Origin of the sequence: Streptomyces sp. F63, from assembly GCF_018070345.1 — a bacterium.
Lineage (GTDB): Bacteria > Actinomycetota > Actinomycetes > Streptomycetales > Streptomycetaceae > Streptomyces.
Window position 1 is genome coordinate 1 of record NZ_JAGPXX010000018.1, and the last position, 57,671, is coordinate 57,671.

Annotated in this window: 47 protein-coding genes (1 of these 47 running past the window's edge); 19 read left to right on the forward strand and 28 right to left on the reverse strand. The window is 73.7% G+C overall.

Features of this window, described 5'->3' with window-relative positions; translation table 11 throughout:
- Positions 1-265: 265 nt before the first annotated feature.
- The 7 genes from KBZ10_RS18665 to KBZ10_RS18695 form a co-directional block, all read right to left on the reverse strand.
- On the reverse strand, positions 266-2,473 hold the full coding sequence (locus KBZ10_RS18665) for a trypsin-like serine protease (protein ID WP_210988794.1): 2,208 nt from the start codon (positions 2,471-2,473) through the stop codon (positions 266-268).
- A 34-nt stretch (positions 2,474-2,507) separates the two neighbouring features.
- Positions 2,508-3,014: a hypothetical protein gene (locus tag KBZ10_RS18670; protein WP_210988795.1), complete on the reverse strand. Its 507-nt coding sequence runs from the start codon at positions 3,012-3,014 to the stop codon at positions 2,508-2,510.
- A gap of 276 nt (positions 3,015-3,290) precedes the next feature.
- Entirely contained in the window at positions 3,291-3,677 is a 387-nt protein-coding gene (locus KBZ10_RS18675) for a hypothetical protein (RefSeq protein WP_247702612.1), read from the reverse strand.
- Positions 3,677-7,021 carry an ALF repeat-containing protein gene (locus KBZ10_RS18680; RefSeq protein WP_307847504.1) on the reverse strand — a complete coding sequence of 1,115 codons (3,345 nt, stop codon included), beginning with the start codon at positions 7,019-7,021 and terminating at the stop codon, positions 3,677-3,679. Before KBZ10_RS18680 ends, KBZ10_RS18675 begins: the two co-directional genes overlap by 1 nt.
- 665 nt (positions 7,022-7,686) lie before the next feature.
- Positions 7,687-8,064: a DUF1330 domain-containing protein gene (locus KBZ10_RS18685; RefSeq protein WP_210988797.1), complete on the reverse strand. Its 378-nt coding sequence runs from the start codon at positions 8,062-8,064 to the stop codon at positions 7,687-7,689.
- Positions 8,065-9,057: 993 nt separating this feature from the next.
- Positions 9,058-9,900, reverse strand: a complete 843-nt coding sequence (locus KBZ10_RS18690) for a hypothetical protein (protein ID WP_210988798.1) — start codon at positions 9,898-9,900, stop codon at positions 9,058-9,060.
- 1,384 nt (positions 9,901-11,284) lie between these two features.
- Positions 11,285-11,869: a TetR family transcriptional regulator gene (locus KBZ10_RS18695; RefSeq protein ID WP_210988799.1), complete on the reverse strand. Its 585-nt coding sequence runs from the start codon at positions 11,867-11,869 to the stop codon at positions 11,285-11,287.
- A 117-nt stretch (positions 11,870-11,986) separates the two neighbouring features.
- On the opposite strand from KBZ10_RS18695, the gene KBZ10_RS18700 reads away from it, so the two are divergent.
- Genes KBZ10_RS18700 through KBZ10_RS18715 form a run of 4 tightly spaced genes read left to right on the forward strand, consistent with a single transcriptional unit; the run spans position 11,987 to position 14,841 of the window.
- The gene (locus tag KBZ10_RS18700; protein ID WP_247702608.1) at positions 11,987-13,210 is read left to right on the forward strand and encodes an alkane 1-monooxygenase; all 1,224 of its coding nucleotides are present in this window, start codon (positions 11,987-11,989) and stop codon (positions 13,208-13,210) included.
- A complete protein-coding gene (locus tag KBZ10_RS18705) occupies positions 13,207-13,383 on the forward strand; it encodes a rubredoxin (protein WP_210988800.1) in 177 nt (58 codons plus the stop codon). Before KBZ10_RS18700 ends, KBZ10_RS18705 begins: the two co-directional genes overlap by 4 nt.
- Positions 13,380-13,562 carry a rubredoxin gene (locus KBZ10_RS18710; RefSeq protein ID WP_210988801.1) on the forward strand — a complete coding sequence of 61 codons (183 nt, stop codon included), beginning with the start codon at positions 13,380-13,382 and terminating at the stop codon, positions 13,560-13,562. Before KBZ10_RS18705 ends, KBZ10_RS18710 begins: the two co-directional genes overlap by 4 nt.
- Positions 13,555-14,841 carry an NAD(P)/FAD-dependent oxidoreductase gene (locus tag KBZ10_RS18715; protein WP_210988802.1) on the forward strand — a complete coding sequence of 429 codons (1,287 nt, stop codon included), beginning with the start codon at positions 13,555-13,557 and terminating at the stop codon, positions 14,839-14,841. Before KBZ10_RS18710 ends, KBZ10_RS18715 begins: the two co-directional genes overlap by 8 nt.
- A 183-nt stretch (positions 14,842-15,024) precedes the next feature.
- Here KBZ10_RS18715 and KBZ10_RS18720 read toward each other — a convergent pair whose 3' ends face one another.
- The 3 genes from KBZ10_RS18720 to KBZ10_RS18730 all read right to left on the reverse strand — a co-directional run bounded on the left by KBZ10_RS18720 (position 15,025) and on the right by KBZ10_RS18730 (position 17,530).
- On the reverse strand, positions 15,025-15,396 hold the full coding sequence (locus tag KBZ10_RS18720; RefSeq protein ID WP_210988803.1) for a LuxR C-terminal-related transcriptional regulator: 372 nt from the start codon (positions 15,394-15,396) through the stop codon (positions 15,025-15,027).
- Positions 15,397-16,517: 1,121 nt separating this feature from the next.
- Positions 16,518-16,811 (reverse strand): AzlD domain-containing protein, encoded by a 294-nt coding sequence (locus tag KBZ10_RS18725; protein ID WP_210988880.1) that lies wholly within the window; start codon positions 16,809-16,811, stop codon positions 16,518-16,520.
- A gap of 35 nt (positions 16,812-16,846) precedes the next feature.
- Positions 16,847-17,530 carry an AzlC family ABC transporter permease gene (locus KBZ10_RS18730; protein WP_210988804.1) on the reverse strand — a complete coding sequence of 228 codons (684 nt, stop codon included), beginning with the start codon at positions 17,528-17,530 and terminating at the stop codon, positions 16,847-16,849.
- Between the two features lie 69 nt (positions 17,531-17,599).
- Here KBZ10_RS18730 and KBZ10_RS18735 point away from each other — a divergent pair, with 69 nt between their 5' ends.
- Positions 17,600-18,178: a helix-turn-helix domain-containing protein gene (locus tag KBZ10_RS18735; RefSeq protein WP_210988805.1), complete on the forward strand. Its 579-nt coding sequence runs from the start codon at positions 17,600-17,602 to the stop codon at positions 18,176-18,178.
- 89 nt (positions 18,179-18,267) lie between these two features.
- On the opposite strand, the gene fabG is transcribed toward KBZ10_RS18735, so the two are convergent.
- From fabG to KBZ10_RS18785, 10 genes are all read right to left on the reverse strand, one after another.
- Entirely contained in the window at positions 18,268-18,987 is a 720-nt protein-coding gene (gene fabG, locus KBZ10_RS18740; protein ID WP_210988806.1) for a 3-oxoacyl-ACP reductase FabG, read from the reverse strand.
- Between the two features lie 224 nt (positions 18,988-19,211).
- Complete coding sequence (locus tag KBZ10_RS18745) at positions 19,212-20,294, reverse strand: branched-chain amino acid aminotransferase (protein ID WP_210988807.1); 1,083 nt, start codon at positions 20,292-20,294, stop codon at positions 19,212-19,214.
- 95 nt (positions 20,295-20,389) lie between these two features.
- A complete protein-coding gene (locus KBZ10_RS18750) occupies positions 20,390-21,955 on the reverse strand; it encodes an acyl-CoA carboxylase subunit beta (protein ID WP_210988808.1) in 1,566 nt (521 codons plus the stop codon).
- A complete protein-coding gene (locus tag KBZ10_RS18755) occupies positions 21,952-22,743 on the reverse strand; it encodes a 4'-phosphopantetheinyl transferase superfamily protein (RefSeq protein WP_210988809.1) in 792 nt (263 codons plus the stop codon). The genes KBZ10_RS18750 and KBZ10_RS18755 overlap by 4 nt, the downstream gene beginning before the upstream one ends.
- Positions 22,740-23,651, reverse strand: coding sequence for a fumarylacetoacetate hydrolase family protein (locus KBZ10_RS18760; protein WP_210988810.1), 912 nt, complete (start codon positions 23,649-23,651; stop codon positions 22,740-22,742). The genes KBZ10_RS18755 and KBZ10_RS18760 overlap by 4 nt, the downstream gene beginning before the upstream one ends.
- Before the next feature lies 1 nt (position 23,652).
- Complete coding sequence (locus tag KBZ10_RS18765) at positions 23,653-24,075, reverse strand: thioesterase family protein (RefSeq protein WP_307847505.1); 423 nt, start codon at positions 24,073-24,075, stop codon at positions 23,653-23,655.
- A 5-nt stretch (positions 24,076-24,080) separates the two neighbouring features.
- Positions 24,081-25,952, reverse strand: a complete 1,872-nt coding sequence (locus tag KBZ10_RS18770; protein ID WP_210988811.1) for an acyl-CoA dehydrogenase — start codon at positions 25,950-25,952, stop codon at positions 24,081-24,083.
- Positions 25,953-26,067: 115 nt separating this feature from the next.
- The gene (locus tag KBZ10_RS18775; RefSeq protein WP_210988812.1) at positions 26,068-27,291 is read right to left on the reverse strand and encodes a beta-ketoacyl synthase; all 1,224 of its coding nucleotides are present in this window, start codon (positions 27,289-27,291) and stop codon (positions 26,068-26,070) included.
- Entirely contained in the window at positions 27,288-27,530 is a 243-nt protein-coding gene (locus tag KBZ10_RS18780) for an acyl carrier protein (RefSeq protein ID WP_210988813.1), read from the reverse strand. The genes KBZ10_RS18775 and KBZ10_RS18780 overlap by 4 nt, the downstream gene beginning before the upstream one ends.
- A 121-nt stretch (positions 27,531-27,651) precedes the next feature.
- Positions 27,652-28,671, reverse strand: coding sequence for a beta-ketoacyl-ACP synthase III (locus tag KBZ10_RS18785; protein WP_210988814.1), 1,020 nt, complete (start codon positions 28,669-28,671; stop codon positions 27,652-27,654).
- 198 nt (positions 28,672-28,869) lie between these two features.
- On the opposite strand from KBZ10_RS18785, the gene KBZ10_RS18790 reads away from it, so the two are divergent.
- Positions 28,870-30,243, forward strand: a complete 1,374-nt coding sequence (locus KBZ10_RS18790; protein ID WP_247702609.1) for an FAD-binding oxidoreductase — start codon at positions 28,870-28,872, stop codon at positions 30,241-30,243.
- A 542-nt stretch (positions 30,244-30,785) separates the two neighbouring features.
- Here the strand turns inward: KBZ10_RS18790 and KBZ10_RS18795 are convergent.
- The 6 genes from KBZ10_RS18795 to KBZ10_RS18820 all read right to left on the reverse strand — a co-directional run bounded on the left by KBZ10_RS18795 (position 30,786) and on the right by KBZ10_RS18820 (position 37,293).
- Entirely contained in the window at positions 30,786-31,211 is a 426-nt protein-coding gene (locus KBZ10_RS18795) for a hypothetical protein (protein WP_210988816.1), read from the reverse strand.
- An 85-nt stretch (positions 31,212-31,296) separates the two neighbouring features.
- Entirely contained in the window at positions 31,297-31,764 is a 468-nt protein-coding gene (locus KBZ10_RS18800; RefSeq protein ID WP_210988817.1) for a hypothetical protein, read from the reverse strand.
- Entirely contained in the window at positions 31,761-33,833 is a 2,073-nt protein-coding gene (locus KBZ10_RS18805; RefSeq protein WP_307847506.1) for an RHS repeat-associated core domain-containing protein, read from the reverse strand. The genes KBZ10_RS18800 and KBZ10_RS18805 overlap by 4 nt, the downstream gene beginning before the upstream one ends.
- Before the next feature lie 61 nt (positions 33,834-33,894).
- On the reverse strand, positions 33,895-34,674 hold the full coding sequence (locus KBZ10_RS18810) for an SDR family oxidoreductase (protein ID WP_210988819.1): 780 nt from the start codon (positions 34,672-34,674) through the stop codon (positions 33,895-33,897).
- Positions 34,671-35,678: an NADP-dependent oxidoreductase gene (locus KBZ10_RS18815; protein WP_210988820.1), complete on the reverse strand. Its 1,008-nt coding sequence runs from the start codon at positions 35,676-35,678 to the stop codon at positions 34,671-34,673. The genes KBZ10_RS18810 and KBZ10_RS18815 overlap by 4 nt, the downstream gene beginning before the upstream one ends.
- 169 nt (positions 35,679-35,847) lie before the next feature.
- The gene (locus KBZ10_RS18820; protein ID WP_210988821.1) at positions 35,848-37,293 is read right to left on the reverse strand and encodes a glyceraldehyde-3-phosphate dehydrogenase; all 1,446 of its coding nucleotides are present in this window, start codon (positions 37,291-37,293) and stop codon (positions 35,848-35,850) included.
- Positions 37,294-37,671: 378 nt separating this feature from the next.
- On the opposite strand from KBZ10_RS18820, the gene KBZ10_RS18825 reads away from it, so the two are divergent.
- From KBZ10_RS18825 to KBZ10_RS18855, 7 genes are all read left to right on the forward strand, one after another.
- Complete coding sequence (locus tag KBZ10_RS18825) at positions 37,672-40,014, forward strand: glycosyltransferase family 4 protein (protein WP_210988822.1); 2,343 nt, start codon at positions 37,672-37,674, stop codon at positions 40,012-40,014.
- 569 nt (positions 40,015-40,583) lie between these two features.
- Positions 40,584-40,928: an alpha-amylase gene (locus KBZ10_RS18830; RefSeq protein ID WP_210988823.1), complete on the forward strand. Its 345-nt coding sequence runs from the start codon at positions 40,584-40,586 to the stop codon at positions 40,926-40,928.
- A 442-nt stretch (positions 40,929-41,370) separates the two neighbouring features.
- Positions 41,371-42,006, forward strand: coding sequence for a DUF4360 domain-containing protein (locus tag KBZ10_RS18835; RefSeq protein ID WP_210988824.1), 636 nt, complete (start codon positions 41,371-41,373; stop codon positions 42,004-42,006).
- A gap of 375 nt (positions 42,007-42,381) precedes the next feature.
- Positions 42,382-42,807, forward strand: a complete 426-nt coding sequence (locus tag KBZ10_RS18840) for a cell division protein SepF (RefSeq protein WP_210988825.1) — start codon at positions 42,382-42,384, stop codon at positions 42,805-42,807.
- Positions 42,808-43,014: 207 nt separating this feature from the next.
- A complete protein-coding gene (locus KBZ10_RS18845) occupies positions 43,015-44,319 on the forward strand; it encodes an ATP-binding protein (protein ID WP_247702610.1) in 1,305 nt (434 codons plus the stop codon).
- Positions 44,285-44,719 carry a nucleotide pyrophosphohydrolase gene (locus KBZ10_RS18850; protein WP_210988826.1) on the forward strand — a complete coding sequence of 145 codons (435 nt, stop codon included), beginning with the start codon at positions 44,285-44,287 and terminating at the stop codon, positions 44,717-44,719. The genes KBZ10_RS18845 and KBZ10_RS18850 overlap by 35 nt, the downstream gene beginning before the upstream one ends.
- A 119-nt stretch (positions 44,720-44,838) precedes the next feature.
- The gene (locus tag KBZ10_RS18855) at positions 44,839-45,315 is read left to right on the forward strand and encodes a DUF6099 family protein (RefSeq protein ID WP_210988827.1); all 477 of its coding nucleotides are present in this window, start codon (positions 44,839-44,841) and stop codon (positions 45,313-45,315) included.
- 275 nt (positions 45,316-45,590) lie between these two features.
- Here KBZ10_RS18855 and KBZ10_RS18860 read toward each other — a convergent pair whose 3' ends face one another.
- Positions 45,591-46,514, reverse strand: coding sequence for an LLM class F420-dependent oxidoreductase (locus KBZ10_RS18860; protein WP_210988828.1), 924 nt, complete (start codon positions 46,512-46,514; stop codon positions 45,591-45,593).
- Positions 46,515-47,179: 665 nt separating this feature from the next.
- Between KBZ10_RS18860 and mmuM the strand changes: the two genes are divergently transcribed.
- The 5 genes from mmuM to argF all read left to right on the forward strand — a co-directional run bounded on the left by mmuM (position 47,180) and on the right by argF (position 55,718).
- A complete protein-coding gene (gene mmuM, locus KBZ10_RS18865) occupies positions 47,180-48,190 on the forward strand; it encodes a homocysteine S-methyltransferase (protein WP_210988829.1) in 1,011 nt (336 codons plus the stop codon).
- A 43-nt stretch (positions 48,191-48,233) separates the two neighbouring features.
- A complete protein-coding gene (locus KBZ10_RS18870) occupies positions 48,234-50,168 on the forward strand; it encodes a 3' terminal RNA ribose 2'-O-methyltransferase Hen1 (RefSeq protein WP_210988830.1) in 1,935 nt (644 codons plus the stop codon).
- Positions 50,165-53,062, forward strand: coding sequence for a polynucleotide kinase-phosphatase (locus KBZ10_RS18875; protein WP_210988831.1), 2,898 nt, complete (start codon positions 50,165-50,167; stop codon positions 53,060-53,062). Before KBZ10_RS18870 ends, KBZ10_RS18875 begins: the two co-directional genes overlap by 4 nt.
- A 103-nt stretch (positions 53,063-53,165) precedes the next feature.
- Positions 53,166-54,404 carry an arginine deiminase gene (locus tag KBZ10_RS18880; protein ID WP_210988832.1) on the forward strand — a complete coding sequence of 413 codons (1,239 nt, stop codon included), beginning with the start codon at positions 53,166-53,168 and terminating at the stop codon, positions 54,402-54,404.
- A gap of 306 nt (positions 54,405-54,710) precedes the next feature.
- A complete protein-coding gene (gene argF / locus KBZ10_RS18885) occupies positions 54,711-55,718 on the forward strand; it encodes an ornithine carbamoyltransferase (protein ID WP_210988833.1) in 1,008 nt (335 codons plus the stop codon).
- Between the two features lie 91 nt (positions 55,719-55,809).
- Here argF and KBZ10_RS18890 read toward each other — a convergent pair whose 3' ends face one another.
- Positions 55,810-57,174, reverse strand: coding sequence for a CoA transferase (locus KBZ10_RS18890; RefSeq protein WP_210988834.1), 1,365 nt, complete (start codon positions 57,172-57,174; stop codon positions 55,810-55,812).
- Between the two features lie 211 nt (positions 57,175-57,385).
- Between KBZ10_RS18890 and KBZ10_RS18895 the strand changes: the two genes are divergently transcribed.
- Positions 57,386-57,671: the 5' portion of a hypothetical protein gene (locus KBZ10_RS18895; RefSeq protein ID WP_210988835.1), read on the forward strand. Its footprint extends 341 nt past the window's final position; only the first 286 of its 627 coding nucleotides appear in the window; it begins with the start codon at positions 57,386-57,388; the stop codon falls past the right edge of the window.

The window sequence follows — 57,671 nt, forward strand, 5'->3', positions numbered from 1 at the left end:
AACCGCAGTTCACGAACATCGCTGGAGAGCCCGTTGCGGTTAACGCCGCACGACGGGTTCGGGAGGAGGCCGCTGGGAAAAGGACCAGCCCTGCGGGCTGGCACCTCGCCCGGCGGCCCACCTCACGTGTGCCTTCCCCCGCCGCTTCGCAGCACTCGGCCCCGCCGAGCCGAAGCCCGGCGGGGCCGAGAAGAGCCTGCCTCCGCATTGACCAACAGCGTCCCCGGATGGTCCCCCGGGGACTCGTGTCGTACGGCGGCGGCGGTTACCGGGCCGAGTACCCGAAGCGGTTGCCGTTGGCCGGGAGTCCGTCCTGGCCCGGCTGGTACGTGGTCGCGGGCCCGCTCGTACCGCCCGGTACGACGTTCGGGAAGGGCAGGACGTGCAGGGCCCCCGTCGCGGCGGGCCCGTAGGGCATACCGGCGTAGAGGTTCCGCGGAGTGAAGTGGATGCTCGCGCCCAGCTTGTCGCCCTCACCGGGGGACCCGGGGATGCCGTCGCCGTCACCGGCCTCGATCCACCGGTCGTTGGCGCCTGCCGCATCCATCAGCGAGAAGGTGTGGATGGCGCCGGCGTCGGTGACGCCCGCGAGGTCCTCACCGGGGGCGCCCACGGCGATCTTCAGGGTGGCGGCGGAACCGGCCTTCCGGGGCGCGGTGTTGACCGCGCTGAGGGACGAGCCCACGTGGTCGCCGGCCTCGATCGTGCCGGAGCGGTCGTCGGTCCCGGAGCCCTGGTTGAGCGCGTGCATGTAGTCCCAGGTGCCGTTGGCCCTGATGTGCACGAGCATGACGTTGCCCGCGCCGGCCAGCTGCCCGGCGCCGCTCTCGGGGGCCAGGGCCTCGCCGGGTGCGCCGATCGCGAGGATCGAGTCGGTGGCCGTGGCCGCGGCGGACGGGCGGTAGGCGACCAGCGCGAGGGCCTGACCGAACTGGTCCCCGGCCTCGGCGCCGCCGCTGATCTGCTCGTCGTCCTGGTCCATGCCCGTGACCACGGTGGGCCGTCCGTCGGCGTCCAGTTCGTGGCTGAGCACGGCCAGGTTGCCGGCGTTCGCGTCACCGCCGATGGCGTCACCGGGAGCGCCGATGGCGATGAAGCCGGAGTCGCCCGTGACGGACGTGCCGAAGGCGTCGTTGGCCTCGGCCGCGCCGGGGACGTTCGAAGTGTCCTGGTGGATGACGATGCTGGTGTCGCCGTGCACGTAGAAGGCACCGCCCGCCTCGGTGAGCGAGCCGAGCGCCTCGCCCGGCGTGCCGATCAGGATCCACGGCTTGCCCTCGGCGGTGGTGCCCGCAGCGAGGGAGGCGCCCATCCGGTCGCCGTCCTCGGGCGCGGAGCCGCCGAGGGAGCCGTTGCCGGAGCCCTGTTCGAGGTGGCGGGCGGCCGGGCCGCTGCCGAGGCCGTTCCTGCCCCCGAACAGGATGTCGACGAAGCCGGCGTCGACCGCGCTGCCGACGTTCTCCTCGGGCGCCGAGACGACGAGGTCGGTGTAGCCGTCCTCGTTGTAGTCGACGGTCGCGAGCTGCTTGCCGAAGTGGTCTCCGGCCTCGGCGCCGCCGGGCACCCAGTCGAGGTCCTGGGTGATCTCGGCGGTGCCCTTGCCGCCGCCGTGGAGGACACGGACGAGGCCGGCGGTGGTGACGCCGCCGACCGTGGCCATCGGGTCGCCGATGGCGATGTCCTCGATGCCGTCACCGTTGAAGTCGGCGATGCGAGTGGCGCCGGCCTTCTCGTCGATCCAGGAGGCGAGGTCGTCGACGCGCGCGATGACACCGGCGGTGGAGGTCTGGGTCTCGTCGATGCCGAGGCAGCCGCCCTGGAAGGACTGGCTGTTGAGGCCGACGAGCCTGCCGCCGGAGATGACCGGGCCGCCGGCGTCGCCCATGCAGGCGGCCGAGCCGTTCTTGCCGGTGACGCCCGCGGAGGTGGCCGCGGTGGAGTCGACGCCGTAGGTGCCCGTGTGCAGCTTGAGCGGTGCCCATGCGGTCTTCGTACGGCCGTATCCGGCGAAGACCAGCTCCGCACCGGCCGAGGGGGCGGTGGTGGCGAGCCGGGCCGGGGCGACGTTGGCGACGGGCCGGTTGAGGCGGGCCAGGACCACATCGCGGTCCGTGCGCGGCACGATCTCGACGACGCGGCGCTCGGCGCCCTGCGTGCCGGAGAGGTCGGAGCGGCCGATGACGGCGGTGGTCGTCTCGGCGGGGACGCCGGCCGGGACGGCGAGCGAGGCGGCCGGGTCCTCGGCGAAGCAACTGGCAGCGGTGAGCAACCACTCGGCGTCGACGAGGACGGCGGAGCAGCCGCGGTCGTGGGCGCCGATGGTGATCTGCGCGGTGTAGGCATGGGTGGTGTCCGAGTCGGCGACCGGCGTGCCGCCGGCAATGGCGGCGGCGGGTGCCGCGCTCAGCGCGAGCGACCCGGCGGCCAGGACCGCGCAGAGCGCGGCCGGGCGGGGACGTCTGACGGAAGACATACGAGTGGTTTCCCCAATCACAGGGCAGCGCCTTTTAGTTGGTGATGCGGATTTCGACCAGGACGTGCTCGCGGCCGTCGACGGACTCGCCGACGCCCTTCCACGTGTCCGCGGGGATGTCGTACTGGACATGGTCGTTCTCGGCGGTCATCTCCAGATGGGTGTTGGTGGAGTCATCCGTCTTCACCCCGTGCACCGAGGGGAGTTCGAGGGTCAGGAAGCCCTCGTCGGCGGTGACCTCGAAGCAGACGTCCTCGTGGTCGCGCGCGAGGAACTGCAGGAGGTTGTCCCCGCCGGCGCAGTCGGCGAGCAGGATGTGGCCGTCGCCGCGCTTGAGGACGACGTTCTGCTCGGCCAGGATCTTGTCGGCGTTCGGGTAGTTGTAGTCCTCGACGGCGTAGCCGGGCGCGGCCTCGGCGACGGTCTCGGTGGAGGGCCCGGAGGCGGCACCCGCGCCGCCCTGGGCGAGTACGGCCCATGCGAGGGCGCCGGTGGCGGCCGCGGCACCCAGAATGCGTACGAATGCGCTGTGTGTCTTCATCACAGTCCTGGAAAGTCGACAGTTTTTGGGGTCAAGTCCCTTGTGGGAGCGGACGTTTGGTGAGCACTTACGATTCCCGGAAAATGGTTGGGAACCGGGTGGCCGGTGAGTACGGATCGTTATTCGCGGCACGCTCGGGAAAGGCTGTAGTGGTCTTCGTAACGACTTCGCGGCAGCTCGTGGCGCGGCCCGCCGGGAGGCGCCGGGGAAGGAAAGGAAAAGGGCGCGAAGGCGAACTCCGCGACGCGACCTCAACGCCCTGCGCCGTCAGGCCGCTCAGCTTGTCCTGGTGAGCTCCTGCGTGACCGGCCCGTCCGGATCGGACTGGAAATACAGCGTGTCCTGGTCGTCTACGTAGAGCTGGATCCCGCCGGTCCTGCCGAGCCCGCCGTCCTTGACGATCAAGTACACGAAATCGCTCGAAGTGTCCGGGTCCTCGTAATCCCAGCTGCCGCTGAAATCGACCGGATCCGTGCCCTTGCGCGTCGTCACACCGGTGGCAGAGAACGAACCGTCGGCCGAGAGCTCGATCTGCCCGCCGTCGTCGCTGCGGTACACACCGGGCAGCTTCTCCGGGTCGACCGCCGCCGAGCACCCCGAGACGAGCACCGCGGAAGCGGCAAGCACGGCGAAGAGATGCCGCCCACGTGTCTTCTTGCGCATCACGGTCCCAACGTAACGTTGAACTCGATCACCTGGGTCTTGGGCGACATCGGCCCCTCGTCACCGACGACCTTGTCGACGAACGCGCCCACGGTGTCGCTCCACAGGTCCGTGTACCCGATGACCGGCGGGTGCGTCGCCGACTCGATGTCCGATTCGTTGTACGCGGTGTAGCGCCAGGTGACTGATCCGTCCGGGTTCTCCCGGATGGGGGTCATGCGGACCTGGTGCGAGCCCAGGAACGTGTAGGCGAGGTTGCCGGTGAGCCCGCCCGTGGTGAGCGTTCCGTAGTCCGTGAGGTACTTGCCCGCCCCTTCGGGACCGCTGAGCTTGTAGTCGTTCATGTAGGTGTGGCCCAGCTCGTAGTTCCCGGTCCGCTGCAATTCCCTGAGGAAGTACTGAAGCACCTCCTTCGTGTGTTCGTGCTCGCGGTAGATGCCGGTGAACTCGTCGTTCGGGCCGAAGCACTGCAGCCTGGGGCCGGTACCGGTGAGCCAGCTCCATCCCAGCTCCCACGGGTTGTTGGTGTTGCGGTGCTCGATCGGGTCGCCGAACGGTGTGAGGCAGCTCTCGGCGCCGTCGGGCAGGCCGGTCTTGCCGTCGATCGGCACCTTCGAGTTGTTGATCGCGTCCTGGGCCGCCTGCCGGATCGCGGCCTGGATGACCTCGGCCCACGCCTCGGTCGCGGCGAGGGCCGCCTCGGCGAAGGACTTGCCTGCCGCGAGCTCGGCCTGCCGGGCGCGCGTGGCGGAGGCCCGCGCGTCCGCGGCGTAGGACGCGGCCGTCTCGGCGGAGCGGACGGCCCGGTTCGCCGCGTCCCGCGCGACACTGCTCGCCTTACGGGCTTCAGCGGCGGCGTTGGCCGCGGTCCTCGCGGACTGCGCGGCGGCCGCAGCGGAGGCTTCGGCGGCCTCCGCGTTCTGCCGGGCCTCCTCGGCGGAGGCCCTGGCGTCGTTCGCCCAGCCCTCGGCCTTGCCGGCCCAGTCGGCGGCATCCTCGGCGGCCTGGCGCGCGATGGCCGCGGCCTCGGAGGCCCGCGCCGCGTCCTCCCAAGCGTCCTCGGCGAGCTTCGCCGCCCGCGCGATCGCCGCCCGGATCGCGCTGATGTGCGTGGCGTGATCGTGGTCGATCCGCGCGAACTCGTGCTGCGTGGTGCCGATGAACTGGCGCAGCATGTGTGTGTCGCCTTCGAGCGCGACCTGCGCCGCGGCCCGTACGTACGGGCCGCCGCTCTCCAGGAGCGTGGTGGCCGCCACCTTGTCGTCCTCGTGGACGGCCGCGGCGCGCTCCACGTGCAGGAAAGTGTGCAGCGCCTCGGCGGAGCCGTCCGTCAGGGCGGCCTCGGCGGCACGCCGTACGGCGGTACCGGTGGAGGGATCCGCGAGGAGCGTGGTGATCTCCACCTCGTTGTCGTCCCTGGCCGCCTCGACCGCGCCCTTCTCCAGGAAGGTCCTGATGGTGGCGGCGTCCTCGGTCTGCAGCGCCGCCGCGGCCGCCGTGGCCACGTCCTGCGTGGAGATCGCGGCGATGGCCGCGGTGAACTCCGCGTTGTCCTGGCGCAGGGCGATCAGCCGGTCGGCCTCGATCCAGCGCAGTACGTCCTCGTCCACGCCGGCCAGCGCGTACGCGGCGGCCTCCCGGGTCCACGTACCCGACCCGTCGAGCAGCTGGAGGGCGGCCTGCCGCCCCTTGCTCACGGCCTCCCCGGTCCGGCCGTCCTTGAGCGCCGCCTCCATCGCGGTGATCAGCACGACGAGTTCCGCGGACAGCCGTGCCTCCTGCGTACGCTCCCGGTTGGCGCGCTCCAGACGGTCGGTCTCCTCGACCCGCTGCTGCCTGGCGATCTCGACCGCTTCCTCGGTCTCCTCGTTGAGCCGCGCGATCTCGGCTTCCCTGGCCTCCTGCTCGACCGTACGCGCCTCGGTGACAGCGTCGTACGCCTTGTTCGCGGCTTCCACCGCGGCGTTCGCGGCGATGGTGGAGCGGTTGGCGTAGTCCACGGCCTCGCCGGCGTGCCGGGCCGCTTCCTCGGCGGCATCGGCCGCCTTCTCCGCGTGGTCGGCCGCGCTGTCGGCGGCGGCGGACGCGGTACGCGCGGCGGCGGCCGACCTGCGGGAGAGGGCCGAGGCCCGGTTCGCGGCCGCCGTGGCCCGGCCGGCGGCGGCCTCCGCGATGGCAGCCTGGCGCTGCGCCTCGGCGGCCTCGGACTGCGCGGCACCGGCGGACGCGGCGGCGTCGGCCGAAGCGCGCGCGGCGGCGGCGGAGTTGACCGCGGCACCCGCGGCGGCGTTGCCCGCGGACTCGGCCGCATCGGAGGCGAGGGCCGCGAGCTCGGCCTTCGCGGCCACGGTGCGCACCCAGTTCACCATGAGCCGCGCCGCCTGCGCCGCCCGGTTGGCGGCCTCGGCCATGTTCGCGTTCTTGGAGGCGCTGATCGCGGCGCGGTAGGCACGAGACGCGGCGCGCCCCGCAGTGGCGGCGGCTGCCGCTGCGGCGTTCGCGGCGGCCACCGAACGCCGGGCCGCGGCCTGCGCGGTGCGCGAGGCGGACACCGCGGTCGACGCGGCGGCCGCGGCACCCTGGGCGGCCCGTGCCGCCTTGTTCGCGGCCCTGGCCGAGCGCTGCACGTCCTGCTCGGCGGCCTGCGCCTCGGCCTTCGCCTCCAGCGCAGCCGCCTTGGCCTTCCCGGCGGCCTGGACTGCCTGCTCGGACAGCTCGACCGCTTCGTCGGTCTTGCGCTCGGCGCGCCGCCCCTCCGACTCCACGATCTTGACCAGCTGCTGGATCTCCGCCGACTCCTCGTCCCGCGCCCGGGCGATGTACTGCCCGGTCGTCAGGAACCACTGGATCGCCCGCGGTGATCCGTCGTCGAGCGCCCGCTCCGCGTACTCCCGCACCTGCGGCGAGGCGGTCACGAGGATGGAGGTCACCTGGACGCGCTGGTCCTCGTCGTGTGCGACGTACTGCCCGGTGCCGAGGAAGTCCCGCAGGGCGAAGTCCGTACCGGTCGTGAGCGCCTCGGAGGATTCACGCTTCACGGCCTTGCCGCCATGCGCGTTGACCGTGGTCACGGCCACTTCGAGGTCTTCGTGCACCGCCGTCTCGAAGCCGCCCTGCAGATAGGCGGCGACCGCCGCGTCCCCGCCGGACAGCGCCTGCCCGATCCCGGCTCGCGTCGCCTTGCCCGCGTTGACCAGGGCCTCGGTGAGCGTGAACCGGTTGTCCTCGGCCGTGGCCGCCGGCAGCCTCTCGCCGAGGAACGTGGCCACGTCGTCCGCGCTGCCCACGAGCGCCGCCGCCGCGGCCGTGCGCACCGCGCGGCCGCCGGTCCGGTACGCCTGCACGGCCTTCCCGCGGTCGGTATCGGGCAGCCGTATACCGCCATCGGCCGCGGCCGTGCCCGCCGCGTGCGCGGGCCGGGACCCGAACGCCCCCAGGGGGAGCGCGGTGCCTGCGGCGATCCCGCCTAAAATGGCCAGTGACTGGCGTCTGCTGAATATCCTTGGTGATGGTGACACCGTGACTCCCCTCTCGGTAACGAGGGGAAATCCCGCCGCCCCCCTGCGGTCCAATTCCTTTATCGAAGCCGGTGCTTGGTGGACTCGTCCAATGCAAAAAGCGGGTGAGAATCGGGCAATCCTCGAATATCCGCCGTGATGTGTGTCACACCCTGAAAGGGTTGTGGTGATCCCGGTAACGAATCGGTGGAGACCTCGAATTGCCGTAGCGTGAATCAGCGCCGGTCGGATGCGGTTGGGCCTCCGGGGGGCATCAGGTGACGCTGTTGGTCAATTCGGGGCCGAGTGCTGCGAAGTGGCGGGTGCAGGTTCCCGCAGGCTGATCTGCTGTGGGTGATGTGCCTGGTGGCCGCCGCCACCCGCGCACGGGAGGGATTGATCGTCACCCACCGTGTGACGGAACCGCCCAGGCCGGCGGATCCGCCGTCCGGTCGGCGGGAACGGCCGCCGCGTGACCGCGCCGTCCGCGGTACGGGAGGCCATCCGGCCGGTCAGCCGGCCCGGCGGCCCGTCCACGGAACGGTCGGCTGGAGCACGGCTTCCGTCAGGGACTGGCTGCGCAAGGCGGTGACCTGCTGGTATTCGGGGTCGGCGACCATGCGGCCGAAGACTTCGCGGCTGGGGTAGCGGACCAGCAGGACCGCGTCCCACGCCTGGCCCTCCTCGGCGACGAGCGGCGTGGTGCCGTCACCGGCGTAGAGCAGCTCGGCTCCGTAGCGTTCCAGGAACTTCTGCGTGCGCCGGGCGTATTCGGCGTACGAGGAGCGGCCGTCCTCGGTGAACCGCAGCAGGTTGAGCATGACGACGGGCCCGCCCGGGTCCTCCGCCATCATCCGCGCGAGGTCGGCTCCCGAGGGATCGACTGCCATCCGGCTTCCCCTTCCCGTGCTCCTGCTCCTGCTTCGTCGAGGGCGGTTTCCCATCGCCCGCCCCCGCCGCGCGGCGAGGCAGGGGATCGCACGCTCCCGCCGTGCCGCGGCGCGCCCAGCAGCTTAGGCGGACCACACCCACCTTGCATACCGCCCGGTCGGTCTTGGGGGTGTGCGGTGTCCATGCCGCGCCGGGGCGTCCGGTGTGCCGGGGCGGGTACGTCATGCCGGTGGGCGGGCCGCCGCACCGGCCGGGCAGGATGCGGCCGGAGCGGGGCCGGAAGAGACTGGGAACGGGCCGGCTCGTCACGGCCGGGCCCTCGCGGCCCGGACGCGGCACCGGCCGGTAAGGATCCGGCGGGACGGGGGGGGGAGAGGGCGTGATCATGAAGAAGAACGAAGAGCGCAAGGCGACATACCTGCGGCAGAGCGGACGCAAGGAGCTCACTCCGCGCCAGCGGCGGCGGCTGGCGAAGAAGGCCGGCCAGGGCAAGGGCTGACCGGCCGACCGGACGTTCGCCGGGCCGGGCGGCCGGAACCCCCGGGGCCGGAGGGCGACGCGCCCGTCGCCCTCCGGCTCGCCCGCCACCGCATCAGCGTCCTCTTCGCCGTGCTCCGCGACGGAACCTTCTACGGACCCCGCAGGCCACGGATCGCTTGACGAAAGACATAGAGGCACCCCCGTCGCCGCCTGGGGCCGAGCCGGCCCGTGGCCCGGCCCTTCCGCGCCCCCGCCGTCCGGACGGTGATCCCGGCGATCGTCGTCCGGCCGACGGCCCCGGCCGGCCCTGCGTCCGGGCGGAGCGGACGGATTCCGGGAGGAAGGGCGCCGGTAGAGGTGCCGGGGCAGGGGCACGGGCGGGGGCACGGGCGGGACGGAAGGCGCCGGGCCGGGCCGATGAGCGGCCTCGGCCCGGCGCCGGACGATCACTGTCCGACCACTGTCCGACCACTGTCCGACCAGTGTCCGATCAGTGCGCCGTCACCGGCCGGCTACTGCTCGTTCAGGCCGCAGGAGGCCAGGCCGCCGAGTCCCGCGGGCGGCTGTCCGCCCTCCCGTTCGACGGCCTGGCCGATGCGGTCGATGACGGCACGGCGCTTGCCCTCCAGCGGGCCGAGGATGGCGTTCTGGACGAAGTTGGGTCCGCCCTCGCCCTGCGAACGGGCCAGCCGCCCGTTGGCCTCCTCGATCTGCTTCTGCAGATTCGCCAGTTCCTTGTCGATCTGAGCCTGCGCCTCCGCCGGCACGGCTCCGAGCTGTGCGGCGACATCGGCGCAGTTGACGGTGGGCGCGCCCGCCGCCGCGCCCTCCTCCTGGCCGCCGGCTCCCGCCGCCTCGCCGCCGGCTCCCGCCGCCTCGCCGCCGGCTCCCTCCGCCGGAGGCGCCGCCTCGCCGCCGGCCGCCTGCCCGCCGAGGGCGCACTTCGCCAGCGCCTCCAGCCCTTCGGGCTTCTCCGCGAGGCGCCCGATGGCCGTCTCGATCCGGTTCAGCGCCGCGGTGCGCTTGTCCTCCAGCGGGCCGAGGATGGCGTTCTGGACGAAGTTGGGTCCGCCCTCGCCCTGGGAGCGCGCCAGCCGGTCGTTGGCCTCCGCGAGTTGCTTGTCGAGCTGGGCCAGATTCCGCTCGACCTCGTCCTGGGCCCCGGCGGGGATCTCCGGCAGTTTCCCGTTCGTCGACGGGCACGAGATGGTCTGCGCCGACGCCCCGCCCTCGGCGGATCCGCTCTCGCCGGCGAACGCGCCCGCCGCGGCCAGACCGCCCGCGATCAGCCCCGCTCCCGCCAGGCCGATCCCGGCGATCCGGTGCTTCCTGTACGTCTTCCTCGCTCGCGACATGCTCACCTCTCTGGTGTGACGAAGAACTGGAGGTGGGAGCCGCCTTCCGGTCGGCAGCGGCCTGCGCTGCCCGCGCGCCGGCCCCTCGTCCGCCCCCAGGGGGGACGCGGGGCCCGTCCTTCGGATTCTCCCCGAGCGCCGCACCGGCCGGGACCGGGACATGTGCACCGGCCGACGCGTCACTCACCGGGCAAGTACGCGCCGAAGGCCGCGCACACTCAATCGCCGCGCGTTTTCGTGGAAGCCGGTGCTCACCGGGTGTGTCTCCGGGGCCCGCTGCCCGTGCGGCACCGCAGCTCGCGGGGGACCGGACAGCACGGGTGGCCGCCTGCGGGCGAGGGCGGGCCGGCGGAGGACGCGGGCCCGGACCGGCCGGCGCCGGCGAGCGCGGCCGGCGCGGACCGGTGACGGCACGGCGGGCGACGGGCGCGGGAGACGAGGAGCGCGATCGGTCCCGGAACGGAACGCGGCCGCCGCGGGGGAAGCGGGCGGGGCGGCAGGCGGGGCGGCAGGCGAGCTGTCGGCGGCGGGTGCGCGGGGAGGGGGAGCACGGGCCCGCCGTCCCCCTCCCCGCGCACGGGGACGGGGACGGCGGGGGGTACGGCCCATCTCGCGGGCGGCCCGGGAGACGGCGCGCGAGCGTCTCCCGGGCCGCACCTGCGGGTGAGCGGGCACCGCCCGCCCCCGCCCGCCGGATTCCGGCAGCGGGGACCCGGTGAAGTCCGCCGTCCCATGGCGGAGTCCTCCGGGACCGGGGCAGTGTGGTGCGGCCCCAGGAAGGAAGGGGAGAGGCCGCGAACCACTCGTGCCGCGTGGACGGAGGCGAGTCCGGTCCTCCCGTGGCGGCGGGCCCGCCACCGCGGGAGGACCGCCGGCTGCCCGGGCTCCGGGGAAGCCGGTACGCCGCCGTTCCGTGATCCACCGTGTACGGAACCCGGGGGCCGGATCAACGTGTACGGCTGCCGGGAAGGCGCGGCCAAGCGGTACATAAGCGTCCCTTAACCTGCCCGGCCGCCGGCCCGGTCGTCCCGCCGGGGCGAGCAGTGCCCGCAGGGCGGCGGCATTCCGGGCACCGCCGCCCGCGGCGTCCACCGGCCATGGGCGGTCTGCTCGTGACGTCGCGGTGTCCCGGCGCGGTGCCACGACCGGCCCGGCCGCACCCCGGCCCGGCCACCCCCCGGCCCGGCTGCCGCCCGCCCGCCGCGGCCTGATCGCACGGGGCGCTGTCCACGGCCCGGGTGGAGAAGGACTTGCTTCCCGCCCCCCAGGAAGACGCCCTTGCGGCGGAAGCCGCGGGGCGCGGGCAACTGCGCTGTGCGGCAAATGAGTTGGGTGCGAGGTGGAGGTCCGTCCGGGGAGTTCCGGCGCTCTGGTGCCGGAAGGGTCAGATCCCGGCCACCCGGACGGTGATCTCGGCGATCCGCTCGGCCGTGGGCTCGACCGGTGTCGTCGGCTGGACGATGTGGCTGACGGTCAGACGCACGACGGCTTCGACGGCCAGGGCCCGCGATTCGGGGTCCACCGTGTGCCAGGCGCCCTTCGCGTACTCGGTCAGCATCGCCGTCGCGATGTCGAGGACGGGTTCGGAGCGGGTGGTCAGCAGCGCGAGGAGGTCGTCCTGGGCGCCCCGGGCGCTGGTCAGGATGGCCTTGAGGAGCGGGTTGTCGGCGGCCGAGCGCAGGGTGTAGCCGACGGCGGCCACGACCGCGGCGCGGAGGTCGCCGGGGCGGGCGAGCAGTTCCTCCTGGATGCCCAGCAGGAAGCGTTCCACCTCGCGCAGCATGAGCGCCTCGCCGAGAGCTGTCTTGCTGCCGTACTCGGTGTAGACGGTCTGCCGGCTCACGCCGGCCGTCGCCGCGACGTGCGTCATCCGCAGCCGGTCCCAGCCTCCCGCGGCGACCTGCTCGTAGGCGGCGTCCAGGATCCGCTCCTTGAGCATCGAGCGGACGGACTCTCGGTAGCGCGTCATCGCGGCCCATCCTAATCCGTCGTGTCCGATCCATTGACACTTCACCGAGTGAGTGTCTAGTTTCTGGACACTTCAACAATAAGTGTCCAGGGCCTGCGGGCCGGAGGTGGTGAGGGCATGGCGGAGACGACACGGTCCACGGGTGCGTCGGCGGGGATGTCCGCGGCGTCCGCGGGGGCGTCCGCGGCGGGTTCACGGACGGCGTGGCGCGACGGCAAGCGGTATCTGTGGCTGCTGGGGCTGGTCCTGCCGGCGTTCCCGTTCGCCGCGTGGGGGCTCGCCGAGGCGACCGGTCAGGGCCTCTTCTGGTGGCTGGCACCGGTCATCGTCTTCGGGCTGATCCCCCTGGTCGACCTCCGGGTCGGCAAGGACTCGAACAACCCGCCCGACAGCGTTCTCACCTGGCTGGAGAACGACCGCTACTACCGCTGGTGCACCTACCTCTTCCTGCCCCTCCAGTACGCCGGACTGGTACTGGCCTGCGCGCTGTGGGCCGGCGGCGGCCTCTCCGCCGCGGACCGCGCCGGCCTCACCGTCACCATCGGCCTCGTCGCCGGATTCGGCATCAACACCGCCCACGAACTCGGCCACAAGAAGGACTCCCTGGAGCGCTGGCTGGCCCGTATCGCACTGGCCCAGACCTGCTACGGCCACTTCTACATCGAGCACAACCGCGGCCACCACGTCCGCGTCGCCACCCCCGAGGACCCCGCCAGCTCCCGCCTCGGCCAGACCTTCTGGGCCTTCCTGCCGCGCTCGGTGTACGGCAGCCTCCGCTCCGGCTGGCACCTGGAGAAGGCCCGGCTCGCCCGCCAGGGCCGGGGGCCGTGGACCTTCCGCAACGACGTGCTGGGCGCCTGGGCCATGTCGGTGGCGCTCTTCGCGGCCCTGACCGCCGTCTTCGGGCCGGGTGTCCTGCCGTATCTGCTCGCCCAGGCCGTCATCGGCTTCTGCCTGCTGGAAGTCGTCAACTACCTGGAGCACTACGGGCTGCTGCGGCAGCGCACCGCCGCCGGCCGCTATGAGCGCTGCACCCCGCAGCACAGCTGGAACAGCGACGACATCGCCTCCAACGTCTTCCTCTACCACCTGCAGCGGCACAGCGACCACCACGCCAACCCCACCCGCCGCTACCAGGCGCTGCGCCACTTCGAGGAGTCCCCCCAACTCCCCACCGGCTACGCGGGGATGATCCTCCTCGCCGTCCTCCCACCGCTGTGGCGGCGGATCATGGACCCCCGGGTGCTGGCCCACTACGGCGGCGACGTCACCCGCGCCAACATCCAGCCGCGCCGCCGCGCGAAGGTCCTGGCCCGGTACGGGAAGCCGGAGGCGGCATGAGCGCCCGCCGTCACCGCTGCCCCGTCTGCGACTACGTCTACGACGAGACCTCCGGCGAGCCCCGCGAGGGCTTCCCGCCCGGGACGGCCTGGAGCGCCGTGCCCGACGACTGGTGCTGCCCCGACTGCGGGGTCCGCGAGAAGATCGACTTCGAGGAGCTGGAGCTGTCATGACCGATCTGAGGGTCTGGGAATGCCTGGTCTGCGGGTTCGTCTACGACGAGGCCGAGGGCTGGCCGGACGAGGGCATCGCCCCCGGCACCCGCTGGGAGGACATCCCCGACGACTGGTCCTGTCCCGACTGCGGAGCGGCCAAGGCGGACTTCCGGATGGTGGAGACGGCCCGTGGCTGAGCCCGCGTCCCCCTCCGCGCCCCCGCCCCCGCCCGCGTCCCCGTCCCCGCCCGCGTCCCCGTCCTCGGTCCGGTCCCTGCCCGCGCCCCGCACCATCGCGATCGTCGGCACCGGGGTCGCCGGCGCCACGGCGGCCCTGACCCTGCGCGAGGAGGGGTTTGACGGCCGGATCGTGCTGGCCGGCGAGGAGCCCGAGGAGCCGTACCGGCGCCCGCCGCTCTCCAAGGAGCTGCTCGCCGGTTCCGCGCCCGCCGGGCGGATCCGGCTCCGGCCCCCGGCCGTCTGGGCCGAGCGGGGTATCGAGCTGCTCACCGGGACGGAGGTCACCGGGATCGGCGGGCCCGCCCTGGACGCCCTGGAGTTCGCCGACGGCTCCCGGCTCCCGTACGACCGGCTGCTGCTGGCCACGGGAGCGCGTCCCCGGGCGCTGCCCGGTGCCGCCGGGGACGGCCGGGTCCATACCCTGCGCACTCTCGCCGATCTTCCGGCGCTGCGGGCGGACCTGGAGTCCGGCGGCCCGCTGCTGGTCGTCGGCGCGGGGCTGATCGGCCTCGAAGTGGCCGCCACCGCCCGGCAGATGGGCTGCGAGGTCACCGTGCTGGAGGCCGCGGACCACCCGCTCGCCCGGGTACTGCCGCCCGAGCTGGGGCGGGCCGTTCTGGATGTGCATCGCGCCCGCGGTGTCCCGGTGCACACGGGCGTCCGGCTGCGGAGTGTCGTCCGCCGCGGCCGCACCCTGGTCGCGACCGGTGACGACGGCGTGAGCCGGCCCGCCGGAGCGGTGCTGGTCGCCATCGGCGCCGAACCGGCGGCCGGGCTCGCGGAGCGGGCCGGTCTCGGCGTGGCGGACGGCATCCTCGTCGACGCGTACGGGGCCACGAGCGCGCCGCACGTCTACGCGGCCGGTGACGTGGCCCGCTACCCGGACCCGGTGCTGGGCGGCAGCCACCGGGCCGAGCAGTGGAACCACGCCCGGGAGCACGGCGCCGCCGTCGCCGCGCACATGCTGGGCCGCGACCGCCCCTTCGCCGCGGCACCCTGGGGCTGGACCGAGCAGTACGGCGTGACCCTGCAGTTCTGCGGTCATCCCGCCGCCGGTGACGACATCGCGGTGGAGGGCGATCCGGCCGCGTTCGACTTCAGTGCCGTCGTCCGCCGCGGCGGACGGGTGGTGGGCGGCGCGGCCGCCGGACGGCCCGCGGCGTTCCGCGCCCTCCGGGACCTGCTGGCCGGCCGGCACGACGCAGGGGCGGACCGGGCCGTCGCGGAACGGGTCTGAGAGAAGCGGGGTCGGCGGCCGGGCGCGTGCCACGGTGGCGCGGGGGAGGGCCGCATCGTCCGTCGCGGTGCGTCGCGGTGCGTCGCGGTGCGTCGCGGTGCGGGACGGGGCACTGGCCCGCGGCCACGACCGCGCCGGTCACCGCCGCGCCGGTCACCGCCGCGCCGGTCACCGCCGCGCCGGTCACCGCCGCGCCGTCTCGACGAGCCGCGGGGACGGCCCCGCCTCCGTCCCGCCCTGCTCACCGCGGTCCCGGGCCAGCGACTCCCAGGCGAAGCCGACGATCCCGGCCTGGAGCCGGGACTCGACCTCCAACTTGGCGAGAATCTGCGCCACATGGGCCTTGGCGGTGCGTTCGGTGATGGCGAGGCGGGCCGCTATGGTCCGGTTCGACGCCCCCTTGGCCAGCAGCCGGAAGACGTCGAGCTCTCTCTCCGACAGCAGCGGTACACGCGCCGTGGCCGCCTCCCGGGCGCGGTCGTGGGTGAGGACTGGCCGGTCCGCGGTGACGCCGGTGTCCAGGACGTACGGTCTCAGGGGCTCTGCGCTGCTCATACCGTCTCGGGCTCCTCGGGTCTGGGGCCGGGGCACCGCGGCCACGCGGGGCGCTGCCGCGAGCGCGGCCGCGCGGTAGGGCATGCTCCGGTCGGCCGCGGGCCGGGTCCGCCGGGCGTGACGCGGCCGGCAACGAGCCCGGACGCGGGCTCCCTCCGCGGGTTGTTTCCGGCCGCCTCACCATCGAGGCGGTACCGGGCAGGGGCTGGGCGAGCACGGCGGTATTTCCGTCGGCGGCGGCCGGAAAATGCACGCGGGCGTCGGCCGGAAAACCGCTGCGCGGGCCGGAGCGGTGGAATTCCGCCAGCGGGATCAAGGGTTTCCACCGGAAACCGTACCGGTGGAAACGGAACGGCCGCCGGACAGAGGTTGAATTGCGGTGGACGCGGAAGCGGGACGGGCTGGCGGGACGTGTTTCAGCCGCTCGGTTTCCGGTCTGCTCCCGTGCGTGCCGGCCCGCCGCGCGCCCTTGCGTGTGCGGGCGGCATCCCGGGGCCGCGCCGTGCCGGGGAGGTTCCGGAGAGGCCCCGGCCGGGCCCGCGGAAACGGGTGTGAGCAGCCCGGAGGCCCGGGAGGTGCGGCGGGGGAGGCGGGGGATCCGGGGGAAGGTCCGGCGCGGGATCCGGCGGAAGGTCCGCTCCGCCCTGTCCCGCCACGCGAGAGGCGTACCGGAGCTCTGCCGGAAAGCCGGACGTCATGCGCTCGTCCACGGTAACCCCCAGATACCTATGGCGACAGGGTGGTCCAGGTGCGGGTCGGCAAGGTGTGCGCACAGCGGAAGGAGCTTTTCGATCACTTCCGGCAGGACACTACTCGGCATATGACCGGACGGGCAAGTGTGGTCGTTATGTGAGATGGCTGAAATGCGCGGGCGGCCGTGCCGGCGACGCCGGTTTTCGGGCCGGAAACAGGACGGAAACGCGGACAGCGAGGCCGGGAAATGTCGGTGGTCCGGAGAAATGCCCCGCGCCGGAAAGGGAAATCCCGCCCCGGCCCCGCCGGGCCCCGCCGGGCCCCTCCCGCCCCGCCCGTCCCCGGACGGCGGCGGGCGGCCCCGGCCGGGGCGGGCGCGAGTGAACGTCAGGGGGTACGCGGCGGGCTCGGCTGGGGGCGCCGGCCGCTCACGGAACTCCGGCGAGCCGCAGCAGCGCGGCCACCCCCGCCGCCGCGAGCACCACGACGAGGAACGGCGCCCTGCGCCAGGCGAGTACCCCGCCCACCAGGACCCCGGCCGGCCGTGCGACCCCGGCGAAACCGGCCCCCTCGGTGAGGGCCGCCGTGGCCGCCAGCGCGGCGAGCAGCACGACCGCCGAGACCTCCAGCAGCTTCTCCGCGCGTTTCGGAAGGGCGACCTTCGCCCGCAGGGCCGGTCCGGCGAGGCGGAGCAGGAACGTCCCGCCGGCCAGGACCAGCATGGCCGCCAGCGCCGGGGCCAGGGGCACGCCGCCGCTCACAGGGTGGCTCCCTTCCGGGCCCTGGTGGTGAACAGCGGCAGCGCGGCCAGGGCGACCAGGACCGGCAGCCCGGCCGGGAGGAAGGCGGAGGAGGCCAGGGCCAGGGCGGCGCCGGCCAGCGCGGTCCGCCGCAGCGCCCGCTCCTTCATCGCGGGGAGGATCAGGGCGAGGATCACCGCGGGGAACATGGCGTCCAGGCCCAGGGTGCCGGTGTCCTCGACGACGCTGCCGAGCAGCGCGCCCAGCGCGGCGCCGGCGGGCCAGACGGCCAGGATGCCCACGCCGCACAGCCAGTACGCGGCACGCTTGCGCGCCGGATCGTCCTGGGCGATGGCGAAGACGACCGTCTCGTCGTTCATCAGGTGGGTGCCGAGCAGCCCCCGCCAGCCGCGCCCCAGCACATCGGGGACGGCCAGGCCGAACGGCAGGTGGCGGGCGTTGACGAGGAGCCCGGCCAGCACTGCGGCGACCGGGCTGCCGCCCGCCGCGATGATGCCGATGAACAGGAACTCCGAGGAGGCCGCCAGGACCAGCGCGCCCATCAGGACGGGGAACCACCAGGTGAACCCCGAGGTCACCGCGATGGCGCCGTACGAGAGGCCGATGACACCCACGGCGAGGCAGACGAGCGCGATGTCCCGTAAGAGGCCCTGGTCCAGAGTTCTCCACATCGAACGCATGACGCCTATAATGAACAGCAGCCAGAACGTTCGTCAAGGCGAACGACCGACCATTGGAGCGAACGCGCCGTGTCCGACGCCGACCCCGGGGCCCCCGGCCTCAAGCCGCCGATCGAGGCGATCGCCGCGTCCCTGCGGGCCGAGCGCACCCGGGCCGGGATCTCCCTCACCGAAGTCGCCCGCCGCGCCGGAATCGCCAAGTCGACGCTCTCCCAACTGGAGTCGGGCGCCGGCAACCCCAGCCTGGAAACCCTCTGGGCGCTCTGCGTGGCCCTGGAGATCCCCTTCTCCCGGCTGCTCGCCGCTCCCCGGCCGCGGGTCCAGGTGATCCGCGCGGGCGAGGGCCCGGCCGTCCACTCCGCCCGGAGCAGCTACCGCGCCACCCTCCTCGCCGCGTCCCCGCCCGGAGCCCGCCGCGATGTCTACGGCGTCGCCGCCGAGCCCGGGCCGCGGCGCTCCTCCGACCCGCACCAGCCGGGGGTCGTGGAACACGTCGTCATGAGCGCGGGCCGGGCCCTGGTGGGCACCGCCGACGAGCCGGTGGAACTGGGCCCGGGCGACTACATCTGCTATCCCGGCGACGTGCCGCACGTGTTCCAGGCGCTGGAGCCCGGCACCCGCGCGACCCTCGTCTCCGAGCACCACTGAGCCCGCGGCGCTCCCGCCCCGCCGCTGCCGCTCCACCCCGGCGCACGCGGCCTCCGGGCGACGGCGCCGGTACGGCCGGGCCGCCGCCCTCAGTGACCCATGCCCAGGCCGCCGTCCACCGGCAGGACCGCCCCGGTGATGTAGGCGGCGTCCGCGGAGGCCAGGAACCGCACCGCCGCCGCCACCTCGCCGGGCTGCGCACCGCGCGCCAGCGGCACCCTGCCGAGCACGGCGTCCCGCTGCCGGCCGGTCAGCGCGCCGGTCATGTCCGTCTCGACGAACCCGGGCGCCACCACGTTGCAGGTGATCCCGCGCGAGCCCAGCTCGCGGGCCACGGACCGGGCGAAGCCCACCAACGCGGCCTTCGAGGCGGCATAGTTGGCCTGGCCGGCCGCACCGAGCAGCCCCGTCACCGAGGAGATGAGCACGATCCGTCCCCGCCGGGCCTGCACCATCTCCCCGGCCGCCGCCCGGACCACGCGGTAGACGCCCGTCAGATTGGTGTCCAGCACCTCGGTGAAGTCCTTCTCGGACATCCGCAGCAGCAGCCGGTCCCGGGTGATGCCGGCGTTCGCCACCAGCACCTCCACCGGGCCGTGCGCCGCCTCCACCTCCTTGAACGCCCGCTCCACCTGCGCGGCGTCGGTGACGTCACAGCCGACGCCGAGACAGCCGAGCCGGGCGGCCGCCTCGGGCGGCCCGCCCGTGCGGTAGGTCAGGGCGACCCTGTCGCCCGCCTCCGCGAAGGCGCGGGCGACGGCGAGGCCGATGCCCCGGTTCCCGCCGGTGACGAGTACCGAACGGCTCATGATTCCCACACGTCCTCTCTCTCCTGTGGACGGACTGACGGACTGACGGGCAGGCGGGCAGGCGGGCAGGCGGGCAGGCGGGCAGGCGGGCAGGCGGGCAGGCGGGCAGGCGGGCAGGCGGGCAGACGCGCTGGTTGACGGACTGCCGGAACCGGCGGGCCGGCGGATTGACGGGCTGCCGGGGTGACGGGACCGGGGGAGCCGCGGGCCGGTCCCGGCACCCGTCAGGCGATCTTGTGTACCCAGCCGAACGGGTCCGGCCGCGTCCCGTACTGGATCCCGGCGATCTCCTCGGCCAGCCGTGAGGTGACCGGTCCCGGCACACCGCCGCCGATCGTCCAGCCGCCGTCCGCGCTCCGGACGGAACCGACCGGTGTGATCATCGAAGAGGTCCCGCAGGAGAACACCTCGGTCAGCGCCCCCGACTCCGCGTCGGCCCGCCACTGCTCCACGCCGACCCTCCCCTCCTCGGCCCGGTAGCCGAGCTCGTCCGCCAGCGCCAGCACCGAGTCCCGGGTGACCCCGGCCAGCAGCGTCCCCGACAGCGCCGGAGTGACCAGGCGGTCGCCGTAGACGAAGAACAGGTTGCTGGTGCCCATCTCCTCCACCCAGCGGCGTTCCACGGGGTCCAGCCACACGACCTGGTCGCAGCCGTCCCGCCGGGCCTGTTCCTGGGCCACCAGGGTGCCCGCGTAGTTGCCCCCGCACTTCGCCTCGCCGGTGCCGCCGGGCGCCGCCCGGGTGTGCTCCCGCGAGATCCAGACCGACAGGGGCTTGGGTCCCGCGGTGAAGTACGCGGCCGCGGGGGAGGCGATCACCATGAAGCGGTAGGCGGCGGAAGGCCCGTAGAAGCCGATGGTGTGCTGCGTGGCGATCATGAACGGCCGCAGATACAGACTGCACCCCGGCTGCTCCGGAACCCACTCCCGGTCGGTGCCGGCCAGCAGTTCCAGCGCTTCGACGAAGGTCTCCTCGGGCAGTTCCGGCATCGCCATCCGCGCACAGGAGCGGTTGAACCGTGCCGCGTTGGCGTACGGGCGGAAGGTCACCACCGTGCCGTCCGGCCGCCGGTACGCCTTCATGCCCTCGAAGACCTCCTGACCGTAGTGGAAGACCTGGGCCGAGGGGTCGAGCACCAACGGACCGTACGGGTGCAGCCGGGCGCTGTGCCAGCCGCGGTCCCGGTCCCAGTCGATGCTGATCATGTGGTCGGTGAACACCGTGCCGAAACCGGGCGACGCGAGCAGCTCCGCCCGCTCCGCGGCGGGCAGCGGGACGGCCGGCTCGGTGGTGAAGGTGAGGGTCATGGACTCCGCTCCGGGACGTGGATGTGGATGTGGACGTGGTCGTGCGGCCGGGCCCGGCCGTGGCCGTCCTGCGGAACGGCAGGCGAACGGCGTTGTCACAGCGGTGAGTTGGCGTGCTTGCGGAAGGGCTGCTCCACATGCTTGGTGCGCAGCATCCGGAAGGCGCGGATCAGCACCGGCCGGGTCTCGGCCGGGTCGATCACGTCGTCGACCAGCCCGCGCTCGGCCGCGTAGTACGGGTGCATGAGCTCCGACCGGTAGTCCTTGACCACCCGGGCCCGCACCGCCTCCGGGTCGTCGGCCTCCGCGATCTGCTTACGGAAGATGATGTTCGCGGCTCCCTCGGCACCCATGACCGCGATCTCGTTGGTCGGCCAGGCGTACGACAGGTCGGCGCCGATGGAGCGGGAGTCCATCACGATGTACGCCCCGCCGTACGCCTTGCGCAGGATGAGCTGCACCCGTGGCACGGTGGCCTCGCAGTACGCGTACAGCAGCTTGGCCCCGTGCCGGATCACCCCGCCGTGCTCCTGGTCGACCCCCGGCAGGAAGCCCGGCACGTCGACCAGGGACAGCAGCGGCACGTTGAACGCATCGCACATCCGCACGAAGCGGGCGGCCTTCTCGGCGGCCCGGCTGTCCAGCACCCCGGCCAGCGAGACGGGCTGGTTGGCGACGACGCCGACCGTCCCGCCGCCGAGCCGGGCCAGCCCGCACAGGATGTTCGGCGCCCACCGCTCGTGGACCTCCAGGAAGTCGCCGTGATCGACGATCTCCTCGATCACCCGGCGCATGTCGTACGGCAGCCGGCCCTCGGCCGGGACCAGGCCGAGCAGCGCGTCGCCGCGCCGGCCGGCCGGGTCCCCGCTCTCCACGGCCGGCGGCTCCTGCCGGTTGTGGGACGGCAGCAGGGACAGCAGGTAGCGGACCTCGCTCAGGCAGGTCCGCTCGTCCTCGTACACGAAGTGCGCCACACCCGACCGTTCCGCGTGCACGTCGGCGCCGCCGAGCCGCTCCCGGGTGACGTCCTCCCCGGTGACGGCCCTCACCACGTCCGGGCCGGTGACGAACATCTGCGAGGTGCCGCTCACCATGAACACGAAGTCGGTCAGCGCGGGAGCGTACGCGGCGCCGCCCGCGCACGGCCCCAGCACCACCGAGATCTGCGGTATCACCCCGGACGCCCGCGCATGGCGGCGGAAGATGCCGCCGTACCCCGCCAGAGCCGGGACGCCCTCCTGGATCCGGGCCCCCGCCCCGTCGTTGAGCGAGACCAGGGGCGCACCGGCCGCGACGGCCATGTCCATGATCTTGTGGATCTTCGCGGCGTGCGACTCGCCGAGCGCGCCGCCGAAAATCCGGAAGTCGTGCGCGTACACGAACACGGTGCGGCCCTCGACCGTGCCCCAGCCCGTGATCACACCGTCCGTGTGGGGCCTGTGCTCCTCGATTCCGAAGCCGGCCGCCCGGTGCCGGCGCAACTGCTCCACCTCGTTGAACGACCCGGTGTCCAGCAGCAGCTCGATGCGCTCACGGGCGGTCAGCTTCCCCTTCGCGTGCTGCGCCTCCGTCGCCCGGTCGCTCGGGCCGCGGCGGGCCCGTTCCCTGGTGGCGCGCAGCTCGGCCACCCGGCCGGCCGCGCTCTCCTGCTGGACCGTCATCCCCACTCCTCCTCCTCGGCGGCCGGCGGGCCGCCGGACCCGGCGACGGCACCGGCCGGCACGGCCACGGCGGGCACGGCACCCGTCGGCACGGCACCGGCGGGCCCCGGCACGACCGGCCCGGCACCCGCCGGCACGGCCACGGCGGTGACGAGCACACCCCGCCCGCACGCCCAGCGCCCGGCCAGCTCGGCGGGCAGCGCGCCGCGCCCCCGTCCGTGCGCACCGGGCTCCTCGATCCGCACGCGGAACGCGCCCGCCGCCGGGCCGAGGGAGACCCGGGCCTGCCGGAAGCCCAGGAAGCGGCCCTCGGCGGGGAACCAGGCCTTGTAAACGCTCTCCTTGGCGCTGAACAGCAGCCGGTCCCAGCACACCCCCGGCCGCTCCGCCAGCAGCGCCCGCACCCGGGCCCGCTCCCCGGGCCCGGCGATGTGCTCCAGGACGTCCGGGGGGAGCGGCAGCTGGGGCTCCGCGTCGATACCGAGCGCCGCGATCCCACCGCTCCGGGCCACCGCGGCGGCGGTGTAGCCGCGGCAGTGCGTGATGCTCCCGACCACGCCCCGGGGCCACCGGGGCGCGCCGCGCTCCCCGGCCGGGACCGCCCCGGCCGGCACGCCCAGGCGCTCCAGCGCCCGGTGCGCGCAGTACCGGCCGCCCGCGAATTCGCGGCGGCGGCCGGGTGCCCTGCCGCGCACCGCGGCCTCCTCCGCGCGGTACACGGGGAAAGCGGGGCGTTCTCCGAACACCTCCCAGCAGGCCGCCGCCTCCGGCAGCAGGCGCCCGATCACCGGACCTCCGCCGGAGCCGGGCCCGGGACGCGGGCCGGGACGCCGCCGGGAACGGCGGAACGGCAGCGCTGCCGGTGCGCGCCCAGCCCCGACACCTCCGCCTCCACCAGGTCCCCGGCGCGCAGGAACGGCTGGTCCGGACGGCCGAGCGCGACCCCGCCCGGCGTCCCCGTCAGCACCACGTCACCGGGGTGCAGCACCATGAACTGGCTCAGATACCAGATGAGATGGGCCACGTCGAAGACCATGTCGCCGGTGGTCCCGTCCTGCATCAGCCGGCCGTTGACCCGGCAGGTCAGCCGCAGCCCCTGCGGGTCGCCGGCCTCATCGGGGGTGACCAGGCACGGGCCCAGCGGGCCGAAGGATTCGAAGGACTTGCCCTTCACCCACTGGCCGCCGCGCTCCAGCAGCCAGCTCCGCTCCGACACGTCGTTGGCGGTGGCGAACCCCGCGATGTGTGCCGGCGCGGCGGCGCGGTCCGGAAGGTACCGGGCGGTACGCCCGATCACCACCGCCAGCTCCACCTCCCAGTCGGTCTTCCGCCCGCTCGGCGGCAGCAGCAGGTCGTCATACGGCCCGGCCAGCGCGGACGGCGCCTTGCTGGCGACGACCGGCTCGTCCGGCACCGGCAGGCCCGCCTCGGCGGCGTGCGCACGGTAGTTGAGCCCGATCGACAGCAGATGCCCGCCCGGCCGGACCGGCGGCCCCACCCGCTCGGCCGCCGGATCGACCGCGGGCAGCGCGGCGGCCTCCCGCTCCAGCCGGGCCCGCACCCGGCGCAGCGCGTCCGGGTCCAGGGCCGGGCCGGTCCAGTCGGGCACCCACGCCGACAGGTCCCGGACGGTCCCGCCGGGCCCGACCGCACAGGGCCGCTCCCGTCCCGGCGGACCGATCCTCAGCAGCCGCATCTCAGCCGGCCTCCGGGGTCTCTTCGAGGTACTTCGCGAAGAAGCGGGTCTCCTCGTCGGTCAGCCGCCGCGGCCGGCCCGCGGCGTAGTCGAACGGCGCCATCACGGTCGAGGCGGTGGCGTACACCAGATCGCCGTCCTTGACGGTGTAGTCGATCGTCACCGTCGCCGACTGGAGGGCGGAGACCCACATCTCGATCTCGACCGGCCGGTGCCGGTGCACCAACTGCCGGTGGTACCGGATCCGGTGCTCCACCACCACCGAGCCGCCCCGGAAGAAGGCGTCCCGCTCGGTCGGCGCCATCCGGAGGACGAAGTCGACCCGGGCCTCCTCCAGATAGCGCAGGTAGGAGACGTTGTTGACGATCCCGTAGACGTCCATGTCCGACCAGCGGACCGGGCAGGGGTAGCTGTGCCGTGTCACCGCGCTCACCCCTCCCCGCCGGCCGGGCGGCCGTCCGGGCCGAGGGCCCCGGTCCACCGCTGGAAGGCGGACACGTAGTCGTCCGCCGCGATCGGCGCGCGCAACAACTCCGGTGACAGGTTGAACCCGTCGATGAGCAGGCCCGCGTACGGCCGGAGCTCCGCGCACAGCGCGTCGGCCTCCCGGGGGAGCCGCTCCACCTGTTCCGCCGTCAGCACGCCGCGCGCCAGGAACCAGCCGGCGTCCCGCCGCACCTCGCTCAGCCCGTACAGGGCGGCCAGCAGGGCGAGCGCCGCGCGCGCCGACTCGTCCCGTGCTCCGTCCACGGCGGCGGTGAAGCACTCCAGCGCCGTGCGCACCCCGCGCGCCCGGGCCATCTCCAGGCCGGAGTTGAGGGTGTCGTTCCACGCCTCGAAGTAGGTCCGGTCTCCCGGGCCGTCGTCCATGGCCGCCCGGGCGGCCCGGAGCAGTTCCCGCTCCCGGTGGCGCAGCGCCGCCAGCAGGAACCGCGGGTCCCGCGGGTCCCGTCCCCGCGGGTCCGGGGGCCCGTCCGGCTCGCCCCGCCCGCTGCCGTCGTCACTGTCGCCGTCGTCGTCGCCGCGCGCGATGATCTGCCCGGCGGTGGTGGCCAGCAGCACCTGGTTGTCGCCCTCCGCGGTGACCAGGCCCTGGAGCAGCGAGCCGTAGTCCGCGATCCGGTTGGCGCTGAAGATTCCCTGGGCCCCGCAGCGCTCCCGGCAGACGGCGACGACCTCGCTCATCTCCCAGGTGGTCAGCGCCTTGGTGATGGACACCAGGTCGTTCACCCGGGCCGGTACGGAGTCCGGCGGCACGGCCGTGAACTCCCGCTTGGCGTGGTTGAGCAGCAGCGTCATGGCGTACGTCCCGGCCAGCGCCGTGAACAGCGCGAGCTGGTGACTGCGGTACTCGATGACCGGCAGGTCGTTGCGGCCGGGGGCGTTGGTGAGCCGCCGCTCGGCGTACCGCAGGGCGGTGTACACGGCGGCCCGGCCGGCGCCGGTGGCCGCACTCGACACGCACAGCCGTCCGGGGATGATGCGGTTCATCGCCCGCAGGAACTGCGTGCGCCGGTTGCCGGCGGACGGGCGGAACACGCCGTCCTCGCCGAATCCGCCCGCGCCGCCGTGGAGCAGATTGCGGCGGGGGACGCGCACATGGTCGAACCAGGTGAGGCCGTTGTCCAGGCCCTGCACCGGCTTCTCCGGGCAGGGCGCGGCATGGACGCCCTCGCACAGTCCGCGGCCGTCGCTGATCCGCACCAGGAAGGGGTGGACGCCGTGGTCCCTGCCGTCCGCCTTCAGCCGGGCCATCACCACCGCGAGCTTCGGGATGTCCCGGAACCCGCTGTACGACATGTACTTCTGCGCGAGCGGATCCGGGGTGTTGAGGACGAACTCCCCGGCCGCGGCGTCGAGTACGGCCTCGGTGCGCAGCGCGGCCACGTTGTTGCCGTAACCCAGTTCGGTGGCCATGAACGGGCTGAACGAGTCCAGCCGGTCGAGCTCGTCGACGAGATCCTTGAGGTCGTCCCGGCCGTCCCCGTGCTCCAGGACCGTGCCGAAGGCCAGGTTGTAGTGGACCATCAGCAGCGAGAACGTGGAGACGTCCACCAGGGACGGCCACTCGGCCAGGGCGAACAGCCGCCACGGGTCCGCCAGGATCTGCCGCGGGCGTTCCAGCGCCGCGTGCACGGCCCGCGAGCGCTCGTAGGCGAGCCGCCCGGCCTCGGCCGCGGTCAGCCCCTCGCGGGGGTCGAACACGGGGTCGAGCAGCAGCTCGTGGAGGTCCTTGTGCGTCTGCTCGTACCTGCCGTCGAAGAGGAGCCGGGACAGGTCGGCGGAGGCCGACGGGGTCATTGCTGGGTCCTTTCGGTCCGTGGAGGCCGGTGGGAAGGGCTGGATGCGGCGCTGTGCGGCGCTGTGCGGTGCGGCGCGGCCGGGTGCGCGGCGGGCGGACCCGGCCGGGCGGCGGTCAGGCGGACGCGATCAGCAGGGCGGCGTTCTGGCCGCCGAAACCGAAGGAGTTGGTCAGGGCCACCTCCACCCGCTCGTGCAGCGCGGCACCGTGCACGACGTCCACCTCCACCCGCGGGTCGACCTCGGTGGTGCCGGCCGAGGGCGGGATCACCCCGTCGCGCACCGTGAGCGCGGCGAACACCGCCTCGACGGAACCGGCCGCGCCCAGCGGATGCCCGGTGACGCCCTTGGTCGAGCTGACCCGGACATCCGTCCCGGCCACCCGCCGGATCACACCGGCCTCGATGACGTCGTTGAGCGGTGTGGAGGTGCCGTGGGCGTTGACGTACCCGATGTCCCGGCCGGTCAGCCCGGCGTCCGCGAGGGCCGCCCGGACCGCCAGCTCGGCTCCCCTCCCCTCGGGATGGGGCGAGGTCACATGGTGCGCGTCCGCCGAGGCGCCGTACCCGATCACCCGCGCCACCGGTCGTACACCGCGGGCCCGGGCGTGCTCCTCGGACTCCAGGACGACCACACCGGCGCCCTCGCCCAGCACGAAGCCGTCCCGTCCGGCGTCGAACGGGCGGGAGGCGCTGTCCGGATCGTCCAGCCGCCGGGACAGCGCCCGCATCCGGGCGAACGCGGACACGTACAGCGGGGTGGCGGGGGCCTCGGAGCCGCCCGCGACCACGATGTCGGCCAGTCCCGACCGGATGAGCTCCCGGCCGAGGCCGATCGCGCTCGCCCCGGCGGCGCACGCCGTGCACGGCGCCATGCAGGGCCCGTTGGCGCCGATGTCGATGGCCACCTGGCCCGCCGCCATGTTGAGCAATCCCATCGGCAGGGTCATCGGGGAGACCTCCGACGGCCCCTCCTCGATCAGCACCCGGTGCTGCTCCTCCAGCGTCGCGGTGCCGCCGGCGCCGGAGCCGAGGATCACGGCCACCCGCGAACTGTCGTCCCAGGAGCCGGGAGTGAGACCCGCCCGCTCCAGTGCCTCGCGCGCCGCGGCGATGGCGAACTGCGTGTAGCGGTCCCACTGCCAGGCGTCGCGCACGCCCAGCCGGGCCGCGTCGAAGCCGGGCACCCGGCAGGCCATGGTGACCGGCAGGCCGTCCAGGCAGGCGTGGTGGGCCGCCGTCGGCTTGCCGGCGACCACGCGGTCCCAGCTCTCCTCGACTCCGGCACCCGCGGAGGTGACCAGCCCGGTCCCGGTGATGGCGGCGGCGAACCCGGTCATCGGACCGCGACGCCCTTCCGCTCGGCGAGCGCGACGATGTCGGCCACCACGGAGATCTCCGACAGCTCCTCGTCGCTGATCACAATGCCCAGGCGCTTCTTCAGGGCGGTGGCCAGCTCGATCTGCGACAGCGAGTCGAGACCGAGATCGTCGAACGTGGCCTCGGGCACCACCTTCTCGGGGTCGAGACCGAAACGGGCGGCGAAGACCTCGGCGACGGAGTCGTGCAGGGAGCTCATGGTGATTCCTCCTGGGACGGTGTTCGGGCATGACGGTGCCGTGCCGGTGGGACGGCATGACGGTGGAAGGTGGACGGTGCGAGGCGTGCCGGCGCGAGGCGCACCGGCGGACAGACGGAGATCAGCCGACGGGTTCGGCGGGGATGCCGGGCCAGACGAGGACGGTCGAACCCCAGGACAGCCCGGCCCCGAAGGCGGACAGCAGGACCCGCTGGCCCGCCCGGAGTTCGCCGCGCGCGGCGTAGTCGTTCAGCAGCAGCGGCACCGACGCCGACAGGGTGTTGCCCACCCGGTCGATGTTCACGGCGACCCGCTCCTCGGGCAGCTCAAGTTCCTCCGCGACCGCTTGCAGGATGCGGAGGTTGGCCTGATGGCCGGCCAGCCAGTCGAGGTCGGCCACCGACCGGTCCGCGCGTTTGAGAACCGCCCGCGCCGACTGCGTCATCCGCTCGACGGCCTGCGTGTACAGCGGACGGCCCTCCATCCGCAGGTACCAGTCCGCCGCCGGCACCGCGCCGTGCCCGGGACCGCCGTCCGCGGAGCGCTGCCGCGCGCCTCCCGCCGGGATGGCCAGCAGGTCCGCCAGCGCGCCGTCGCTCCCGAGATCGAACGGGCCCAGCGCGCCGGGCTCGTCCGGCTCGCCGCGGCGGAGCACCACCGCCCCGGCACCGTCACCGAAGATCGGCGCGGTGGCCCGGTCCTCCGGGTTCACCAGCGTGGTGAAGGCCTCTGCCCCGATGAACAGCACCCGGTCGGCGGTGCCGGAACCGATCAGTCCGGCCGCGGTGGCGAGCCCGTACAGGAAGCCGCTGCAGGCCGAGGTCAGATCGAAGGCGGCCACGGTGCCGAGCCCCAGCCGGAACGCGACCTCGGGCGCCACCGCCGGGCACAGCCGCTCGGGCGAGGTGGTCGCCACCACCACCGCGTCCACGCCGCCCGTCCCGGCCGAGCGCAGCGCCCGGCGGCCGGCCTCCACGGCCAGGGCTCCGGTCGACAGGCCGCCGGAGACGACCCGGCGCTCCCGGATGCCGGTCCTGGTGCGGATCCACTCGTCCGTGGTGTCCAGCGTGCGTGACAGGTCGTCGTTCGTGACCCTCCTGGGCGGGAGGAAACCCCCGATGCCCGTGACCACTGCCGTCATCAACCCACCCTCCTGATGGCCGCCGCCGGCGGCCCGGCCTCGGCTGCTTTCAGGCTTCCCGATGGCCCGGCGGCCGGGCAATTGGCCCTTGGTACAGGCCACTTGACGTGTACAAAGGGCCAATTGCCGCCTCTGGCGCCCGGTGCGAACCTCCCGGGGATGAGGACGACATCTTCAGATCTCGCTTCGGATCCCGCTTTGGATCCCGCTTCGGATCTCGCGAAGCTCCTCCCGGACGGACGGGTGATCGGCGACCCGGCCCGGCTGGCGTCCTTCGCCCATGACGAGGCGGCGGGCGCGCCCTGGTCCCTTCCGGCGGCCGTGGTGCGGCCCCGCGACACCGCGGAGGTCGTGTCCGTCGTGCGGTACTGCGCCGAGCGGGGCGTCCCGGTGGTCGCCCGCGGCGCCGGCACCGGGCTGTCCGGCGGCGCCAACGCGGTGGACGGCTGCGTGGTTGTCTCCTTCGCCGCGATGAACCGCATTCTCCGCATCGACCCCGACGAGCGGCTGGCCGTGGTCCAGCCGGGCGTCGTCAACGACGACCTCCGCGCCGCCTGCGCCGCCGAGGGCCTGTGGTACCCGCCCGACCCGGCGAGCGCCCCGTGGTCCACCCTCGGCGGGAACGTCGCCACCAACGCGGGCGGCCTGTGCTGCGTGAAGTACGGCGTGACCCGCGACTACGTGCTCGGTCTGGAGGTGGTGACCGGCCACGGCCGGGCGGTCCGCCTCGGCCGCCGCACCGCCAAGAGCTCCGCCGGGTTCGAACTGGCCGGTCTGCTGGTCGGTTCGGAGGGCACCCTCGGCCTGGTCACGGAGGTGACGCTCAGGCTCCGCGGCGAGCGCGCCCCGGAGCACACCGTCGTCGGCTCCTTCGCCGACCTGCCCGGAGCGGGCCGCGCCGTGGCCCGGGTGGTGGCGTCCGGTGTGGTTCCGAGCGCCCTCGAACTCGTCGACCGCTACTGCCTGCGCGCCGTGGACGAATGGAAGAACATGGGACTCACCGACGGCGGCAACGTCCTGCTGCTGGCCCGCTGCGACGCCCCCGGTGCCGCCGGCGAGCAGGAGGCCGCCACCGTGCTGGCCTGCTTCGAGGCGGCCGGCGCCACCTGGAGCGCGCGCTCCCGCGACCAGGCCGAGGGCGACGCCCTGTTCGCCGCCCGCCGGCTGGTCTACCCGGCGCTGGAACGGCTGGGCCTGGTTCTGAGCGAGGACATCTGCGTGCCCCGCACCCTCGTGCCCGAGATGCTCGCCCACCTGGAGCGCACCGCCGGACGGCACGGCGTGCGCATCGCCGGACTCGCCCACGCCGGGGACGGCAATCTGCACCCCATGCTCGTCGTGCCGCGCGGGGACGAGAAGGAACTGGCCAGGGGCCGGGAGGTGTTCGAGGAGATCGTGGACCAGGCGATCGCGCTGGGCGGTACGGTCACCGGCGAGCACGGGGTGGGACTGCTGAAGATGCGCGGCCTGGCCAGGGAATTCAGCCCGGCCGTGCTCGACCTCCACCGCGGCATCAAGCAGGTGTGGGACCCGGCGGGCATCCTCAACCCGGGCAAGGTCTTCACCGCTTGAACGGCCGGGCAGACGGTCCCGGAACCGGGGTCGGGGCCCGGCGGTGCGGCGCGGCCGGTGCTCCGACTCCGGTGTCCCGGGCGCCCCGGGACTCAGCGCTGGTAGAGGCCGTACAGACGGAGCGACACCCCTGGACACGGGCTTCCGGCTGCGTCTTCACGTCACCGCGCGCCCGCGGATCGTCCGGGTTGAGGTCACCGACACCCGGACCGAGCGGTTGCCGTCCCGCGCGGCCTCGGTCTCGTGGTGCCACTGCTCAAGCCGGGACTGGAGTCCGGGGGGGACCGGCAAAAGGGTGTCACCTGCTCGGTACTCGTGGTCTCGTGGATGGCCGGTGATCACGGGTCCAGTTACCACTGGCGTAGAGCAGGGCAGGCAGGGACATGTGCGGAGAGGTAGGCGAGGCGGGTTGTGTCCTGGCACCGTTCCGATACCACCCAGCGCCTTCGTGAGGGGCCGGCAGTCGGGGGTCCGCGTTCAGGGCCACCGCCTCGGTCAACTCCCGTGCCGGCCTGCGACTCCCGCCGCAGGCCGGTATGGGGCTATCGGTCGGTGACTCCGGGAACATCGACCTCGTAGTCCTTCAGCATCCGGACCGTGCGTTCCCACGTCTTCTTCCCCATGTAGGGAAAGGCCTTCTGGAAGGGGACATCCTCGCCCAGCAGGGCCTCGATGACCTGGAAGTAGACTGCCTCCTTCAGAGTTCCGCTCTTACTGGTCATCAGTTGTTCCGTGAAGTCGAAGCAGCGCTGTAGAAGTTCCAGGTCCGGCGAGTCGGATCTCAGTTCAGGAATGATGATCGGTTCCATGAGCGCGTCGGTCAGAATGTCGTATACATCTGTCCAGGTGTCCTCGACCCTGACCGCTTCGGGAGCAGGCATTCCGTATTTGTCGGCGAAGTACTCCGCCGTCTCCGGAATTATGTCGAGCAGCAGGCGAGGGAATTCCTCTTCGCTGATCTCACTCATGGTGGGTTCAGCTCACTTCGGTATTGTGGTCCGGATTTGACGGCGGCCTGCCGCACACATCGGTGCACGGCAGGCCGGAGGATTGTCAGGCGCACCCAGGGCCGTTGGGGTCGCAGACGCCGCTCCCGTTCTGTTCCCTGAAGTAGGGATCCTGGCCGCCGCTGAGGCCGAACGGGTCGAAGACGTCCTTGAACAGCTCCCACGCACCTCGCTTCACGCCGTACTCCTGAGTATAGCTCGGCGCCTGAGCCACTGACACGGCTCCCCCTGCGATGCCGAAAGCCCTGGCGAAGCCGCGCACGCGAGTGGGCTGACCGACCGGCTGTGGCCCCTTGTGCTGGACCGGCTCGAACTTCTGGCCCGTGAGATGCTTCATGGCGGACGCCTTCATGATGTCGTCGAAGTTCTTCTTGATGTGAGCCTTCCTGGCCGGTTCAGCTGACAGTGCCTTCTCTACCTTTCCTGTTACGTCACGGGAGTTCACGGCTGCCCAGAGTTCTGCGGCTTCAGCCTTCGCGATCTTGAGATCCGTGTCGGACAACAGGTTCGTCATTCCCTTGCCGGTCTCGCGGGCCTTCCTGTCTTTCTCCAATATGTTGGACAGGTTCCGAAGAGCCCCCCCCAGCCCTTCTGTAGGTGCCATTCGTCCTTGTTGGGCAGGCGCTCGCCTTTGTTGAACTCGTAGATGATGGCCGTCGCTGCCTTGCCGTCGCCCACGACCGATTTCGCCGCCGGCTTGGAGTAGATGTTCATCAGGCCCTTGCGCAAATCGGTATTGCTGACAGTCGGAGCAGTGGCGCGAGGCCTGGTCAGTCCCGGGTTCCTGTTCGGGATCTTGAGTGCGTTCTTGACCAGTTCGAGGATCTTGCTGATGACACGGCCCAGGCGGAAGAACTCACCGTTCGGGTCGGAGTACACCAGCGGGTTGTTGTTCCCGTAGGTGTAGCCGTGCATCTGCTGCACGTCGGAGAGGTCTGTCACCGGGTCGACGGAGATGAACCGGCCCGTCGCCGGGTCGTACTCGCGTGCGCCGAGGTGGGTGAGTCCGGTGTCCCTGGTGTCGTTGGTGCCGCCGACGAAGCCCTTGGAGCCGGGCCAGGAGGCGGGTGCCTGACCACGGATGCCGCCGAAGGGCAGCACCCGCCGCTGGTTCAGGGCCAGGTCGCCTGCGGCGACGGCCAGCAGTCCGGTGCCGTGGTGGTCGCCGATCGTGAACCAGAAGGAGCCGTCGTCGTTGCGGATGGCCCGGTTGCCGTCGCCGAGGTCGAAGTAACGGGTGGCCTTCGCCTTGGCGGCTCCCTTGTCCAGGGTGACCTCGGTGTGTCCCAGGTACAGAGTGGTCCGGGACCCGGTGCGGGTGATCAGCCGTTCGCCGTCGGCGCCGTAGAGGTACTCCGTGACCTTGCTGCCTTCGGTGACCTTGGCGAGGTGGCCCTCCGCGTCCCAGTCGAGCACTTGGTCGCCGCGATGCGTGGTGTTGCCCGTCGCGTCGTAGTCGTACGCGGTGCGGGCCGTGCCGCCGGGGTCATCGGTTGTGACGGAGGTCAGGGTATGGGCTTGAGGTGTGCCGGGCTCCGGGTAGCTATAGGTGCGCCGGGTGTCCTTCGCGCTGTCCCCTCCGGTGTCGTGGAGGGTTTCGGTGAGCCGGTTGCCGACCTTGTCGTAGGTGTACGAGTGCCAGTACGGGGCCGGTCCCGCGACGACACCGCCGGAGGGGGCCGCGACGCAGGTCTTGTCGGCCTGCGTCCAGGCCTTGGTCAGTCGGCGCAGGTGGTCGTAGGCGAAGCACTGGTTGTCGGTGCCGGTGCGGGACACGTCCGCGACGGACAGGACATTGCCGGCCTGGTCGTAGGTGTAGCTGAGGTTTTGGTCGACGCCGTTCTGTTCTTCCCGGTCGACACGGCGCGTGGCCAGCCGCTGGGTGCCCCATTCATGAGTGTTTTTGGTCTCGACCGTGCGGCCGAGCTGGTCGTACGCGGTCGTCCAGACGTTGCCGGCCGGGTCGGTCACCTTGGACAGCAGGCCGGACGGTGTGTACGCGTAGGTGGTGCTGTCGTAGGGGGCGTCCGCCCTGCGCTCGTGGTGCTTCCGTACCTCGGTGGTGTTGCCGCGAACGTCGGTGAGGGTCGTGGTGGCGGTCTCGCCGACCGGTGGGATCACCGTGGTGCGGTCGCCGCTGTGGTGGGTCGTGGTGGTGCTGAGGACGGTGCCGCCGTCGCCGTTGCCGGCGATCTGCCGCACCCGCACCGGGCGTGCCAGACCGTCGTAGGTGGTGTGGATCTGGGATTCCACGGCCAGTGCGTCGACGGGCTTGAACAGCTCCGTGGCCGGAGGGCCCTCGGCGTAGTAGGTGTCGAAGGTCTTGGCCGGCAGACCGCGTTCGTCGTAGAAGACGTCTGAGATCAGCCGGCCGCCGTCCGGCCCCGGTGCCTGGGACTGGCGCTCCCGCAGAAAGCCGTCGTAGATCTTGTACGAGGTGATCTGGCCACCGTTGTTGTCCAGGAGTCTCGTGGCGACGGTGAACCGCTCCGGGATCGAATCTTGAGTGGGTTCTTGACCGGTTCGGCCGCCCAGAGGGCGCCGCCGGAGCCGGAGGCGGCGCCCGCCCCCGGCGCACCGCACCGCGGCGGTGCGCCGGGCACGGCCCCTGCCGACTGGACCGGGCGGCAGGGCCCGCACCGGCTCAGCCGCCGGCGGCCTCGCCCGGACCCGGGACGTTGCGGAAGCGGAACGGCTCCGGCTCCCGGCCGGGCTGGATGAACCAGCACTCCCCGGTGGCGTCGCCGGTGACGATGCGCAGCACCGTCTCGGCCACCACCTCCGCCGGGATGATCGGCAGCTTCTGCTCGGAGAGCATGGCGCGGATCGGGTCGATGATCCGCGACTCGGCGAAGCCCGGGCAGATCGCGTTGAAGCGGACGCCCTCCGGCGCCAGGGCCGGGCCCAGCGAGCGGGCCAGGCCCACCACGGCGTGCTTGTTGGCCGCGTAGAGCGGGTCGAACGGCACCGCCGTCAGGCCCGCCAGGGAGGCCGTCGCCACGATCGAGCCGCCGCCGCGTGCCTTCAGCGCCGGCAGCACCGCATGGGCGCCGTAGACGACGCCGTCGAGGTTGGCGCCCATCGCCCGGCGGTACCGGGCCGGGTCGAAGTCGTCGCCGATGCCGCAGCCCGTCGCCACGCCCGCATTGAGGAAGGCGATGTCGACGCCGCCGCAGCGCTCCACGGCGAAGTCCACGAGTGCGCGGTTGGCGTCCAGGTCCGAGACGTCGCAGGCCCGGAAGTGGCCGCCGGTGCGCTCGGCCACCTCCCGTCCGCCCGCCGCGTCCAGGTCGGCGACGACCACCTCGGCACCGGCCCCGGAGAGTGTCAGCGCGGTGGCCCGGCCCAGGCCGGACGCGCCACCCGTGACCAGCGCGACCTTGCCGGCCAGCGGCTGTGCCGCCGCCGCGCCCGCGGCGCTCACACCAGCTCCAGCACGAGCTTGCCGACGTTCTCGCCGCGGAACAGCATCTGCAGGGTCTCCGGGAAGTCGTCCACCGTGCCCTTGACCACGTGCTCCTTCACCTTGAGCCGGCCCTCGCCGATCCAGCCGGCGATGTCCCGCGCGGCCTCCCCGTAGCGCTTGGCGTAGTCGAAGACGACGAAGCCCTCCATGCGCGCCCGGCGGACGAGCAGCGAGAGGTAGTTCGACGGGCCGCTCACCGCCGTCTCGTTGTTGTACTGGCTGATGGCGCCGCAGATCACCACACGCGCGCGCATCGCGAGCCGGGTGAGCGCCGCGTCGAGGATCTCGCCGCCGACATTGTCGAAGTAGACGTCGATGCCGTCCGGCGTCTGCTCGCGCAGGGCCCGCTTGACGTCCCCGGCGCGGTAGTCGATCGCCGCGTCGAACCCGAGTTCACCGGTCAGCAGGGCGCACTTCTCCGCGCCGCCCGCGATGCCGACGACCCGGCAGCCCTTCACCTTGGCGATCTGGCCCACGATGGAGCCGACCGCGCCCGCCGCGCCGGAGACCACGACGGTCTCGCCCTCCTTCAGGGCGCCGACGTCCAGCAGGCCGAAGTAGGCGGTCATGCCGGGCATGCCCAGCGCGCCGAGGTAGGTCGAGGCCGGCGCGAGACCGGTGTCGATCTTCAGGGCGCCCTTGCCGTCGGAGACGACGTGCTCCTGGACGCCGAAGGTGCCGACGACGTGGTCACCGGGCTGGTAGCCGGGGTGGTTGGAGGCGGTCACCTCGATCACGGAGCCCGCCCGCATCACCTCGCCGAGGCCGACGGGCGGCAGATAGGAGGGCCGGTCGTCCAGCCAGCCGCGCATCGCCGGGTCCAGCGAGATGAAGCGGGTCCGGCCGGCGAACTGGCCCTCGCCGGGCTCCTCGACGGGCGCCGTGGCGTGCTCCCAGTCCCCGGGCTTGACCTCGCCGACGGGACGGGCTGCCAGGCGGATCTGGCGGTTGGTCGCTGACATGAAGCCTCCTGTTGAGTGCCGCGCAACCAGCACCATACCGACCGGTACGTACGATGCGGTGTGTGCGGTGCGCCACACGGTATGCCGACGCCCCCGCCCGCCGGGACGGCGGACGGGGGCGAGGGTGGAAGGAGGGGAGGGGGGGCGGCGGGCGCGCCGCCCGCGCGGATCAGACCGCCGGGGCCGGGTAGGTCGGGTACTCCACCCCGGAGACGTACTGGACGACGCGGACGACCTGGCAGGAGTAGCCGAACTCGTTGTCGTACCAGAGGTAGAGGATCGCGTTGTCGCCCTCCACCTTGGTGGCGCCGGCGTCCACGATCGAGGCGTGGCGCGAGCCGATGAAGTCGTTGGAGACCGCGTCGGGGGCGCTGGTGAAGTCGATCTGGCGCTTGAGCGGCGAGGTGAGCGACACCTCGCGCAGGTGGTCGAGAACCTCCTGGCGGGTCGTCTCGCGGGCGAGCTGCAGGTTGAGGATCGCGATCGAGACGTCCGGCACCGGGACGCGGATCGAGCTGCCGGTGATCTTCGCCTTGAGGTCCGGCAGCGCCTTGGCGACGGCGGAGGCGGCACCCGTCTCGGTGATGACCATGTTGAGCGGCGCCGAACGGCCGCGGCGGTCGGACTTGTGGTAATTGTCCAGCAGGTTCTGGTCGTTGGTGAACGAGTGGACGGTCTCCACGTGGCCGCGCAGCACGCCGTACTCGTCCGCCATCGCCTTCAGCGGCGGGACGATCGCGTTGGTGGTGCAGGAGGCACAGGACAGGATCTGCTCGTCCGGCTTGATCATGTCGTGGTTGACGCCGTGCACGATGTTGGGCACGTCGCCCTTGCCGGGGGCCGTCAGCACGACCTTGCCGATACCGGGGCGGAGGTGCTTCGACAGGCCCTCGCGGTCGCGCCACCGGCCGGTGTTGTCGATGAGGATGGCGTCCTTGATCCCGTACGCCGTGTAGTCCACCGCCGTCGGGTCGTCGGAGTAGATCACCTTGATCTCGTTGCCGTTGGCGACGATCGTGCTGTTCGCCTCGTCCACCGTGATCGTGCCCTGGAACTGGCCGTGGATGGAGTCGCGGCGCAGCAGCGAGGCGCGCTTGACGATGTCCTGGCCGCCGCCGTTGCGGACGACGATGGCCCGCAGCCGCAGACCGTTGCCGGAGCCGGCCTTCTCGATGAGCAGGCGGGCGACGAGGCGGCCGATGCGGCCGAACCCGTAGAGGACGACATCGCGCGGCTCGCCGCGCTCGATCTTGTTCGCGCCCGTCGCCCCGGCGACGGCCTGGGCGGTGAACTCCTCCACGGACAGGCCGCGGTCGTCCGCCTTGTACGTCGCGGCGAGCATCCCGATGTCGATCTGGGACGGGCCCAGGTCGAGGGTCGTGAGGGTCCGCAGGAACGGCATCGTCTCGGTGACGGAGAGCTCCGCACCGGCGATCTGGCGGGCGAAACGGTGGGTCTTGAGGATGCTCACCACCGACTTGTTCACCAGGGAGCGGCTGTGCAGCAGGACCGTGACGTCCCGCTCCCGGTGCAGCGTCCCGATCATCGGGATCATCGATTCCGCGATCTCTTCGCGGTTCTTCCAGTTGGTGAACGAGTCCACGGTGGCAGTCACTGGTCCATCTTTCGAGCTAGGCGGTGCTCATATGCTATCCGGCCGCGCTTTCGGCCCGGCGGGCGGTATGCCTGGTCGGACGGGGTGTGAGCGGCGCCATAGCGGCGCCCGGCCGGGTGGGGCGCCGCCTTCGGCACCCCCGGTCTTCACCTCATGTCCGTGTGTTGCACGCATCACATTCACCCCGGCTCCGGGCAACCATCCCGTCCGGCGGAAGTCTCGTCCCATGCGGCCTCCGCCCAACAGCCCTCCGGGCCCGACCAGTTGGCGCGGGGTGCCGCCCCCTGCCCGGAGCGGGCCGGGGGCCGAGCGGTCCGCCGGCACGCAGCGCGCACAGCGCGGGGTGCGGGCGGACGGGGACGCCGGAGGGCGTAACACATGAAGATCGCGTTCTTACTGCACAACGCCTTCGGCATCGGGGGGACCATCCGCTCCACGGTGAACCTCTCCCGGGCGCTGGCGGTGCGCCACCAGGTCGAGGTGGTCAGCGTGCACCGGGTCGCGGACGAGCCGCGGTTACCGTTCGACGCGGAGGTGCGGCTCACCTCACTGATCGACATGCGCGAGGACGGGCCCGGCTACGAGGGCGGCCACGAACTCGCCCGGCAGCCGAACACGATGTTCCCCGACGCGGGCGTCGACTTCGGCCGCCTCCACTACACCGCCCTGCACGACCGGCGCATCGCCGACTACCTGGCGCGGACCGACGCCGACGTGGTGATCGCCACCCGCCCCATCCTCAACGGCTACCTCGCCCGTCACGGACACGACCGCTATCTGCGCATCGGCCAGGAACACCTCTCCCTCGACGCCCACAGCGACCAGCTCCGCGAGGACCAGAACACCGCGATCCGCGGACTCGACGCCTTCGTGACCGTCTCCGAGGCCGACGCCCGCCAGTACCGGCAGGCGCTGCCCGGGGCCCCGACCACGATCCTCTCCATCCCCAACGGGGTGCCCCGGCCGCAGGTGGAACCCTCCGGCCTGGACTCCCGGACCATCGTGGCGGCCGGACGCCTCGTCGCCGTCAAGCGCTACGACCGCCTCGTCAGCGCCTTCGCCGCCGTGGCGGACGAGCACCCCGGCTGGACCCTGCGGATCTACGGGCGCGGCGCCGAACGGCCGAAGCTGCGCCGCCGGATCGACGAACTCGGGCTCTACAACCGGATCTTCCTCATGGGCGCCGTCTCCCCCATCGAGACCGAGTGGGCCAAGGGGGCCATCGCGGCGGTCTCCTCCGACATGGAGTCCTTCGGCATGACCATCGTCGAGGCCATGCACTGCGGGGTCCCCGTCATCGCGACGGACTGCCCGCACGGGCCCGCGGAGATCATCACGCACGGTGCGGACGGACTGCTGGTCCCGCTGGACCCGAAGGGCTCACCGGACACCGCACCGGACGCCGCCGCGAACATGTCACCGGACAGGTCACCGGACGCGGCGGGCCTCCCCGCCGACGTACAGCACTACGCCGCCGCCCTGCGGCTCCTCATGTCCGACGACCGGCTGCGCCGGCGCCTCGGCGACGCCGCCGTCGAGAAGGCGGCCACCTTCGCCCCCCGGGCCATAGCCCGCCGCTACGAGGACCTGTTCCGGACGCTCTCCGGGCAGCGCTACGAGAGGAAGGCCCGCCTCGCGGCCGCCGAACGCCCAGGGCTCCTGCACCGGGTCCGCACGGCCCTGACCCGTGGCGGCAGGCCGGTGACACGCCCCGCCCGGGTGGCGCCCACCGCCCCCGCGGCGGGCACGACGTCACCCGGTGCGGACGCCCGGGAGGCCGCGCAGCGGGCGGAGACCCGGCCCGTGGCGTTCGCCCGCTCCACCGCCGAGGGCGGTGTGCGCGTCCGTCTCGACGCGGTGTCGCTCCCGCCCGGGCGCCTCGACTTCGTCGCCCGGCTCCGCCGTGACCCGGAACGCCGGGAGATCCGCGTCCCCCTGCCGGAGGTCGCGACGGCACCCGACCTGAACGACATCGGCGTCACCCTCAAACCGGGCGAACACACCCTGGCCGAGGGCCGCTGGGACTGCTACGTCGCCCCCCGCGGCGGCGGCAGGAGCGGCGGCGGCAGGAGCGGAGGCGGCAGAAGCAGCGGCACGGGCGCCGGTACCCGCGCCGCCCGGATCCGGCTGACCGCCGGCCTCACCGAACAGGCCCGGCTCATCGGCCGGCCGCCCGTCGTCGACGCCCGGGGCGTCTCGGCCTGGATCCCGTACACCACCACCGACGGATTCCTCGCCCTGCGGGCCTGGCGCCGCCCGGCGCACGCCGAGGTCACCGCCATCGACATCGGCGAGGACGCGGCCACGGTCACCGCGACCGTCCTCGCCCCCGGCACCCTGCCGCTGACCGGGGCCACCGTGCACGCGGCCTCCCGCGAGGGGGACGGGGCCGGCTTCACCGTGCCCCTCGCACCCACCGGAAGCCCGGGCGGCGACACCGGCACGTTCCGGTTCGAGCTGCCCTACGGCGAGGCCCTGCGGCGCCGCCGCGCCGAACACGACGTCTGGGACCTGACGCTGCGCGTCCCCGGGGACGGCCCGGCCGTGTCCATCGGACGGATCACCGGTGACCTGGCCGACCGGAAGAAGACCGACGTCTACCCGCCCCGCTTCCTGGACCACCCGGACCGGGGCACCACCCGGGTGAAGCCCTTCTTCACCGTCGACAACGCCCTGGCGCTCAGCGTCCGCGACAGCGACAGCGCCGGCGCCGGGGCCTGAGCCCCGGCACACTCCGGTCCCGGCACACTCCGGTCCGGTCACCGCTCCGCCGGCAGCGCGGTACGGAGACCGGCCGGGGCCGGGCGGTCGGTTGCACCCGGGCCCGGCGCACCCTGCCAGGGGCGCCGGGCCCCTTCGCTGACCGGCGGGCGCCCTCGTCGCGGCCACGGGCCGGCCCGGTCGTGACGAGGGCGCCCGCCTGCGGCCGGCAGCTCGAAGCGGTACGGGCCGATCATCTTGCGCAACCGGCTGAAACTCTTTTCACGTCAACCCGCCGGAGGTGGGGGCGACGTTGCCGAAAGGTTCCTTTCGGTGGCTTATCGGCTGGTCCGGTGCGGCGCCGTCCGGGTGGGTCGCGGTGGCGCGCGGTGGTTCGCGCCGGGATGCGCGCAAGCCCTTGTGTGCTGCCGGGACTGTCATGACCTGCGCGAGGAGACGCCGCACCCGCTGGTCGTGTGGCGGACCGGGAAGCGCGATCGGCCTTGCGCAAGTGGCGCAATTTCTTTCAGGCTCCATGGGCCGCTCCTACGCTCGACCTCGTTCCATTCGGCACGTCGGAGGAGGTCCCCATGTTCACCCTGTCGCGCTCGATCGCCCGGGCTTCGGTGCCGGTGCTGCTGGTCGCCGCCGCGGGGCTCGCGCGGCCCGGCGCCGCGTACGGCGCCACCGCCGGCGAGCCGGGGGAGCCGGTGTCCGTGTCGGCGCCCGCCTGTGTCCGGTATGAGGCGAGCTGGCGCTACACCTTCGTCACCAACGGCTGCGACACCGCTCAGCGGTTCACCGTCCGCTACCGCGACGGCGCCACTCCGCCCTGCCGGACCGCCGCACCCGGGGACACCGTGACCTTCCCCGGCTACGGCGTCGGCGGCGACGAGGTGCTGGGGGTCGACCTCTGCTCCTGTGAAACCGGTTGAGGTCGGGGCGGGCGTGGGCGTGGGCGCGGGTGCGGTCGCGGGCGGGCCGCCCCGCCGGGCCGGCCGCGCGGCGGGGGCGGCGTCGCCGCGGCGAAGCGGGGCTGTCGCGTCTCTTCCCCGACGGGGCCCTCACCCATAACATGGGAGCGCTCCCACCCCGGTCGGCCGGAAACCGGAGCGTGCGACACCCCACGCCCGGGTGCCGAGCCGGCCGCCCTCCTCCGCCTGCCCCGCGCGGAGACCGGCTCCTCCTCACGCCGAGGCCGACCGCCTCGGCCGGACTGCGCGGGCGCGGCGGGCGCGCGTACGGCATCGCCGGGAGCGCCGCACGCGCCGGCAGTGACCGGCCGGGAGCCCGGTGAACCGAGGCCCGGCACATCCCATATAGCGGGGCGGCGCCGGGGTGGCGCGCCGGACCCCCGTACGCATCGATTGGAGAACCATGTCTGGTGTTCTTGCCGCCGGCGGCGCGGCCGCGGCGTTATTCGCCTCTGTGCTCGCGGGCCAGAGCGCGCCGGCGGAAGCGGTTGTACCGGCCGAGCAGGCGCAGGTCGGTGTCGTGACCGTCAACGGTTCGGGATGCCCCGCGGGTACGGCCGCCGTCGCCGTATCACCGGACAACTCGGCCGTGAACGTGAGCTACAGCGACTACCTCGCGCGGACGGGGGCCGGCGCGAACGCCTCCGACCACCGCAAGAACTGCCAGCTCGTCCTGGACGTGCGGGTCCCGTCGGGCTGGACGTACACCATCACCGGTGCGGAACACCGCGGTTACACCCATCTGGTGAGGGGGGCCACGGGGTTCCAGCAGTCGCAGTACTACTTCCAGGGCTCCGCGGAGACCGCGGTCAACTCGCGCAGCTTCACGGGACCGTACGACAGCGAATGGCGCATCACGGAGCACACCCCGGCCGCCGAGCAGGTCTGGGCGCCCTGCGGCGCCCAGCGGTACCTGAACGTCAACACCGAGCTGCGGGTGGACGCCGGGACCTCGGGCGACAACGCGGCCAACATCGTGGCGATGGAGTCGACGGAGATCCCGGGCGCGACCTACCAGCTCAAGTGGAAGCGCTGCTAGAGCCCGTCTGACGGGATGTCCCCCGGCGCGCCGCGCGCGCCGGGCGGACCCGAGACCGCCCCTCGGCCAGGGCTCCGGCCGGGGGGCGGTCTCCGCGTCTCACCGCCCCCCGTTCTCCCGTCTCCGCGTTCTCCCGTCTCCGCGTTCTCCCGTCTCCCGCGAACCCGGTCCGCGGCGGCGGACCGGCGGCGCCGGCGGCCCACCACCGCGCCGTGGGCGAGGACCGCCGGGGCCGTGCCCGCCATGCTCGCCGGCACGGGGACGACAGGGGCGAACCTGCCCTCGTCCGGGGCGTCTTGTGTGGCTTCGCCCCGGCTGTCAGTGGTTCTCAGTACTGTCGTGGCATGTGTATTTCCCGGCTCCGGGGCAACAACGATGCCTACGAGCCCACCACTAGGAGGTCAGGTGAACGGCCGCTACGACGTCACTGATCAGCAGTGGGAAGGACTCGCCGAGGTCGTCCCGCTGCGCGGCGACACCGCATGGCCGTCCTGGCCGGGCCACCCGGCGCTGCCGGGCGAGGAGGAACGGGTGGCGGACACCCGCCGGTTCGTGGTGCTGAGGGTGCAGGTCTTCGCCGACGCGCGTGATGTCGCGGAGCACCTCATGGGCCGCACGCCGGTGCTGCTGGACCTCACCGGTGCCGACACGGACGTGGCCAAACGCATCCTCGACTTCTCCAGCGGAGTCGTCTTCGGCCTGGGCGCGGGGATGCACCGCGTCGACCGCGACGTGTTCCTGCTGACGCCGGCGGGCACGGAGGTCGCCGAGCCCCGGATCGGCGCGGGCGCCCGGGAGTAACGGACCATCCGTGGGGAACGGGGCTTCCGGCGGCGGAAGTTGTGGATGTGCCGGCGAGCTGCCCGGCTCCGGACCGGCGGTGCGGGCCCGGCCGGGCCCCGCCGCGCGGGACGGGCCCGCCCCGCTGCCGTCTCCGCGTACCCCGATCGTAGGAAGATCCGGAAGGCGTAACGGTTCGCCGTACCATGGGCCGCTTACGGTCCCGCCATGGACCTCGATCTGCCCATTCCGCCCGCCCCCATCCGGCCCGTCCTCACCGAACTCCGCCTGCCCGCCTACAAGTCGCACCGTGGCACCGTCCTCCCGCTCGCACCGCTCACCTTCCTCGCGGGCCCCAGCGGAAGCGGCAAGTCGGCCGCCCTGGAGGCCATGGCGGCGCTGGCGCGGCTGGGGACGGGCGCCGCGCTCGGCGAGGTGTTCCCCGATCCGGCGTCCTGTGTGCCGGAGTGGGCGGCGGCGGACGGCGGCCGGCAGGGGTGCGGTTTCCGGATCGGCTGCACGGTCGATGGCCCGGCCGGCCCCGTCCGCCTCGACGTGGCCCTGCGGGCCGAGCCCGAACTCCGTTTCTCGGGTGAGCGGTTGACGGCCGGCGGCCGGATCCTGCTGACCACCGCCCACCGTGACCCCCGGCGCCGCTCCGTCCAGGCGGAGTGGCACACCGCCGGTTCGGCACGGGTGACCAGGGCCCCGCTCCCCGACGACCGGCTCGGCACGGCGCTGCTGCCGCTGCGCGTCGCGGGGACGACGGAGGGCCAGCGGCAGGTGCTGGCCGCGGCGGAGCAGGTCGTGGTGGCCCTGCGCTCGTCCTTCGCCTGCGATCCGCGCCCCGACCTGATGCGGTCGCCCGTCTCCGCCGGAGAGGGCCGGCTGCGGGGCGGCTGCGGGAATCTCGCGGAGGTGCTGCGGCGCACCCGCGGCGAGTGCGGGACCCGGCACGCCGCCCTGGTCGCGGCCTCCCGCACGGGCTGCGCCGGGGAGGTCCGGGACCTGGTGGTGGAGGAGCTCGCCGACGGTACGGTACGGGCGGTGCTGCGGCGCGGCGCCCGCCCCGCCACCCCCGTGGAGCGGCTCGGCGACGGCGAGTTGCGCTATCTGGCCCTGGCGCTGGTGCTGCTGACCGGACCGGGGGTGCTGGACGTGGACCCGGTCGCGGAAGTGCTGTCGGCCCGGCAGGTGCTCACCGTGCTGGCGGACGACTTCGACCGCAGCCTGGACCGGCGGCAGACGGCGGAACTGCTCTCCCTGGCGGCGCGGATGACCCGTCGCGGGCACATCCGGCTGCTGGGCACCCTGCGGGACGGGACGTCGGTGCCCGGAGTGGAGGACGCGGTGGCCGCGAACGGTGTGTACGGCGCTAACGGCGCTAACGGCGCTAACAGCGCGAAGGGCGTGAAGGGCGCGAACGGCGCGAGGGGTGGCCGTGGCACCGGGGGCGCCGCCGGCGGAGCGCACGGCGTGCGGGTGGTACATCTGGAAGGTGACCGAGACCCCCGGGGCCGAGACCGGCCATGACCTGCCCGCGCTGCGGCGCCGGCTCGCCGCCTTCGCGGCGGCGCGCGCCTGGCAGCCGTACCACACCCCGAAGAACCTGGCGGCGGCGCTGAGCGTCGAGGCGGCGGAGCTGCTGGAGATCTTTCAGTGGCTCACGCCGGAGGAGTCGGCGCGGGTCATGGCCGACCCGGAACGGGCGCACCGCGTCGAGGACGAGGTGGCCGACGTCCTGGCGTATCTGCTGCAGTTCTGCGAGGTGCTGGACATCGATCCGGCCGCGGCCCTGGCGGCCAAGATCGAGCGCAATGAGCGGCGTTTCCCGGTGCCGGAGGGGCCCGGGCGGCGGGCGCGGTTCCCGGGGTCGGCGGGGCCGTTCAGGGATGAATCGAAGGACCGGCCCCTTGATCGCAACTCTCCGTGACGGAGAGCTAATCAACACGGGAACTATTGTCCACAGATTCCGAAAAACCCTGGTCTTCCGGCTGCCGTTCAGTCACTCTAGGTGATGGCAGTGATCGCTCCAAGGAGGGAGGTGGACCCATGGACGCAGCTCGGCTGATCGAGGACACCCGGCACGGCCTCGCTCGGGCCCGGGCCCCGCAGGAGATCGTTGCCGAGGCATGGCAGGCACAGGCGCTGGCGGAGGCCGTGGGAACCCATCTTCTGCTCTACGGTCCGCAGGAGTTCGAGAGCGAGGCCCGGGGACTGAGCGAGGCGGGCGGACGGCTGCGCGGTTCCTTCCCGGAGGCGGCGTGGCGGACGGGCCGCGTGCGGGCCGCCCGGCTGTCGGACGTCCATGACCAGCGGCGGGTGCTCATCGGACTGGGTGCGCTCCTCGGGGAGGTGGGGATCGCGCTGGTGGGGGTGGCGTGCTCGGCGGAAGTGGAGAGTTTCTACTGGCAGTGCATGGAAGTGATCGACGCGGTGGACGAGTCGGGGGACCGGGTCGGCGGACTGCTGCGGCAGCTGGAAGAGCTGGAGCAGCCCCGTTCGGACTCGGCCGCGTGGCCGTCCTGACACGGTCCTCCTGACACGGTCCTCCTGACGCGGCCGTCCTGAGCATGCCGCCGGGCGGCTCGCGCGGGGCGGTGCGACCGCTGGCCGCTGCTCGCCGGCCGCGGGCCGCTGACCACTGGCCGTGCCCCCGCGCCCCCGCGTCCGGGCGGTCGCCGCCGGCGCGAGCCCGGGAGGCACCGTCCGCCGGTGGAACGGCGGACGGCCGCACTCCCGCGCCCACACCGGGACCGGCCCGGCCGCGACTCGGCCCGGCCCGGGCGCGACCCGGCCCCGGCTCAGTCCAGCTGCGGCTTGACCTCGGTGGCGATCAGTTCGAGCTGGTCGAGGTCGGAGAGGTCCAGCAGCTGCAGGTAGACGCGCTCCGAACCGGCCTCCCGGTACCGGCCGATCTTCTCCACGATCTCGCCCGGCGAACCGCACAGCCCGTTCTCCCGCAGTTCCTCCACCTCGCGTCCGATGACCCCGGCCCGCCGGGCGACCTCCGCGTCGTTCCGGCCCGCACAGATCACCAGGGCGTTGGAGTAGACGAGTTCGGACGGATCGCGTCCCGCCTCCGCGGCGGCGGCGCGGACCCGGGCGAACTGCCGCTCGGTGTCCCCGGGCAGCGCGAACGGCACATTGAACTCGTCGGCGAAGCGCGCCGCGAGCGCCGGCGTCCGCTTGGCGCCGAGCCCGCCCACCAGCACGGGCACCTTCGGCTGGGCCGGCTTCGGCAGGGCGGGGGAGTCGGAGAGCCGGTAGAAGCGGCCGTCGTAGTCGAAGCGTTCGCCGACCGGGGTGCGCCACAGGCCGGTGACGATCTCCAGTTGCTCCTCCAGCCGCGCCAGCTTCTCCTTGGGGAAGGGGATGCCGTAGGCGGCGTGCTCCTCGGCGTACCAGCCCGCGCCCAGGCCGAGTTCCACCCGGCCGCCGGACATCCGGTCGACCTGCGCGACCTGGATGGCGAGCACGCCGGGGAGCCGGAAGGTCCCCGCGGTCATCAGGGTGCCGAGGCGGATGCGCTCGGTCTCCCGGGCCAGCCCGGCCAGGGTGATCCAGGCGTCCGTCGGGCCGGGCAGACCGTCGACGCTCCCCATGTGCAGATAGTGGTCGGACCGGAAGAAGGCGCTGTAGCCCAGATCCTCGGTGGCCTTGGCCACGCGGAGCAGGGTGTCGTAGTCGGCGCCCTGCTGGGGCTCGGTGAAAACTCGCAGATCCATGCCTCCATCTTGCCTGCGGCGCAGGGCGGAACCACTCGGGAGCCGCTGTGTCCGGGCCGGGCCGAGCCGAGCCGAAGCCGAAGCGGAACCCGATGCCGGGGCCGGGGCCGGTCCGGGTATGGGAGGCGCTTGTCGCGAAGTGCCGGGAGGCGTCGCTGGGCGGGGCACGGGGGCGGCGCCCCGGCCGGTACGGCGTACCCCGGGCCGGTCCGGGTGAGCGGCCCGGCGGCCATCGCGGGCGGTTCCGGCCCGTACGCGCGATCCCCATGCCGGTCCGCCCCCCGGTCCGGTCCGGTCCGCCCCCCCCGGTCCGGTCCGGCCCCCCGGTCCGCCCCGGGTCCGCCCCCGGTCCGGTCCGGTCCGGCCGGGGGCCGGGTCGCCCCGTCGCGTCTCCGCCCTGCTCCCGGCCCGTAGCCTGGAAACACCGAGGCCGCAGCGGCCGGCGCGGGCCGTGACCGGCTCCGTCCCGATGGGCCTCGTCCCGCCCCCGCGCCCTCCCGGGGTGCCCCGCCCTGGCCGACCGCCGGGTCCCGTTCCGGCCGGCCGCGTCCCGACCGCCCGCAACCGTCCCGACCACCGCAACCGTTCCGACCAGCCGCAACCGTTCCGACCACCCGCAACCGTTCCGACCACCCGCAACCGTTCGAGCGAGGTGACCAGCGCCCGTGTCCGTACCCGCCCGCCCCCTGGCGGCCGCTCTCGCCGAGGGTCCCGTCGTCCTCGACGGGGGGCTGTCGAACCAGCTCGCCGCCCAGGGCTGCGACCTCTCCGACCCGCTCTGGTCGGCCCGGCTGCTGGCGGACGGCCCCGGGCAGATCGGGGCCGCGCACGCGGCGTATCTCCGCGCGGGCGCCCGGGTCCTCATCACCGCGAGCTACCAGGCGACCTTCGAAGGCTTCGCCCGCCGCGGTCTCGGCCGCGCGGAAACCGCCCGGCTGCTGCGCCGCAGTGTGCGGCTGGCCCGCCGGGCGGCGGAGCGGGGCGCGGCGGACCACGGCGTGGCGGGGGACGTCCACGTCGCCGCGTCCGTCGGGCCGTACGGGGCGATGCTCGCCGACGGCAGCGAGTACCGGGGCCGGTACGGGCTGAGCGTGCGCGCGCTGGAGCGGTTCCACCGGCCGCGGATCGAGGCCCTGGCCGAGGCGGGGCCGGATGTGCTCGCCCTGGAGACCGTCCCGGACACGGACGAGGCGGAGGCCCTGCTCGCCGCGGCGGAGGGCACCGGCCTGCCCGTCTGGCTGTCGTACACGGTCTCCGGAGGGGAGACCCGGGCCGGGCAGCCGCTCGCCGAGGCGTTCCGGATCGCCGCCGGACGTGAGGAGGTGATCGCGGTGGGCGTCAACTGCTGCGATCCGCGCGACGCGGACGGCGCGGTCGCGCTCGCCGCCCGGGTGACCGGCAAGCCCGTCGTGGTCTACCCCAACAGCGGCGAGACCTGGGACGCCGCGGCCCGCGACTGGCGCGGACCGGGCACCTACGATCCGGCGCGCGCGCCCGCGTGGCGGGACGCCGGCGCGCGGCTCATCGGCGGCTGCTGCCGGGTGGGCCCCGGGCGGATCGCGGACGTGGCCCGGAGCCTGGCCACCGGGGCGACGGGAGCCACTGGAGCCACGGGAGCCACCGGGGCGGCCGGGGCGGCCGGGGCGGCCGGGGCGAAAGGAGCCGCCGGGCCGTGAAATCCCGTGGTGGGGCGTGGCGTCGTCCGGCGATACTCACACGGTGTTCCTCACCATCGGCACCACCGGCACCCCTGACCGCCCGGCGACCGACCTCGGCTTCCTGCTGCACAAGCACCCCGACCGGGCGCAGGCGTTCTCCACCTCTTACGGCACGGCGCACGTCCTCTACCCCGAGGCGTCCGCCGGGCGCTGCACGGCCGCGCTCCTGCTGGAGGTGGACCCGGTCGCGCTGGTCCGCCGCGGCAGGGGACGGGACCGCGGCGCGTCACCCGACGGCGCGCTCGCCCAGTACGTCAACGACCGCCCGTACGCGGCCTCCTCGCTGCTCGCCGTCGCCCTCGGCAAGGTCTTCGCCAGCGCACTCAAGGGCCGTTGCGAGGCCCGCCCCGAGTTGCCGGGGCGGGACCTGCCGCTGCGCATCGAGGTCCCGGCGCTCTCGGCACGGGGCGGGCCGGCGCTCGTACGGCGCCTGTTCGAACCGCTGGGCTGGGCGGTCTCCGCCGAACCGGTGCCCCTGGACGACCGGTTCCCCGAGTGGGGCGACTCCCGTTACGTCCGGCTGGTGCTGGAGGGCGAGCGGCAACTGGCAGAGGTCCTGCGCCAGTTGTACGTCCTGCTGCCGGTCCTCGACGACGCCAAGCACTACTGGGTGGCCCCGGACGAGGTGGAGAAACTGCTCCGTTCCGGCGCGGGGTGGCTGCCGGACCACCCGGAACGCGAGCTGATCGCCGGCCGCTATCTGGCCCGCCGCCGCGGCCTGGCCCGGCAGGCCCTGGAACGGCTGGCCCTGGCCCGGCTCGCGGAGGCGGACGACAGCGAACCGGAGGAGTTCGACAACGCCGTGGTGGACGACGGGCCCGAGGACGCCGTGCCCGAGGACGCGGCGGGGGCCGGTCAGGCCGCGGCCGGGGGAACCGGAGGAGCCGGGGGAGTCGCGGGCCTCGCCGGCGCGCCGAGCGCCGGGGCCCATACGGCCGGCCGGTCCGCCGGGGGGTCTGCCGGTGCGGGGGAGATCGGCGCGGAAGCGGGTGTGGGTGAGCCCGGTACCGGAGGCGCGGCTTCCGGGGCCGTCACCGGCGCTGCCCCGATTCCGCGCCCCACCGCCGCGTTCCCGACCGCCGCCACCGCCGCCACCGCCGCCACCGCCGCCACGGCAGCGGCGGCAGCGACGGCAGCGACGGCAGCCACCGGCGCCGAGGGCGCCACAGCCGCCGAGCGGCCGGTTTCCCTGGCCGTGCGGCGGCGTGAGGCGATCCTCGCCGCGCTGCGCGACTGCGGCGCGGCCCGGGTGCTCGATCTCGGCTGTGGGCAGGGCCAGTTGGTGGCCGCGTTGTTGTCCGACCCCCGGTTCACGGAGATCGTCGGCATGGACGTGTCCCCGCGTGCCCTGCGGATGGCCGCACGCCGCCTGCGGCTGGAACGGCTGGGGGAGCGTCAGGCGGGACGCGTCCGGCTGATCCAGGGATCCCTCGCGTACACGGACGCCCGGCTGCGCGGTTACGACGCAGCCGTGCTCAGCGAGGTCGTGGAGCACGTCGACCCGCCACGGCTGCCCGCCCTGGAGCACGCGGTGTTCGGGGCGGCCCGGCCGCGGACCGTGGTCGTCACCACGCCCAACGCGGAGTACAACGTGCGCTGGGAGAGCCTCCCCGCCGGACGGCACCGCCATCACGACCACCGCTTCGAGTGGGACCGGGCCGCGTTCCGGGCCTGGGCGCACCGGGTGGCGGAACGGCACGGCTACGAGGTGGCGTTCGCGCCCGTCGGTCCCGACGACCCGGAGGTGGGCCCGCCCACGCAGCTCGCCCGGTTCACGCTGCCCGCCGCCGCACCGGAGCGGACGGTGCGGCGAGCGACCGCCCCGGGCCCCGCGGGCACCGCCCCGGCCTCTGCGGCCGCCGCCCCGGCTCCCGCGGCCACCACTCCGGCCTCCGCGGCCACCGCCACGAACCCGAAGGAGGCGACGACGGCATGACCGACGAACAGCCCGCCGGCCCCGCCCGGGAGGCACGCGCCGCCCGCCCCGGCCGTACCCTCGCCGTCCCCGACCTCTCCCTCGTGGTCCTCATCGGCGCCACCGGCTCCGGCAAGTCCACGTTCGCCGCACGGCACTTCAAGCCCACCGAGGTGATCTCCTCCGACTTCTGCCGGGGCCTGGTCAGCGATGACGAGAACGACCAGACGGCCAGCCGCGACGCCTTCGACGTGCTGCACTACATCGCGGGCAAGCGGCTCGCCGCCGGGCGGCTCACCGTCGTCGACGCGACCAGCGTGCAGTCCGAGAGCCGCCGGCAGCTGATCGCGCTGGCGCGGGAGCACGACGTGCTGCCGGTCGCCGTCGTCCTCGACGTCCCCGAGCGGATCTGCGCCGAGCGGAACGCCGCCCGCCCAGACCGGGCCGGCATGCCCCGTCACGTGATCCAGCGTCATCAGCGGGAGCTGCGCCGCTCGCTGCGCCACCTGGAACGCGAGGGCTTCCGCAAGGTGCACATCCTGCGCGGCCCCGAGGAGATCGACGCGGCCGAGGTCGTCCGCGAGCGCCGCTACAACGACCTGCGCCACCTCACGGGGCCGTTCGACATCATCGGGGACGTCCACGGCTGCCGCTCCGAACTGGAGACCCTGCTCGGCCGGCTCGGCTACGTCCTGCGGTACGACGAGGCGGGCCGCCCCGCGGGTGCCGCGCACCCCGGGGGCCGTACCGCCGTGTTCGTCGGCGACCTCGTCGACCGCGGCCCCGACAGCCCCGGCGTGCTCCGTCTGGTGATGAACATGGTGGAGGCGGGCACCGCGCTCTGCGTGCCCGGCAACCACGAGAACAAGCTGGGGCGGTACCTCAAGGGCCGCAACGTCCGCGTCTCGCACGGACTCGCCGAGACCGTGGCCCAGCTGGAGAAGGAGGACGACGCCTTCCGCGCCCGGGTGGGGGAGTTCATCGGCGGGCTCGTCAGCCACTACGTCCTCGACGGGGGCGGGCTGGTCGTCTGCCACGCCGGGCTGCCCGAGAAGTACCACGGCCGCACCTCCGGCCGCGTCCGCTCGCACGCCCTCTACGGCGAAACCACCGGCGAGACGGACGAGTTCGGGCTGCCCGTGCGCTACCCGTGGGCGGAGGACTACCGGGGCCGCGCCGCCGTCGTCTACGGCCACACCCCCGTGCCGCGCGCCTCCTGGCTCAACAACACCCTCTGCCTCGACACCGGCTGCGTCTTCGGCGGGCGGATGACGGCGCTGCGCTGGCCCGAGCGCGAGCTGGTGGACGTACCGGCCGAGCGGGTCTGGTACGAGCCGGTGAAGCCGCTGGACAGCGGAGCCCCGGGCGGGGCCGAGGGGCGCCCGCTCGACCTCGGTGACGTCACCGGCCGCCGCGTGGTCGAGACGCGGCACCACGGCCGGATCGCCGTCCGCGAGGAGAACGCGGCGGCCGCGCTGGAGGTGATGAGCCGCTTCGCGCTGGCCCCGGAGCTGGTGCCGTATCTGCCGCCGACCATGGCGCCCTGCGCGACCTCCGCCGAGGAGGGGTACCTGGAACACCCGGCCGAGGCCTTCGCGGGCTACCGTGCCGACGGCGTGCGCGAGGTCATGTGCCAGGAGAAGCACATGGGTTCGCGCGCGGTGGCCCTGGTCTGCCGGGACGGGCGGACGGCGGCGGAGCGCTTCGGGGTGCCGGGGGGCGGCGTGCCCGGCGCGCTCCACACGCGCACCGGCAGGCCCTTCCTCGACGACCCGGTGCTGACCGGCCGCGTCCTGGCCCGGCTGGCGGAGTGCGCGGAGGCCGCCGGGCTCTGGGCGGAGCTGGACACCGACTGGCTGCTGCTGGACGCCGAGCTGATGCCCTGGTCGCTGAAGGCGGCCGGTCTGCTGCGCCACCAGTACGCGGCGGTGGGCGCCGCCTCGCGTGCCGTCCTCCCCGGGGTCCTGGAGGCGCTGGAAGCGGCGGCGGCGCGGGGAGCCGGGGCGCCCGGACTGCTGGACCGGCAGCGGGACCGGCTGGCGGACGCGGAGGCGTTCACCGCGGCCTACCGCCGCTACTGCTGGCCGGTCGGGGACCCGTCCCGGCCCTGGCCGGGAGCGGCGGCCGAGTCCGCCGGATCCGCCGGGTCCGCCGAGTCCGCCGAGTCCGCCGGATCCGCCGGGTCCGCCGAGTCCGCCGGATCCGCTGCGGAGACGGACGGCCTGGACGGCATCCGGCTGGCGCCGTTCCAGCTGCTGGCCGCCGAGGGGCGCAACCTCGCCGTCGAGCCGCACGATGTCCAACTGGCCTGGATCGACCGGCTGATCGCGGCGGAGGCGGCGATGAGCGCACCGGCGGAGGCGGGGCGGACGGCGGAGGAGACGGCTGCCGGGCCGGCTGCCGAGACCGGGGCCGGGACGGAGGCGTGGGCAGGGGGCGCGGCTTCCGGCGGGCGGGGCGGCGGCGAGCAGCCTGCCGCGTCCCGCCCGGTCCGCGTCAACCGGCTGCTCCACCCCACCCGCCGGCTGTTGGTGGACACCGCCGACGAGGCGTCGGTCGCCGCCGGGGTCCGGTGGTGGCTGGAGCTCACCGGGGCGGGCGGCGAGGGCATGGTCGTCAAACCGCTGCGTCCGCTGGTGCGGGACGGCCGGGGCCGCCTCGTCCAGCCGGGCGTGAAGGTGCGCGGACGGGAGTATCTGCGCATCGTCTACGGGCCGGAGTACGCGCGCCCGGAGCATCTCGCGCGGCTGCGCGGGCGGCACCTGGGTCACAAGCGGTCCCTCGCCCTGCGCGAGTACGCTCTCGGGCTGGAGGCGCTGGACCGGCTGGCCGGCGGCGAACCGCTGTGGCGGGTGCACGAGGCGGTCTTCGCGGTGCTCGCCCTGGAGTCGGAGCCGGTCGACCCGAGGCTGTGACGCCCGCTTCGCACGGCCGTGGTTCGCACGGCCGTGCGACATTCCGTGGCCCCGAAGGGCCGCGGTGCGGGCGCGGACGGGCCGCCTCGGCCAGGATGGACCCATGGCGTTCCATGTGGATTCCGAGGCCGGGCGGCTCCGCCGCGTCATCCTGCACCGTCCCGGGAGGGAGCTGAAACGGCTCACTCCCGGCAACAAGGACACTCTGCTGTTCGACGAACTGCTCTGGGTGAGCCGCGCGCAGGAGGAACACGACGGGTTCGCGGGGGTGCTGCGGGGGCGCGGGGTGGAGGTCCATCTGTTCGAGGAACTGCTGGGCGAGAGCCTGGACATCCCGCAGGCGCGGCGGATGGTGCTCGACCGCACCTTCGACGAACGGGAGTACGGTCCGCTCGCCACCGGTCATCTGCGCGCGCTCTACGAGGAGTTGCCCGGCCCGGAGCTGGCCCAGGCGCTGATCGGCGGGGTGACCAAACGGGAGTTCCTGGAGCGGCACGCCGAGCCCGCCTCGGTCCGCTTCCATGTGATGGACCCCGACGACTTCCTCATCGCGCCGCTGCCCAACCACCTCTTCACCCGAGACGCCTCCGCCTGGATCTATGACGGGGTGGCGATCAACGCGATGCGCTGGCCGGCCCGGCAGCGCGAGACCGTGCACTTCGCCGCCGTCTACCGGCATCACCCGCTCTTCCGGGGCGACGCCGCGGGTGGCTTCCGCGTCTGGTCCGAGGGCGAGGGCGACCACCCGTCCACCATCGAGGGCGGCGACGTGCTCGTCCTCGGCAACGGCGCGGTCCTCGTCGGGATGAGCGAGCGGACCACGCCGCAGGCGGTGGAGATGCTGGCCCGCGGCCTGTTCGCGGCCGGCTCCGCCCGCACGATCGTGGCCCTCGACATGCCCAAGGGGCGGGCGTTCATGCATCTGGACACCGTGATGACGATGGTCGACGGTGACACCTTCACCCAGTACGGGGGCCTGGGCATGCTGCGCTCGTACACCATCGAGCCGGGCGCGGAGGTGCAGGACCTCAAGGTGACCGACCATCCGCCGGAGCACATGCACCGGGCCATCGCGGCGGCGCTGGGCCTGGACCGCATCCGCGTCCTCACCGCGGTCCAGGACGTGCACGCGGCCGAGCGCGAGCAGTGGGACGACGCCTGCAACGTCCTCGCCGTGGAGCCGGGGGTCGTGGTCGCGTACGAGCGGAACTCCACCACCAACGCGTATCTGCGCGACCAGGGGGTCGAGGTCATCGAGATCCCCGGCAGTGAGTTGGGCCGGGGCAGGGGCGGGCCGCGCTGCATGAGCTGCCCGGTCGAACGGGACCCGGTGCGGCGGTGACGGCGGCGGGGCTCGCTCACTCCGGGCGGGCCCGCCGGCCCGCGCCCGCCCTGCCCGCCCGCCGGCCCGCTGACCGGACCGCCCGTGCCCGCTGCTCACCACCGCCCGCAAGGTCCGCCGTCCGCCGTCCGCCGTCCGCCGTCCGCCGTCCGCCGTCCGCCGTCCGCCGTCCGCCGTCCGCCGCCCCGGGCCGAGGCCGCCCGGGCCACCCTGGTCTCGTATAGCAATGCGGGGTATCGTATAGTCTTCCATTGCGCCGGACGGCGTCCGCCATCCCACCATCGTCAGTGACCGAGGAGATCTCCCATGGCGACAGACCTCACGGGCCGCCACTTCCTCAAGGAGCTGGACTTCAGCGCCGAGGAGTTCCGCCATCTCCTGGCGTTGGCCGCGGAGTTGAAGGCCGCCAAGCGCGCCGGCACCGAGACCCCGTCCCTCCGGGGCCGGAACATCGCGCTGATCTTCGAGAAGACCTCGACCCGCACCCGCTGCGCGTTCGAGGTCGCCGCCGCCGACCAGGGCGCCTCGACGACCTACCTGGACCCCTCCGGCTCGCAGATCGGGCACAAGGAGTCGGTCAAGGACACCGCCCGGGTGCTCGGCCGGATGTTCGACGGCATCGAGTACCGGGGCCACGGCCAGGAGACGGTCGAGGAACTCGCCGCACACGCCGGGGTCCCCGTCTTCAACGGCCTGACGGACGAGTGGCACCCCACCCAGATGCTCGCCGACACCCTCACCATGACCGAGCACAGCGCCAAGCCGCTGCACGAGATCGCCTACGCCTACCTCGGCGACGCCCGCTGCAACATGGGCAACTCCTACCTCGTCACGGGCGCGCTGCTCGGCATGGACGTCCGGATCGTGGCGCCCCGGTCCCTCTGGCCGTCCGCGGAGGTCGTGGCGGAGGCGGAGCGGCTCGCGGCGGGAAGCGGCGCCCGGATCACGCTCACCGAGGAGATCGCGGAGGGCGTGCGCGGCGCGGACTTCGTGGCCACCGACGTCTGGGTGTCCATGGGGGAGCCCAAGGAGGTCTGGGACGAGCGGATCGCCCTGCTGCGCCCGTACGCCGTGACCGCGGACGTCCTGGACGCCACGGGCAACGCGGACGTCAAGTTCCTGCACTGCCTGCCCGCCTACCACGACCTCGGCACCGAGGTCGCCCGTGAGATCCACGAGCAGTACGGGCTGACCTCCCTCGAAGTCACCGACGAGGTCTTCGAGTCCGGCCGTTCCGTCGTCTTCGACGAGGCGGAGAACCGCATGCACACCATCAAGGCCGTACTGGTGGCCACCCTGGCGGGCCGGAAGTAGACACGGCCGGTTCCGGGGCGACACGGCCGGTCCGGCGGCGCGGTCCGCCGGGCCCCGCCGGGCGCTCGTCCCGCCGGGCCCGGCCGGGCTCTCAGCTCTCCCAGACCGGGCGGTCCGTGCCCCACACCCCCGGCGGACGCGCCCAGCCGGCGGGCGCGCCCGCGTACCGGACGGGCGGCAGGGCGTGGCGGAGCCCGCCGCAGGGCGAGGCGGTCTCCGTCAGCCAGGGCTCCGGCGTGTAGGGCTCGCCGACCAGGGGCGCCGGGCGGATGCCGTGCAGCAGCCAGGACGCGGTGCCGGCGAGGGAGAGGCGCAGATGCCGGCCGTGCCCGGTCGCCCGGCGGTCGGTCAGCGCGCGCAGGACCGCCGCCGCGAGCAGATACCCGGTGCCGTGGTCCAGCGCCTGCGCGGGCAGCACGCCGGGCCGGCCGTCGTCGCCCGCCTCGGCCGCGGCGATGCCGCACGCCGCCTGGACGAGGCTGTCGAAGCCGCGCCGCCCGGCCCACGGCCCGGACGGGTCCCAGGCCCGCAACTGGGCGAGGACGAGACCGGGGCGTCGGGCGAGCACGGCGTCCGGCGACAACCCGTACCGGTCGAGCGCTCCGGGCCGGTAGCCGGTGACGAGGACATCGGCCGAGTCGAGCAGGGACTCGAAGGCGTCCCGGCCGCCGCGGGAGGAGAGGTCCAGCAGCGCCGAGCGCTTGCCCATGCCGGTGTCGGCGTGGGCGTCCGCGAACTCCGGGACACCGGGCGGGTCCACGCGCAGGACGTCGGCCCCCAGCAGCGCGAGGGTGCGGGTCGCCACGGGGCCGGCGATCACCCGTGTCAGGTCCAGCACCCGGATACCGGCCGCCGGCAGCGGGGCCGGTGGCAGCGCCCGTGCCGGGCCCTCGCCGGCCGCCCCCGCCCCGACGAGCGGGTGGACGGCCGGTGCCGGTGCGCCGGCGACGGCCACGGCCAGGCCGCCCGCCGCGTAGACGGCCTCCTGCGTCTCCCGGGCCGGGCGCGAGGCCAGTTCCGCCGCCAGCGCCTCCGCCGCGGCCCGGTCGTCACCCGGGTCGCCGATGCCCAGGGCGTCCAGCAACCGGGCCCGGTGGTGGGGGTAGTTGGCGTGCGTGCGGACCCAGCCGTCGGCGGCCCGCCAGAACCCGGAGAGCGGCGCGAAGGTGACCGGCGCCCGGCCGTCGATCCGCAGATGCCGCTCGCTGACGAAGGCCGTGGCCACCGCCCCCTCGTGCACCCGCACCTCCGGCAGCGGGCGGGCGTTGCGCGCCGCCAGCAGTTCGGCGGCGGCCAGCGAGCACACGCCCACCGTCGCCCGTGCCAGTTCCCGCACCGGCAGCCGGGCCGGCAACACGCCCTCCGCCCCGGCGAACGAGACCCGTCCGGCCAGGTGCTCCGGGCCGCCGAGAGCGGCCCACGCGGACGCGGTCGTCGCGTCGACTTCCCTGTTCATCCGGCCATGGTGCCGCAGAGGACCGGTCGGCCGGCCCCGCGGAGACGGACATCACGCCCGCGGTCCCGGATGCTCGCCACCGGCGACTTCCGGCCAACCCCCGTACACGCACGGTACGAACGGGACGGCGGGGCAGACGGAACCGAACAGGCCGAAGAAGGCAAACAGGCCGAACAAGCCGCCCGGCGAGAAGCGGAAAGGGTGTGCGGCTGTGCGGATCACGCGGACCACGCGGAAACTGACCCGACGACTCGAACAGCACCTCGGTGCCCAGGCCCTCCTCATCCTGCTGGTGGCGTGGCCCGCGCTCGCGCTCGCCGGCCGGGAGTCCTGGTCCGGCTCCTTCGGGCGCGCCGTGCTGTTCACCGCCGTGGGCACAGCCGTGCTGGCGCTCGACCGGCGCCGCGAGAGCCGGGCCGCCGGGCTGAGCGAGGCCGACACGGCGGACCTCGACCGGAAGCTCCGCCACGGTGAACTCCCCCCGCGCAGGCGGGAAC

Bases quoted from the DNA above. Each gene is read 5' to 3' on its own strand.
- KBZ10_RS18665 (WP_210988794.1), bottom strand. From the start codon at position 2,473: ATGTCTTCCGTCAGACGTCCCCGCCCGGCCGCGCTCTGCGCGGTCCTG.
- KBZ10_RS18670 (WP_210988795.1), bottom strand. From the start codon at position 3,014: ATGAAGACACACAGCGCATTCGTACGCATTCTGGGTGCCGCGGCCGCC.
- KBZ10_RS18675 (WP_247702612.1), bottom strand. From the start codon at position 3,677: ATGCGCAAGAAGACACGTGGGCGGCATCTCTTCGCCGTGCTTGCCGCT.
- KBZ10_RS18685 (WP_210988797.1), bottom strand. From the start codon at position 8,064: ATGGCAGTCGATCCCTCGGGAGCCGACCTCGCGCGGATGATGGCGGAG.
- KBZ10_RS18690 (WP_210988798.1), bottom strand. From the start codon at position 9,900: ATGTCGCGAGCGAGGAAGACGTACAGGAAGCACCGGATCGCCGGGATC.
- KBZ10_RS18695 (WP_210988799.1), bottom strand. From the start codon at position 11,869: ATGACGCGCTACCGAGAGTCCGTCCGCTCGATGCTCAAGGAGCGGATC.
- KBZ10_RS18700 (WP_247702608.1), top strand. From the start codon at position 11,987: ATGGCGGAGACGACACGGTCCACGGGTGCGTCGGCGGGGATGTCCGCG.
- KBZ10_RS18705 (WP_210988800.1), top strand. From the start codon at position 13,207: ATGAGCGCCCGCCGTCACCGCTGCCCCGTCTGCGACTACGTCTACGAC.
- KBZ10_RS18710 (WP_210988801.1), top strand. From the start codon at position 13,380: ATGACCGATCTGAGGGTCTGGGAATGCCTGGTCTGCGGGTTCGTCTAC.
- KBZ10_RS18720 (WP_210988803.1), bottom strand. From the start codon at position 15,396: ATGAGCAGCGCAGAGCCCCTGAGACCGTACGTCCTGGACACCGGCGTC.
- KBZ10_RS18725 (WP_210988880.1), bottom strand. From the start codon at position 16,811: ATGCTGGTCCTGGCCGGCGGGACGTTCCTGCTCCGCCTCGCCGGACCG.
- KBZ10_RS18730 (WP_210988804.1), bottom strand. From the start codon at position 17,530: ATGCGTTCGATGTGGAGAACTCTGGACCAGGGCCTCTTACGGGACATC.
- fabG (WP_210988806.1), bottom strand. From the start codon at position 18,987: ATGAGCCGTTCGGTACTCGTCACCGGCGGGAACCGGGGCATCGGCCTC.
- KBZ10_RS18745 (WP_210988807.1), bottom strand. From the start codon at position 20,294: ATGACCCTCACCTTCACCACCGAGCCGGCCGTCCCGCTGCCCGCCGCG.
- KBZ10_RS18750 (WP_210988808.1), bottom strand. From the start codon at position 21,955: ATGACGGTCCAGCAGGAGAGCGCGGCCGGCCGGGTGGCCGAGCTGCGC.
- KBZ10_RS18760 (WP_210988810.1), bottom strand. From the start codon at position 23,651: ATGCGGCTGCTGAGGATCGGTCCGCCGGGACGGGAGCGGCCCTGTGCG.
- KBZ10_RS18770 (WP_210988811.1), bottom strand. From the start codon at position 25,952: ATGACCCCGTCGGCCTCCGCCGACCTGTCCCGGCTCCTCTTCGACGGC.
- KBZ10_RS18775 (WP_210988812.1), bottom strand. From the start codon at position 27,291: ATGACCGGGTTCGCCGCCGCCATCACCGGGACCGGGCTGGTCACCTCC.
- KBZ10_RS18780 (WP_210988813.1), bottom strand. From the start codon at position 27,530: ATGAGCTCCCTGCACGACTCCGTCGCCGAGGTCTTCGCCGCCCGTTTC.
- KBZ10_RS18785 (WP_210988814.1), bottom strand. From the start codon at position 28,671: ATGACGGCAGTGGTCACGGGCATCGGGGGTTTCCTCCCGCCCAGGAGG.
- KBZ10_RS18795 (WP_210988816.1), bottom strand. From the start codon at position 31,211: ATGAGTGAGATCAGCGAAGAGGAATTCCCTCGCCTGCTGCTCGACATA.
- KBZ10_RS18800 (WP_210988817.1), bottom strand. From the start codon at position 31,764: ATGACGAACCTGTTGTCCGACACGGATCTCAAGATCGCGAAGGCTGAA.
- KBZ10_RS18815 (WP_210988820.1), bottom strand. From the start codon at position 35,678: ATGTCAGCGACCAACCGCCAGATCCGCCTGGCAGCCCGTCCCGTCGGC.
- KBZ10_RS18825 (WP_210988822.1), top strand. From the start codon at position 37,672: ATGAAGATCGCGTTCTTACTGCACAACGCCTTCGGCATCGGGGGGACC.
- KBZ10_RS18830 (WP_210988823.1), top strand. From the start codon at position 40,584: ATGTTCACCCTGTCGCGCTCGATCGCCCGGGCTTCGGTGCCGGTGCTG.
- KBZ10_RS18835 (WP_210988824.1), top strand. From the start codon at position 41,371: ATGTCTGGTGTTCTTGCCGCCGGCGGCGCGGCCGCGGCGTTATTCGCC.
- KBZ10_RS18840 (WP_210988825.1), top strand. From the start codon at position 42,382: ATGCCTACGAGCCCACCACTAGGAGGTCAGGTGAACGGCCGCTACGAC.
- KBZ10_RS18845 (WP_247702610.1), top strand. From the start codon at position 43,015: ATGGACCTCGATCTGCCCATTCCGCCCGCCCCCATCCGGCCCGTCCTC.
- KBZ10_RS18855 (WP_210988827.1), top strand. From the start codon at position 44,839: ATGGACGCAGCTCGGCTGATCGAGGACACCCGGCACGGCCTCGCTCGG.
- KBZ10_RS18860 (WP_210988828.1), bottom strand. From the start codon at position 46,514: ATGGATCTGCGAGTTTTCACCGAGCCCCAGCAGGGCGCCGACTACGAC.
- KBZ10_RS18875 (WP_210988831.1), top strand. From the start codon at position 50,165: ATGACCGACGAACAGCCCGCCGGCCCCGCCCGGGAGGCACGCGCCGCC.
- KBZ10_RS18880 (WP_210988832.1), top strand. From the start codon at position 53,166: ATGGCGTTCCATGTGGATTCCGAGGCCGGGCGGCTCCGCCGCGTCATC.
- argF (WP_210988833.1), top strand. From the start codon at position 54,711: ATGGCGACAGACCTCACGGGCCGCCACTTCCTCAAGGAGCTGGACTTC.
- KBZ10_RS18890 (WP_210988834.1), bottom strand. From the start codon at position 57,174: ATGAACAGGGAAGTCGACGCGACGACCGCGTCCGCGTGGGCCGCTCTC.